General features: G+C 61.9%; 58 protein-coding genes (2 of these 58 cut by a window edge). 35 read left to right on the forward strand and 23 right to left on the reverse strand.

Annotation, left to right across the window (positions count from 1 at the left end; all coding sequences use genetic code 11):
• From ACR0EF_RS12385 to ACR0EF_RS12405, 5 genes are all read left to right on the forward strand, one after another.
• On the forward strand, positions 1-655 hold the 3' portion of the coding sequence (locus tag ACR0EF_RS12385) for a polyamine ABC transporter substrate-binding protein (RefSeq protein ID WP_170341249.1). The gene continues 431 nt to the left of window position 1, outside the view; only the last 655 of its 1086 coding nucleotides appear in the window; the start codon falls outside the window, past its left edge; its stop codon occupies positions 653-655.
• 74 nt (positions 656-729) lie between these two features.
• Positions 730-1857 (forward strand): ABC transporter ATP-binding protein, encoded by a 1128-nt coding sequence (locus tag ACR0EF_RS12390; RefSeq protein WP_170372953.1) that lies wholly within the window; start codon positions 730-732, stop codon positions 1855-1857.
• On the forward strand, positions 1857-2747 hold the full coding sequence (locus tag ACR0EF_RS12395) for an ABC transporter permease subunit (protein ID WP_170364861.1): 891 nt from the start codon (positions 1857-1859) through the stop codon (positions 2745-2747). Before ACR0EF_RS12390 ends, ACR0EF_RS12395 begins: the two co-directional genes overlap by 1 nt.
• Positions 2744-3562: an ABC transporter permease gene (locus ACR0EF_RS12400; protein ID WP_170360749.1), complete on the forward strand. Its 819-nt coding sequence runs from the start codon at positions 2744-2746 to the stop codon at positions 3560-3562. Before ACR0EF_RS12395 ends, ACR0EF_RS12400 begins: the two co-directional genes overlap by 4 nt.
• The gene (locus ACR0EF_RS12405) at positions 3559-4860 is read left to right on the forward strand and encodes an NAD(P)/FAD-dependent oxidoreductase (RefSeq protein ID WP_170372954.1); all 1302 of its coding nucleotides are present in this window, start codon (positions 3559-3561) and stop codon (positions 4858-4860) included. Before ACR0EF_RS12400 ends, ACR0EF_RS12405 begins: the two co-directional genes overlap by 4 nt.
• A gap of 12 nt (positions 4861-4872) precedes the next feature.
• Here the strand turns inward: ACR0EF_RS12405 and ACR0EF_RS12410 are convergent, their stop codons facing one another.
• The 3 genes from ACR0EF_RS12410 to ACR0EF_RS12420 form a co-directional block, all read right to left on the reverse strand.
• Positions 4873-5673, reverse strand: coding sequence for an aminoglycoside phosphotransferase family protein (locus tag ACR0EF_RS12410; RefSeq protein WP_254438873.1), 801 nt, complete (start codon positions 5671-5673; stop codon positions 4873-4875).
• A gap of 118 nt (positions 5674-5791) precedes the next feature.
• Positions 5792-6457 (reverse strand): flagellar hook capping FlgD N-terminal domain-containing protein, encoded by a 666-nt coding sequence (locus ACR0EF_RS12415; protein WP_170372955.1) that lies wholly within the window; start codon positions 6455-6457, stop codon positions 5792-5794.
• A gap of 3 nt (positions 6458-6460) precedes the next feature.
• Positions 6461-7702: a flagellar hook-length control protein FliK gene (locus tag ACR0EF_RS12420; protein ID WP_170372956.1), complete on the reverse strand. Its 1242-nt coding sequence runs from the start codon at positions 7700-7702 to the stop codon at positions 6461-6463.
• Positions 7703-7813: 111 nt separating this feature from the next.
• Here ACR0EF_RS12420 and ACR0EF_RS12425 point away from each other — a divergent pair, with 111 nt between their 5' ends.
• The 6 genes from ACR0EF_RS12425 (at position 7814) to ACR0EF_RS12450 (ending at position 11541) form a co-directional block, all read left to right on the forward strand.
• A complete protein-coding gene (locus ACR0EF_RS12425; protein ID WP_170364220.1) occupies positions 7814-8089 on the forward strand; it encodes a rod-binding protein in 276 nt (91 codons plus the stop codon).
• Positions 8079-8438 carry a flagellar biosynthesis protein FlgN gene (locus ACR0EF_RS12430; RefSeq protein WP_170372957.1) on the forward strand — a complete coding sequence of 120 codons (360 nt, stop codon included), beginning with the start codon at positions 8079-8081 and terminating at the stop codon, positions 8436-8438. The genes ACR0EF_RS12425 and ACR0EF_RS12430 overlap by 11 nt, the downstream gene beginning before the upstream one ends.
• Before the next feature lie 207 nt (positions 8439-8645).
• Positions 8646-9893 (forward strand): flagellin, encoded by a 1248-nt coding sequence (locus tag ACR0EF_RS12435; RefSeq protein ID WP_170360760.1) that lies wholly within the window; start codon positions 8646-8648, stop codon positions 9891-9893.
• Between the two features lie 78 nt (positions 9894-9971).
• A complete protein-coding gene (gene flaF / locus ACR0EF_RS12440) occupies positions 9972-10346 on the forward strand; it encodes a flagellar biosynthesis regulator FlaF (RefSeq protein WP_170370107.1) in 375 nt (124 codons plus the stop codon).
• The gene (flbT, locus tag ACR0EF_RS12445) at positions 10346-10747 is read left to right on the forward strand and encodes a flagellar biosynthesis repressor FlbT (RefSeq protein WP_170370105.1); all 402 of its coding nucleotides are present in this window, start codon (positions 10346-10348) and stop codon (positions 10745-10747) included. Before flaF ends, flbT begins: the two co-directional genes overlap by 1 nt.
• Positions 10748-10779: 32 nt before the next feature.
• The gene (locus ACR0EF_RS12450) at positions 10780-11541 is read left to right on the forward strand and encodes a DUF1217 domain-containing protein (protein WP_367646415.1); all 762 of its coding nucleotides are present in this window, start codon (positions 10780-10782) and stop codon (positions 11539-11541) included.
• A gap of 108 nt (positions 11542-11649) precedes the next feature.
• Here ACR0EF_RS12450 and ACR0EF_RS12455 read toward each other — a convergent pair whose 3' ends face one another.
• From ACR0EF_RS12455 to ACR0EF_RS12465, 3 genes are all read right to left on the reverse strand, one after another.
• Entirely contained in the window at positions 11650-13221 is a 1572-nt protein-coding gene (locus tag ACR0EF_RS12455; protein WP_170370101.1) for a DUF427 domain-containing protein, read from the reverse strand.
• A gap of 103 nt (positions 13222-13324) precedes the next feature.
• Positions 13325-14026, reverse strand: coding sequence for a winged helix-turn-helix domain-containing protein (locus ACR0EF_RS12460; RefSeq protein WP_093964234.1), 702 nt, complete (start codon positions 14024-14026; stop codon positions 13325-13327).
• The gene (locus tag ACR0EF_RS12465; protein WP_170372959.1) at positions 13998-14285 is read right to left on the reverse strand and encodes a hypothetical protein; all 288 of its coding nucleotides are present in this window, start codon (positions 14283-14285) and stop codon (positions 13998-14000) included. The genes ACR0EF_RS12460 and ACR0EF_RS12465 overlap by 29 nt, the downstream gene beginning before the upstream one ends.
• 176 nt (positions 14286-14461) lie before the next feature.
• On the opposite strand from ACR0EF_RS12465, the gene ACR0EF_RS12470 reads away from it, so the two are divergent.
• The 4 genes from ACR0EF_RS12470 (at position 14462) to ACR0EF_RS12485 (ending at position 18396) form a co-directional block, all read left to right on the forward strand.
• Positions 14462-14926 carry a hypothetical protein gene (locus tag ACR0EF_RS12470; protein WP_170372960.1) on the forward strand — a complete coding sequence of 155 codons (465 nt, stop codon included), beginning with the start codon at positions 14462-14464 and terminating at the stop codon, positions 14924-14926.
• A gap of 111 nt (positions 14927-15037) precedes the next feature.
• Entirely contained in the window at positions 15038-15655 is a 618-nt protein-coding gene (locus ACR0EF_RS12475) for a ribonuclease HII (RefSeq protein WP_170370098.1), read from the forward strand.
• Between the two features lie 106 nt (positions 15656-15761).
• Positions 15762-16865 (forward strand): site-specific DNA-methyltransferase, encoded by a 1104-nt coding sequence (locus ACR0EF_RS12480; RefSeq protein ID WP_170370096.1) that lies wholly within the window; start codon positions 15762-15764, stop codon positions 16863-16865.
• Positions 16866-17010: 145 nt separating this feature from the next.
• Positions 17011-18396: an adenylate/guanylate cyclase domain-containing protein gene (locus ACR0EF_RS12485; RefSeq protein ID WP_170372961.1), complete on the forward strand. Its 1386-nt coding sequence runs from the start codon at positions 17011-17013 to the stop codon at positions 18394-18396.
• Positions 18397-18402: 6 nt separating this feature from the next.
• On the opposite strand, the gene ACR0EF_RS12490 is transcribed toward ACR0EF_RS12485, so the two are convergent.
• Positions 18403-19539 carry an alkane 1-monooxygenase gene (locus ACR0EF_RS12490; protein ID WP_170372962.1) on the reverse strand — a complete coding sequence of 379 codons (1137 nt, stop codon included), beginning with the start codon at positions 19537-19539 and terminating at the stop codon, positions 18403-18405.
• Positions 19540-19563: 24 nt separating this feature from the next.
• A complete protein-coding gene (gene mutY / locus ACR0EF_RS12495; RefSeq protein ID WP_170372963.1) occupies positions 19564-20655 on the reverse strand; it encodes an A/G-specific adenine glycosylase in 1092 nt (363 codons plus the stop codon).
• Between the two features lie 81 nt (positions 20656-20736).
• Here mutY and ACR0EF_RS12500 point away from each other — a divergent pair, with 81 nt between their 5' ends.
• The 3 genes from ACR0EF_RS12500 to ACR0EF_RS12510 are packed head-to-tail and all read left to right on the forward strand — an operon-like array spanning position 20737 to position 23034.
• Positions 20737-21243: a DUF721 domain-containing protein gene (locus ACR0EF_RS12500; RefSeq protein ID WP_170372964.1), complete on the forward strand. Its 507-nt coding sequence runs from the start codon at positions 20737-20739 to the stop codon at positions 21241-21243.
• A 13-nt stretch (positions 21244-21256) separates the two neighbouring features.
• Positions 21257-21922 (forward strand): DsbA family protein, encoded by a 666-nt coding sequence (locus tag ACR0EF_RS12505; protein ID WP_170372965.1) that lies wholly within the window; start codon positions 21257-21259, stop codon positions 21920-21922.
• Entirely contained in the window at positions 21922-23034 is a 1113-nt protein-coding gene (locus ACR0EF_RS12510; protein WP_170372966.1) for a CaiB/BaiF CoA transferase family protein, read from the forward strand. The genes ACR0EF_RS12505 and ACR0EF_RS12510 overlap by 1 nt, the downstream gene beginning before the upstream one ends.
• Here ACR0EF_RS12510 and lpxK read toward each other — a convergent pair.
• From lpxK to ACR0EF_RS12530, 4 genes are read right to left on the reverse strand one after another with little or no spacing between them, the layout of a single operon-like run.
• A complete protein-coding gene (lpxK, locus tag ACR0EF_RS12515) occupies positions 23031-24029 on the reverse strand; it encodes a tetraacyldisaccharide 4'-kinase (RefSeq protein ID WP_170372967.1) in 999 nt (332 codons plus the stop codon). The two genes, ACR0EF_RS12510 and lpxK, sit on opposite strands and share 4 nt — an antisense overlap.
• Complete coding sequence (locus tag ACR0EF_RS12520; RefSeq protein WP_170364234.1) at positions 24016-25251, reverse strand: 3-deoxy-D-manno-octulosonic acid transferase; 1236 nt, start codon at positions 25249-25251, stop codon at positions 24016-24018. Before ACR0EF_RS12520 ends, lpxK begins: the two co-directional genes overlap by 14 nt.
• The gene (locus ACR0EF_RS12525; RefSeq protein ID WP_170372968.1) at positions 25248-26048 is read right to left on the reverse strand and encodes a 3'(2'),5'-bisphosphate nucleotidase CysQ; all 801 of its coding nucleotides are present in this window, start codon (positions 26046-26048) and stop codon (positions 25248-25250) included. Before ACR0EF_RS12525 ends, ACR0EF_RS12520 begins: the two co-directional genes overlap by 4 nt.
• Positions 26035-27381, reverse strand: coding sequence for a TldD/PmbA family protein (locus ACR0EF_RS12530; RefSeq protein ID WP_170370082.1), 1347 nt, complete (start codon positions 27379-27381; stop codon positions 26035-26037). Before ACR0EF_RS12530 ends, ACR0EF_RS12525 begins: the two co-directional genes overlap by 14 nt.
• Before the next feature lie 225 nt (positions 27382-27606).
• Between ACR0EF_RS12530 and ACR0EF_RS12535 the strand changes: the two genes are divergently transcribed.
• Positions 27607-28518: a hypothetical protein gene (locus tag ACR0EF_RS12535; RefSeq protein WP_170370080.1), complete on the forward strand. Its 912-nt coding sequence runs from the start codon at positions 27607-27609 to the stop codon at positions 28516-28518.
• A gap of 77 nt (positions 28519-28595) precedes the next feature.
• Here ACR0EF_RS12535 and ACR0EF_RS12540 read toward each other — a convergent pair whose 3' ends face one another.
• Positions 28596-30119, reverse strand: a complete 1524-nt coding sequence (locus ACR0EF_RS12540; protein WP_170372969.1) for a DUF2125 domain-containing protein — start codon at positions 30117-30119, stop codon at positions 28596-28598.
• Positions 30120-30252: 133 nt separating this feature from the next.
• Here ACR0EF_RS12540 and ACR0EF_RS12545 point away from each other — a divergent pair, with 133 nt between their 5' ends.
• From ACR0EF_RS12545 to ACR0EF_RS12555, 3 genes are read left to right on the forward strand one after another with little or no spacing between them, the layout of a single operon-like run.
• A complete protein-coding gene (locus ACR0EF_RS12545) occupies positions 30253-31002 on the forward strand; it encodes an SDR family oxidoreductase (protein ID WP_170370466.1) in 750 nt (249 codons plus the stop codon).
• Positions 30999-31607, forward strand: coding sequence for an enoyl-CoA hydratase/isomerase family protein (locus ACR0EF_RS12550; protein ID WP_170372970.1), 609 nt, complete (start codon positions 30999-31001; stop codon positions 31605-31607). The genes ACR0EF_RS12545 and ACR0EF_RS12550 overlap by 4 nt, the downstream gene beginning before the upstream one ends.
• Entirely contained in the window at positions 31604-32338 is a 735-nt protein-coding gene (locus tag ACR0EF_RS12555; RefSeq protein ID WP_170370074.1) for a VOC family protein, read from the forward strand. Before ACR0EF_RS12550 ends, ACR0EF_RS12555 begins: the two co-directional genes overlap by 4 nt.
• Here ACR0EF_RS12555 and ACR0EF_RS12560 read toward each other — a convergent pair whose 3' ends face one another.
• Positions 32339-32635, reverse strand: coding sequence for an HNH endonuclease (locus ACR0EF_RS12560; RefSeq protein WP_170342229.1), 297 nt, complete (start codon positions 32633-32635; stop codon positions 32339-32341). It lies immediately after the preceding gene.
• A 48-nt stretch (positions 32636-32683) separates the two neighbouring features.
• Between ACR0EF_RS12560 and ACR0EF_RS12565 the strand changes: the two genes are divergently transcribed.
• Entirely contained in the window at positions 32684-33874 is a 1191-nt protein-coding gene (locus tag ACR0EF_RS12565) for a TIGR03862 family flavoprotein (RefSeq protein WP_170372971.1), read from the forward strand.
• On the opposite strand, the gene ACR0EF_RS12570 is transcribed toward ACR0EF_RS12565, so the two are convergent.
• From ACR0EF_RS12570 to ACR0EF_RS12590, 5 genes are all read right to left on the reverse strand, one after another.
• Positions 33871-34467: a glutathione S-transferase family protein gene (locus tag ACR0EF_RS12570; protein ID WP_170372972.1), complete on the reverse strand. Its 597-nt coding sequence runs from the start codon at positions 34465-34467 to the stop codon at positions 33871-33873. The genes ACR0EF_RS12565 and ACR0EF_RS12570 overlap by 4 nt on opposite strands.
• An 81-nt stretch (positions 34468-34548) precedes the next feature.
• Positions 34549-35577: a DNA polymerase III subunit delta gene (gene holA, locus ACR0EF_RS12575; protein ID WP_170372973.1), complete on the reverse strand. Its 1029-nt coding sequence runs from the start codon at positions 35575-35577 to the stop codon at positions 34549-34551.
• Positions 35574-36074 carry an LPS assembly lipoprotein LptE gene (gene lptE / locus ACR0EF_RS12580; protein ID WP_170341298.1) on the reverse strand — a complete coding sequence of 167 codons (501 nt, stop codon included), beginning with the start codon at positions 36072-36074 and terminating at the stop codon, positions 35574-35576. The genes holA and lptE overlap by 4 nt, the downstream gene beginning before the upstream one ends.
• On the reverse strand, positions 36061-38598 hold the full coding sequence (gene leuS, locus ACR0EF_RS12585; protein WP_170372974.1) for a leucine--tRNA ligase: 2538 nt from the start codon (positions 38596-38598) through the stop codon (positions 36061-36063). Before leuS ends, lptE begins: the two co-directional genes overlap by 14 nt.
• Before the next feature lie 72 nt (positions 38599-38670).
• Positions 38671-39159, reverse strand: a complete 489-nt coding sequence (locus tag ACR0EF_RS12590) for a DUF3576 domain-containing protein (protein WP_170372975.1) — start codon at positions 39157-39159, stop codon at positions 38671-38673.
• A 280-nt stretch (positions 39160-39439) separates the two neighbouring features.
• Here ACR0EF_RS12590 and ACR0EF_RS12595 point away from each other — a divergent pair, with 280 nt between their 5' ends.
• Positions 39440-40516 (forward strand): porin, encoded by a 1077-nt coding sequence (locus ACR0EF_RS12595; RefSeq protein ID WP_170373012.1) that lies wholly within the window; start codon positions 39440-39442, stop codon positions 40514-40516.
• A gap of 103 nt (positions 40517-40619) precedes the next feature.
• Positions 40620-41279: a YggS family pyridoxal phosphate-dependent enzyme gene (locus ACR0EF_RS12600; RefSeq protein WP_170372976.1), complete on the forward strand. Its 660-nt coding sequence runs from the start codon at positions 40620-40622 to the stop codon at positions 41277-41279.
• On the opposite strand, the gene ACR0EF_RS12605 is transcribed toward ACR0EF_RS12600, so the two are convergent.
• A complete protein-coding gene (locus ACR0EF_RS12605; protein ID WP_170370061.1) occupies positions 41263-41763 on the reverse strand; it encodes a L,D-transpeptidase family protein in 501 nt (166 codons plus the stop codon). The genes ACR0EF_RS12600 and ACR0EF_RS12605 overlap by 17 nt on opposite strands.
• Positions 41760-42854, reverse strand: a complete 1095-nt coding sequence (gene ribA, locus ACR0EF_RS12610) for a GTP cyclohydrolase II (RefSeq protein WP_170370059.1) — start codon at positions 42852-42854, stop codon at positions 41760-41762. Before ribA ends, ACR0EF_RS12605 begins: the two co-directional genes overlap by 4 nt.
• Positions 42855-43016: 162 nt before the next feature.
• Between ribA and ACR0EF_RS12615 the strand changes: the two genes are divergently transcribed.
• The 5 genes from ACR0EF_RS12615 (at position 43017) to ACR0EF_RS12635 (ending at position 46541) form a co-directional block, all read left to right on the forward strand.
• Positions 43017-43703 (forward strand): response regulator transcription factor, encoded by a 687-nt coding sequence (locus ACR0EF_RS12615; protein ID WP_093964262.1) that lies wholly within the window; start codon positions 43017-43019, stop codon positions 43701-43703.
• A 192-nt stretch (positions 43704-43895) separates the two neighbouring features.
• Positions 43896-44684 carry an exodeoxyribonuclease III gene (locus ACR0EF_RS12620; protein ID WP_170372977.1) on the forward strand — a complete coding sequence of 263 codons (789 nt, stop codon included), beginning with the start codon at positions 43896-43898 and terminating at the stop codon, positions 44682-44684.
• 88 nt (positions 44685-44772) lie between these two features.
• Positions 44773-45690 (forward strand): thioredoxin family protein, encoded by a 918-nt coding sequence (locus ACR0EF_RS12625; RefSeq protein ID WP_170341311.1) that lies wholly within the window; start codon positions 44773-44775, stop codon positions 45688-45690.
• Between the two features lie 27 nt (positions 45691-45717).
• Positions 45718-46359 carry an LON peptidase substrate-binding domain-containing protein gene (locus ACR0EF_RS12630; RefSeq protein ID WP_093964265.1) on the forward strand — a complete coding sequence of 214 codons (642 nt, stop codon included), beginning with the start codon at positions 45718-45720 and terminating at the stop codon, positions 46357-46359.
• Positions 46356-46541, forward strand: coding sequence for a Trm112 family protein (locus ACR0EF_RS12635; RefSeq protein WP_093964266.1), 186 nt, complete (start codon positions 46356-46358; stop codon positions 46539-46541). Before ACR0EF_RS12630 ends, ACR0EF_RS12635 begins: the two co-directional genes overlap by 4 nt.
• Here the strand turns inward: ACR0EF_RS12635 and ACR0EF_RS12640 are convergent.
• Positions 46538-47764: an FAD-dependent monooxygenase gene (locus ACR0EF_RS12640; protein ID WP_170372978.1), complete on the reverse strand. Its 1227-nt coding sequence runs from the start codon at positions 47762-47764 to the stop codon at positions 46538-46540. The genes ACR0EF_RS12635 and ACR0EF_RS12640 overlap by 4 nt on opposite strands.
• Positions 47765-47857: 93 nt before the next feature.
• Between ACR0EF_RS12640 and ACR0EF_RS12645 the strand changes: the two genes are divergently transcribed.
• The 4 genes from ACR0EF_RS12645 (at position 47858) to ACR0EF_RS12660 (ending at position 54030) form a co-directional block, all read left to right on the forward strand.
• Positions 47858-49186: an amidase gene (locus ACR0EF_RS12645; RefSeq protein ID WP_170372979.1), complete on the forward strand. Its 1329-nt coding sequence runs from the start codon at positions 47858-47860 to the stop codon at positions 49184-49186.
• A 109-nt stretch (positions 49187-49295) separates the two neighbouring features.
• The gene (locus ACR0EF_RS12650; RefSeq protein ID WP_170372980.1) at positions 49296-50477 is read left to right on the forward strand and encodes an aminotransferase class I/II-fold pyridoxal phosphate-dependent enzyme; all 1182 of its coding nucleotides are present in this window, start codon (positions 49296-49298) and stop codon (positions 50475-50477) included.
• A gap of 13 nt (positions 50478-50490) precedes the next feature.
• A complete protein-coding gene (locus ACR0EF_RS12655; protein ID WP_170372981.1) occupies positions 50491-53394 on the forward strand; it encodes a DNA translocase FtsK in 2904 nt (967 codons plus the stop codon).
• A 39-nt stretch (positions 53395-53433) separates the two neighbouring features.
• Entirely contained in the window at positions 53434-54030 is a 597-nt protein-coding gene (locus ACR0EF_RS12660; RefSeq protein WP_170372982.1) for a LolA family protein, read from the forward strand.
• A 12-nt stretch (positions 54031-54042) separates the two neighbouring features.
• Here ACR0EF_RS12660 and ACR0EF_RS12665 read toward each other — a convergent pair whose 3' ends face one another.
• Positions 54043-54624: a transglycosylase SLT domain-containing protein gene (locus ACR0EF_RS12665; protein ID WP_093964271.1), complete on the reverse strand. Its 582-nt coding sequence runs from the start codon at positions 54622-54624 to the stop codon at positions 54043-54045.
• 188 nt (positions 54625-54812) lie between these two features.
• Here ACR0EF_RS12665 and hspQ point away from each other — a divergent pair, with 188 nt between their 5' ends.
• Positions 54813-54845 carry the 5' portion of a heat shock protein HspQ gene (gene hspQ, locus ACR0EF_RS12670; RefSeq protein ID WP_170341320.1) on the forward strand. The gene runs 294 nt beyond the window's last position, so 33 of the gene's 327 nt are visible here — the first part of the coding sequence; it begins with the start codon at positions 54813-54815; its stop codon lies beyond the right edge, outside the window.

Consider the following 54845-nt stretch of genomic DNA (forward strand, 5'->3'; position numbering starts at 1 on the left):
CGACGATGCGCCCTTGAACAGCATGGACCTGGTGCTGAAGCCCGAGAACATGGAAAAGCTGGCCTCATGCGGCGTCCATTTCCTGGACGCCCCGTCCGAGATCATTCCCATGGTACTCCAGTACATTGGCGAAGATCCGGACAGCCATGACACCGACGTGATCGCCAAGACCGAAGAAGTGCTGATGGGCGTGCGTCCCTACATCCAGAAGTTCCACAGCTCGGAATACATCAATGCGCTGGCCAATGGCGACATCTGCGTGGCCGTGGGCTGGTCGGGCGACATTCTGCAGGCCCGCGATCGGGCGGATGAGGCCGACAACGGTGTGACCATCGAATACCATCCGTTTGCCGAAGGCTCGCTGATGTGGTTCGACCAGATGGCCATTCCGGTGGATGCACCCAACCCGGACGGCGCGCATAAATTCCTGAACTTCATCCTGGATGCCAACAACATGGCGGCGGCGTCGAACTACGTTTACTACGCCAACGGCAACAAGGCGTCGCAGGAGTTTCTGGAAGAAGACGTGATCGGCGATCCGGCGATCTATCCGGATGATGCCACGATGCAGAACCTCTACATCACCACGCCTTACCCGGCCAAAACGCAGCGGGTCGTGACCCGCCTGTGGACCAAGATCAAATCGGGCACCTGATCCGAAATGATTGCGCAAGGCAGAATGGTTCTGCCTTGCGCACTACCTGTTCAGGCTGACTTACGGGGGCCGATTTGAACTCTACCGTCTTTGCGCCGTGGGAAGATCCGCAGGCGAAACCCTTGATCCAGTTCAAAAATGTGACCAAGCGATTCGGGGACTTTACTGCCATCGACAATCTGTCGCTGGACATCTTCGAGCGGGAATTCTTTGCTTTGCTGGGGCCGTCGGGTTGCGGCAAGACGACGATGATGCGGATGCTGGCGGGGTTCGAGAAACCCACCGAAGGCCACATCATGCTGAGTGGTCAAGACATCGACCCGGTTCCGCCGAACAAGCGGGCGGTCAACATGATGTTCCAGTCCTACGCGCTGTTTCCCCATCTGAACGTCTGGGACAACATCGCCTTTGGCCTGCGCCGGGACAACATGCCCAAGCATGATCTGGAAGACCGGGTCGAGGAGATGCTGCGCCTGACCCGTCTTGAGAAATTTGCCCGCCGCAAACCGCACCAGATTTCCGGTGGTCAGCGTCAGCGCGTGGCGCTGGCCCGGTCGCTGGCCAAGGCGCCCAAATTGCTGCTGCTGGACGAACCGCTGGGCGCGCTGGACAAGAAGCTGCGCCAGGACACCCAGTTCGAGCTGATGGACATTCAGGAAAAGACCGGCACCACCTTCGTGATCGTGACCCACGACCAAGAAGAGGCGATGACGGTGGCCAGCCGCGTTGCCGTGATGGATCAGGGCAAGCTGATGCAGGTCGCCACGCCCGACCGCATTTATGAAAACCCCAATTCCGTCTATGTCGCCGATTTCATCGGGGACGTGAACATCATCGAAGGCCGTGCAACCGCAGCCGGTGAGGGCACGTACAGTATCGAATGGGCCGAGGGCCAGCCGCCTCTGACCGCCACGTCCGCGGCAAGCTTCGGAAACGGGCAGGCCTGTCACCTGGCCATCCGGCCGGAAAAGGTAACGATCTCGGCCGAGCGTCCCGCCGATGCCGTCAACGCCGTGCAGGGCAAGGTGCATGACATTGCCTATCTGGGCAACCTGTCGACCTACCATGTCGAATTGCCAAACGGGACGATCATCAAGGCGCAAACGGCCAATACCCGCCGCATCTCGCGCCGGTCCTTCACATGGGAAGACCCTGTCTGGCTGTCCTGGACAGCCACGGCGGCGGTTCTGCTGGCAGACTGATGCGCCGCGCGGTCCTGATCGCCATCCCCTATGTCTGGCTGCTGGCCCTGTTTCTGGTGCCGTTCTTCATCGTGTTGAAGATCTCGCTGTCGGACATCGCGCTTGCGATCCCGCCCTACACCCCGACCCTTGATTTGTCGCAGGGCTGGGCCGGGATCAAGGAGTTCTTCAGCCAGCTGGATTTCGAGAATTTCGTCTGGCTGACCGAGGACGACCTGTACTGGAAAGCCTACCTGTCCAGCGTCAAGATCGCGCTGATCGCGACCGCGCTGACCCTGGTGGTGGGCTATCCGATCGCCTATGGCATGGCCCGCGCGCCCGAGGAATGGCGCCCGACGCTGATGATGCTGGTGATCCTGCCGTTCTGGACCTCGTTCCTGATCCGCGTCTATGCGTGGATGGGGATCCTGTCGAACGAAGGCTACCTGAACCAGTTCCTGCTGTGGACGGGCATCATCTCGACCCCGCTGACCATCCTGAACACGCAGACGGCTGTCTATATCGGCATCGTCTACACCTATCTGCCCTTCATGATCCTGCCGATCTACGCCGCGCTCGATCGGCTGGACGGCTCGCTGATCGAGGCGGCTGAGGATCTGGGCTGTTCGCGCACGCAGGCCTTCTGGCTGGTGACCATCCCACTGTCGCGCCCAGGCATCATCGCGGGATGCTTCCTGGTGATGATTCCGGTGATCGGTGAATTCGTGATCCCCTCGCTGCTGGGCGGGTCGGGCACGCTGATGATCGGCAAGGTCTTGTGGGAGGAGTTCTTCTCGAACCGCGACTGGCCGGTGGCCAGCGCCGTGGCGGTGATCCTGCTGCTGATCCTGGTGATCCCGATCGTGCTGTTCCAGCGCAACCAGCAGAAACAGGCGGAGGCAGAGCAATGAACAGGCTGAGCTGGTTCAACACGGTCTCGCTGACGCTGGGCTTTGCGTTTTTGTACATCCCGATGGTGATCCTGATCATCTTCAGCTTCAACGAAAGCAAGCTGGTCACGGTCTGGGCTGGGTTCTCGACCAAATGGTATGGCGAACTGATGCAGAACCAGGCGTTTCTGGATGCGGCCTGGGTCACCGTTCGCGTTGCCGTGTTCTCGTCGACGCTGGCGACCATTCTGGGCACCATGGCCGCCTATGTCATGGTGCGGGGCGGGCGGTTCTTTGGCCGCACGCTGTTTTCCGGGATGATCTACGCGCCGCTGGTGATGCCCGAGGTGATCACCGGCCTGTCGCTGTTGCTGTTGTTCATCGGGATCGGGCTGGACCGAGGCATCCTGACCATCGTGCTGGCGCATACGACCTTTTCGATGTGCTACGTGTCGGTCGTGGTGTCTTCGCGGCTGGTGACGTTCGATCAGTCGCTGGAAGAGGCGGCGTTGGATCTGGGCTGCTCGCCGGCGCAGGCCTTTCGGTTGGTGACGCTCCCGATCATCGCGCCGGCGGTGATCTCGGGGTGGTTGCTGGCCTTCACCCTCTCGCTGGATGACCTGGTGATCGCGTCCTTTACGTCCGGCCCCTCGGCCACGACCCTGCCGATCAAGATCTTCTCGGCGGTGCGTCTGGGGGTCAGCCCGGAAATCAACGCGCTGTCGACCATCATGATCGCCGTGGTCACCGTCGGTGTGATCACCGCGTCGCTGGTGTCGAAACGTGCGATGGTCCGGCAGCGGCAAGAGGAACAAGCCGCCGCGCGCACCGAATGAGGCGGATCTTTCCGGCTTATACCTATGGCCCCGGCCCCCGTGAGGGGTGTTGGTGGGATGAAACCACTACGGCGCCTGACTGGCCCGTTCATTCGGGTGATTTGTCGACCGACGTTGCGATTGTCGGCGGCGGGTTCACCGGATTGTCTGCGGCCCTGCACCTCGCCGAACGCGGTGTTTCTGTCGCCGTGTTCGAAGCCGAAACTCCGGCCTGGGGCGCTTCGGGGCGCAATGGTGGGTTTTGCTGCCAAGGAGGGTCCAAGCTTGGTTCGGCGACACTTGCGCGGCGCTATGGGATTTCGGCGGCACAGGATTACGCGCAGGCCGAAACCGACGCGGTCGCCTTGGTTGCGGATCTTTTGCAGCGGTTTCGGATCGACGCAGACGTTCACTCCGAAGGGGAGACGCAGTTGGCGCACAGCCCGCGCGCGATGGAGCGGCTGCGGCGTCGCGCGGAAAGCGGTGGGGTTCTGCATGAGCCGTCGGATTTGGAACGCCTCGGTATGGGGGGACGTTTCTTTGGCGGATATACCGATCCAGTCGGCTTTGGGCTGAACCCGCAGAAATACCTGTTCGGGTTGGCCCGGGCCGCGCAGGCGCAAGGTGCCGCAGTATTCTCGAAAAGCCCGGTTCAGGACATCAGAATAGCCGGGTCCGAGTACAAGATGACCACCCCCGCGGGCCGTATCCAGGCCAAGACGGTGTTGATCTGCACCAACGGTTATTCCAGCGACGATCTGCCCGACTGGTTGGCCGCCCGTTACATGCCCGCCCAGTCTACGGTCATGGTGACACGTCCGCTGACCGAAGCTGAATTGCAGGAACAGGGTTGGACTTCGCGCCAGATGGCGTACGACACGCGCAACCTGCTGCACTATTTCCGTCTGATGCCGGACAACCGGTTCCTTTTCGGAATGCGAGGAGGCCTAATGTCCTCGCCGCGCGCTGAGGCTGCGATCCGTCGCAAAGTACGCCGTGACTTTGATCACATGTTCCCGGGTTGGGCCGAGGTTGAGGCAACTAATATGTGGTCAGGTATGGTTTGCCTGACCCGTGACCTGCTGCCCTTTGTCGGGGAGGTTCCGGGCCACCCGGGCTTGTTTGCCGGTCTGGCCTATCACGGGAACGGCGTGGCGATGGGCAGCTATTGCGGGCGGGCATTGGCCCGCTTGGTTTTGGGTGAGCCCGCGAATATTCCGGACGTCATCGCCAAACCGCCGTCAAAGTTCCCATTCGGGCGCTGGCGGCGACTGCTGATGCCGCCGGCTTATGCGGCCATGGCTCTTGCCGATTTGTGATACGGCCCAGGGTCAGAGGGCCGCAACCTCAAGGTCAAACCCGGCCCTATAGGCTGGCGCACCATTCTCGGCCCGCCACAGGCAGTAGGCAGCCATACGCCAATTGTACCAGGGCTTCAGCGCGAGGTATCGGCGCACCGTCTGCGGGCTGTCATAGGCCGACAGAAACGTAGCCTCTTCCTCGGGGCTCAGCGGCTTGCCGCGATAGAGATGCTGCATGGCGGGTGACAGGAACAGGGCAAGATCCTCGCATGGGTCACCCATCGCCGGGCATTGCCAGTCGATCAGTGTCAGCCCCGCGGGGGAGACGAGGATGTTGCCGGCCACTGGGTCGCCATGGATCAGGCATACTCGGGGGGTCGGCGGCACCTGGGATCTGGGTTTGCGTTCGGCCATAACGGCGCTGAGTTCCGAGCGGCAACCGTTCAAAATACGGGTGCCGTGATGATCGAGATCAACGCTTCCATTGCATCCCTTAGGGACCTCTAGCCCGATTTCTCGGGCGTGAAGATCATGCAGCAGTTTCGCCACCTGCGCGGTCCCTTCTCGCCACGGAGTGCCAGCCGCATGGTCATAGAAAACCCAGCGATCCGGGCCAAAGCTGCCCGAGGCGCGAAGCCGCGGCACAAACCCCGTCGCAACAAGTGCGTGCAGACAGGCTGCTTCGAGTTGGGCGTCGTTGCGAAACAGCGGGTTTTGAAGGGAAGACCGGTAGATCTTCAAAACCCGGTCCGGCTCGGCGTCCAATACCTTCCACACCTGGTTCGTGCGTCCGCCATACAGCGTCTCGAACTGGGCGTCTTTTGCGATCAACCCGTTTTGGACAAGTTGGTCTGCAAGGCCGGGTGGAGGAGCGGTTGGAACGGACAGTTGAGACACCGAAGCGTTGCGAATCTGGACCGCCAATCCTTGGCCCGCAGCGCCCCCGAGTTCAAGCGCCGGTACGAACGGCAACGACGTCGGTTGCCGGAATCACGACGCCGCTGTCCAAGGTCAACATGACGACACCGGCCCCGACTTGTGCTTCGACGACGCGACTGTAGGTGGCCGCAGGCCGCGCCGAGAGCAGTTCATCCCCCAAATAGCTTTCCAGCGTTGCGGAATAGGTGCCGTTGGGCATCGGATTGCCCGATGCATCCATTCCAGCCCAAAGAAACTCGGTCTCGGATACCGGAACGGAGACCCGGTCGATTTCGGTTCCGTCAGAATCCTTGATGACCAGCACAGACGCATCCGCGCCCAGGTCGGGCTGAGTGAATATGGTCTGTGGCTGGCCAGCAAACCGGAAGGAGGCTGCCCCCTGAACATCGACCCCAATCCAGTTGGACAGCTCATCCAGATTGACGCTGCTCAGGGCGGCAGTGAGGTTTGCCAGAAGGTCGTTGGTCTGCACCTGCTGCTCCACCATCGAAAACTGGGCGAGTTGCGACGCATATTCCGACGAATCCAGTGGCTCCAGAGGATCCTGGTTGCGTGCCTGCGCCGTCAACATCATGAGAAACGTCTCAAAGTCCGAGGTCAGCCCTGTCGCTGCTGAGGTTCCCGTTGGCTGTGCTGTTGAGGGTGTTTGTGTCGCGGATGCCGCTGTGGTGATCATGATTCAAAGCCTCAGGTCCAACGTCCGGTCCACCTGGGTTGGGCGGGCCCGAGCGGGTGTTTCGGTTGCAGGGTCAAGCTCCCCCGCGGTGATGAATGTGCCGCGTTCAGGTGGCTCAGCATCCTGTTCTGGGTTCGCCGAGGTGCCCAGTTCAAAGGAAAGATCGCCCAGCCCCATCTCTTTGAACTCGGCTGAAAGGATCGAAATATGCCGGCGCATGAGATCCATGGTTTCGGGCCGGTCAGCGACGATCATCATGTGCAACCCGTCTTCGCGCCCGGTCACCTTGATCGAAACTTTGCCCAGCTCTTCCGGAGTCAGTGCGATTTCCACGCTTCCGCTTCCCGGCTTTGCGACGATGGTTGCCGCCATTTGCCCGGCGACTGCCCGAGCAATTTCCGCCCGGCCCGAGAACGGGGCGCCGTTGGTCGGGCCTGTATCCCTTTGCGCTGGGGTCGTACCCAAGTCCTGCGTTGGCATCCGGTCGTGCAGACTGTCCTCTGGCATCGGGTCCTTCAGTGCTGCGCGTTCCGATGTACCGACGATCTGCGCCCGGATGATGGATTCCGTTCTTTGGCCCGCAGGTTTGGCCGGCCGTTGATCCACCCCCCACGATCCGGTGGTCTGCTCGTCGCGCCTGGCATCTTTACCGGTTGCAGCGCGCAATTCGTCCTTTCGGTTCTGCAGCCCTCCACTCATTCCAGGTTCGGTGGTGTTCAACTGCTCTTTTGCCGCTGACCCATGTTGAGACGCTGTGCTCGCGACACGCTCGGGCGCTTCGGTTCCCTTGCCCGTGTCGCCCGCGAGCGATCGGCGATCGGGATCAGAGGTTGCTGCGCGCATGGCCGCGGCGGCAGTTGACTGGCGCCCCTCCGGCGGCGGAGTAACCCCGAGAGTGGCGTGCGCCGTCGCCTCGCGCTTTAGAAATTCAACGGGCGTTGCCATGGGCAGAGGCGTGTCTTTCTGTCGGGCGTCCTGTTGTGAACCCTGCAAATCCAGCGGTTCAGCCAAATCGGGTTCGGCTTGCGGGACGTCAGGGTCGGTGTTTTCATCGCCATCCACGATTTCCGGACCCGCGCGGCTGTCCGGATGAGGTTTCGCCTCGGCCTCAAGGTTCGGCATCTCTTCTTCGGCCATGAGTTCCGCGAAATCAGAGTTGCCTTTTGTTTGGGGCTCGGACTTTGCGGCCCAATCCGGCTTTCCGCCGGAAATCACATTGGTCATCATGGTCAGGGCGTTGGGCATTTTGCTCCGGCTCCGGTTGTTTGGCCCAAACCTGCCCTCAAGGTAGTTACGTTTATTTTAACCGCTCTTCGCTTTGATCGACAAAGATCGAAACAATTTTCGGAGAGGGCGATGGAAATCCCAAACCTCGCGCCGGTACCGCGCAGCAATATGACCGAACAAAGACTCAAGGCCGCAGCGGTCGAGCTTGAGGCAACTTTTCTAGCCGAAATGCTGAAGGCCGCAGGCCTGGGCAAGGCGCGGCAGGCTTTCGGAGGTGGCGCGGGCGAAGACCAGTTCTCGTCTTTCCTGTTGCAGGAGCAGGCCAGGCAATTGGCCCGATCCGGCGGGATCGGCCTGTCGGAAACCCTTTTCAATGCAATGATGGAGAAGACCGATGCCGACTGAGAACAAGCAAGGACTGATTAAGGCTCTCGAGGAGGTTCTCGATCTCGAGCGCAGGGCTTTGGTCGAAGGGGACCTGGATCGGCTGGGCCAGATGATGCCGCAGAAGGAAAAGCTGATCGGCGCACTCAACGAGATGCAGGTGCACGACAGTGACGACTTGATTCGGCTGCACCAGAAGGTCGAGCGCAATCAAAGCCTGCTGAACAGCGCGGCCGAAGGGATCCGGGCGGTCATGAACCGGATGGCTGAACTCAGAAAAATCCGGCAGGAATTCACGACCTATGACGCGGCCGGACAACGCAATGGTTTCGCCGTCCGTCAGGATCCCAAGCTGGAAAAACGTGCCTAGCGGCGGGTTTGATTCAAATCCGTCTTTTTCCGTCGGACCGCCTTAGCACTCCGTTAGGAGATCAGGCCCAAAAGTGGTCCCGCACCTCGAAAGAAGGTGGCGCGACCACCGATCGGTAGCTCGCACAGGTCAGAACGACAACACGTCCGCCAATGATGGTCGGGCGTCACTGGGCGAAGAAGGCCCGAATGGAAAAGGATGAAAAACATGTCCAGCATTCTGACAAACAACGGCGCGATGGTTGCGCTGCAGACTCTGAAATCGGTCAACAAGAACCTTGCAGCAACCCAGAACGCGATTTCGACGGGTAAGGATGTCGCTACGGCCAAGGACAACTCGGCCGTATGGGCGATTTCCAAGGTGATGGAATCCGATGTCAACGGTTTCAATGCGATCAAGGATAGCCTGGCACTGGGTGAATCGACTGTCGCCGTGGCCCGGAACGCTTCGGAAACCGTGACCGACCTGCTGACCCAGATGAAGAACAAGATCGTCGCCGCGCAGGAGGACAACGTCGACCGCGGCAAGATCAATGATGACGTAGCCGCCCTGCGGGACCAGATCGCATCGGTGGTCGGTGCCGCACAGTTCAACGGCCTCAATCTTGTGGACGGGTCAGCGGGCACCGCATCGATCCTTTCGTCGCTGGATCGCGACAGCGCTGGCAACGTGACCGCGTCGTCGATTTCGGTGGCCAGCCAGGACCTGTCGACCGGTGGATATGCCAGCAAGGGCGTTCTGGCCGGCTCGGACAACGCGACCACTGACAATGACGCCGCCGGGTTCACAATGGACAAGTCCGGCGGGTCCGGTGACATCGTGATCGACAGTTCGACAGACAACTTCGCCGTCGGTGACAAAGTGTCGATCACCATCGGGGACAAAGTTGCATCATACACCGTGCAGGCCAGCGATCTGGACCCTTCGGGAACCTATGACTCTGCCTACACAGATGCCATCGTGGCAGTGGGGCTGAAGAACCAGATCGACGCGCTTGGGATCACCGGTGTAGCGATCGACTATGACTCCAGCGCGCCGGGCACCCTGTCCTTCGTGACCGGGACAGCAACCGCTGGTGCTGACGCAGATCGCGACGTAACCGTTTCGGCCCAGTTCACCAATGCCGGTTCTGGCGGTCTTGGCGCGCTGTCGTCGATTGACGTTTCGACCAGCGCCGGCGCTGCCGCAGCACTGGGCACGATCGAAACCTTGATCGATACGGCGATTGACGCGTCGGCCGCGTTCGGTTCGGCGCAAGGGCGGATCGAGACGCAGAAGGAGTTCATCTCGAACCTGACTGACTCTTTCAAATCCGGCATCGGCTCGCTGGTGGACGCCGATATGGAAGAGACCTCGGCCCGTCTGCAGGCCCTGCAGGTACAGCAGCAATTGGCGACACAATCGCTGTCGATCGCCAACCAGGCCCCGCAGTCGATCCTGTCGCTGTTCCGCTAAGGCGGAAACTTGGTCGGGGTGTGACCAACGCGCCCCGACCGTGACTGCAAACACGACGGCCTTTTGAAAGGATTTCAAGTGACCCCGCAAACGCTTGCCCAACGGGCATATGCTCAGTCCGCCGCCCCGACGCGAACCCCGCGTGATACCGAATATGAGGCGATTTCAAAGATCACGCATCGGCTCAAGGCAGCGGCTGCGCGCAAAGCCTCGGATTTCTCGGGCTTTGTTCAGGCCCTGCATGAAAACCGCCGCTTGTGGTCCGTTCTGGCCAACGGCGTCGTGGATTCGGACAATGCATTGCCGAATGAGCTGCGCGCGCGGATCTTCTATCTGGCCGAGTTCACCGAGCAGCACACGGGCCAGGTTCTGGCCAGCAAGGCTGGGGTCGAGCCGCTGCTTGAAATCAATCTGGCGGTTTTGCGCGGGCTGCGTCAGCGGGGGACCGCGTAATGGGCGGGCTGGTTCTGAAGCTGGCGCCGAAAGAGCGGGTTTTGATCAATGGCGTAGTGATTGAGAACGGCGATCGGCGGACCCGCTTTTCAATCATGACGCCCGAGGCAAATGTCCTTCGGTTGCGCGACGCGATACATCCCGACGAAGTGACAACCCCGGTCCGGCGCGTGTGTTACGCGGCCCAGCTGGTCCTGTCCGGAGATCTGGAAGCCGGAGACGCAAAACAACAGCTGCTGCGACGGATCGAGGAACTGAGCCAGGTCTTCACGGATGTCGACAGTCGCCGGGTCCTGGCACAGGCGACCGAAGCCCTGGTGGCCGAGCAGTACTACAAATGCCTGAAGGCGCTTCGATCGTTGCTGCCGCGCGAAGAGCGTCTGATGGCCTATCGGCAATGACATTCCTGCCGGTCATTCCAACTGGGGGTATCGTGGGGTGGCGTTTTTTGCAGCGCACCTATGACGCCCAGTTGCAGGCCTTTTCCACCTCGGCGGTCAATGACCGGGACACGCAGTATTTTGTGGAAAACATCCGAAACGTCCGATCGGCAGAAGATCTGGTCTCTGACCGACGCCTGCTGCAGGTCGCGTTGGGCGCGTTCGGATTGGAAGGTGACCTGGACAATCGGTACTTCATTCAAAAGGTCTTGTCAGACGGTACGAGTTCGGATGACGCACTTGCGAACCGGCTTGCTGACAGCAGATATCGGGAGTTTTCCGAAGCATTCGGCTTGGGTCCGGGCGAAGTTCGGAAAACCGCACTGATCACTGACATGGACAAGATCGCTCAGAAGAGTGTCGTCGCCCGGTTCGAAAGCTCGGTCGGAGAAGCCAACGACTCGATGCGGATCGCACTTTTTGCCCAGCACGCTTTGAAAGACCTTGCCGGGCAGTCCGGAAGCGAGACCAAGAAGTGGTACGATCTGATGAGCCTGCCGCCGTTGCGCAGCATGATGGAAACAGCGCTGGGCCTGCCGTCAAGCTTTGGGCAGCTGGATATCGACAAGCAGCTGGACGTATTTCGGGACAAGCTGAGCAGAGTGACTGGTTCGCCGAACCTTTCGCAGTTCGTCGATGCCGATGCAATTGCCGAGCTGACGGAGACTTATCTCGCCCGAACTCAGATCGCACAGATGCAAAGTTCGATTTCTCCCGCGCAAACTGCGTTGATTTTGCTGGGCGCCGCAAGTTGAACCGTTCGGGCTAAGGTCAGTACCTCGCGCCAGGATCAGAAAGCGCACCAGTGCCGTGCGCAGCTATGAATGGCTATTTGGGATCGGGGGGGCAAGGGTGCCGGATGCTCAGGCATCCAGAACCGTGTCAGCGGATGTCTGCAAGGCAAAAGACATCACCGGATGCGAAACGTTGTGCAAGTCGACCGGCCCCAATGGAACGGCCCGGGAACAGGCCGGCTCGATATCTTCGGAAACGACGATCCGATGGCCATTGAGCTTGCCGAACTCGCCCAACCGCGCCGCGACATTGGCTGCATGTCCGATCACCGTGAAATCAAGCCGCTCGCGCGAACCGACATTTCCGTACGTGACACGCCCGAACGATACGCCGATCGAGCAATCGCATTGCCGGTTCTTGTCGGAGCGACGCAGCTCGGCCAATTTCTCGACGATTTCAACGGCACTGCGCTGAGCGTCTGACCGTGCCTTGCCGGGGTCCTCACCTGCCGGGAAAACCGCAAGAACGGCGTCGCCGATGAATTTTAGAACCTCACCGTCGTTGTCGTGGACGATGCCGGACACCGTTTCGAAGAATTCGTTCAACAGGTTGATGTATTCCGTGCGGCCGAGATCCTCTTCCAGGCTGGTTGAGTTGCGCAGGTCACAGAACATGATGGCCGCGTCGATGTCGTCTCCGTCGCCGCGACGAATGTCGCCGCCCAAAACGCGGGCCCCGGTTCGTTTTCCCACATAGGTCTCGAGAAGGGCCTGGGCATTCTCGCGCTGCATGAACACCTCATAGTAGCGGGCGATGACGGCCGAGCACTCAAAGACAAGCCCCAGGTTTTCGGTAGTAAAGCCGTTGGGGTGGTCGCAGGTCAACGTCAGGACGTTGATACGCCCGTCGGAAAACGGCAGAGGCATTGCCACGTAATCGGTGCCCCCCTTGGCGCGCAGGTCCTCCATGATGGGGAAACTGTTGTGGGGGTTGTCTACGTTCAGCCGTTGCCGAACGCCGCCCAACCCGTTCGAGACATGCCGCAAGGGGCTGTTGATGAACGCGGGGTGGTCGTGAATCTCGTAGGTTGGAATATTGGTCGAAATCTCCTCGGCACCCTTTTCCCAGATGTAGTGCTTGCCTGCGATCAGGGGATGCAGCGACCAGACAAGGATGCTGAGGCGCTGAATGGCGATGCCGTGTTCCAGCATTTTTTCGGCCAGGGTCTTGGTGAAATCTTCCGGTGTTGAGATCGACCCCGCGCCACGCATCAACCAATCGATCAACGGGCCGCTGATGTTGCCGTCTCGCGGTTGGCGCAATTGATTGTCGCCCAGATCGATATGAGTGTAGGCCGCCGGCATGAAGCCGATGTGACCTTGGATGGCTTTGCTTTCAGGCAGAGAATCCTCGTAGGCCCAAACCGAGTTTGCCAACCGTTCGTCGCCAATCAGGACATCGTGATAGGTTGCCGTGCCCTTGAACGGGCAGAAGGTCTGCAACTCGGTTTCCCCGCTCAGATCAACGCGCACGTCTTCGCGCGGAACATAAATCGCAGGCGGCAGCCGGGTTTCATACATGACCTTGGCATTCGTGCTTTCAGCCAGAAGGATGTCATCGCGGTAGATGGCAACCCTGCCGTCAAGCGTTTCGATCGAAATTCCGTAGCCGTTCGTATTCCGTGTGGCGTGGACATTCATCGGCCGCCTCCCTTGCCCGGGTCCTTAGAGGATGGGCTTTTGCAGCCCGATTTCCAAGGGGCGCAACACAGAATTTACCGATCGCGATCCACGGCCGAGGTGGTCAGACCATCTGGATCACGTCTTTTTCGATCGCCAGCATATAGCCCTTTTTGGCGATGTTTTTGACCAACAGCTCGCTGACCATCTGATTGCCCAGCGCGTCCCGCAGCCGTTTGATGCGCGTGGCCCCGGCAGCTTCGTCACAGTCAGATATGTCTCGGCCAGAGATCATGGCTTCGATCTGAACCCCCGACAGCACTTCGTCGTCAAGGCGGGACTCGGCCAGGACGGCCAGCGTTTCCATCGCTGCGGGCGTCAGCTTGAAATCCATGTTGTTCAGGTAGACGGTGTTCTCTTCGCGACTGATCAGCAGCGACGTGACCTGGATTCCCGTGCGTTCGATCTGGGCCATTCGACGGTTCAACGTCACCAGCATCACCAGAAAGACCAAGGCGGCCAACAGCATGGCCGTGGCAAAGATCAGCAGCACGAAGATCACCATCCGGTAGCTGGCCAGCGTGTCGGCAAATGCGGTTCCGGATTGCGCGAGGATCTCCAGCAATCGGATTTCAGCCTGGGTGGTCAGATCGCTTTCGACGAACAGCCGCTCGACCCGGGCGTTGAACGCATTGGCATCGGGCAGGGTCCAGAACAAGAAGGCGGCGGCCGTGATCAGGATCACGACGATTGCGGCGATGCCTGCTCCGACCAGCCGGGTGCCAGACCGCCGCGCCTCAGAAACGGAGATAGAATTTTCCGGCATTAGCCTTCCTTTGATCCAACCCTTCCGGTCCAAAAACGCTGATCACGTTGAGCAACGTCCACCCCGAGGATTTCAGCCTTTTGGCCACCTCTTGCTTGGCTTGCCCCTTTTTGCAGGCGGACACCTGCATCACGCCATAGTGCAGGCGCAGCGGGTTGTCCTGTTTGGCCTTGTAGTCGGCATAGCATTCGGCCGCCGAAACGGTGGTGCTCAGCGATATCAACGTCGCAATGACCAGGAAAGAGAGGATCTGTTTCATAGGCTGCATCCTGCGCATGGCTTGGCACGATATTCAATATCTCAAAGGGTTTGCGGCGATGATATCGGATAACACCGGGCCGTTATTGCTTGTCTGTCGGCGGGTGGCCGAAAGCTGTTGCATCAGTTTCGCGGTCAGCCAGTGGCGCCGCGTCCAGCTTTGAAAGGACACTTGTCATGCACCGGAAGTTCATCGCCCTCGTCGTCGCCACCGCAGTTGCCATCACCGGCGTTTCCGCATCCCAGGCCAAGGCGGCCGACGCCCATGATATTCTGGGCGGGTTGGCGGCCATTGCCATCATCGGTGCGGCGGTCAATCACTATAACAAGGAAAAGCGCAAAGAGCGTGTCACCCGGCAGAACAACTATGTCTACAAGCCGCAAAACGTTCGGCCCGATCATATCCGCCCGCTGCCCCGGCGTGTCGCCCGCTATGACCTGCCGCAGCGTTGCCTGAAGACCTACAACGGCTATTCGAAGAAACGTCCTTTGCTGGGGCCGAATTGCCTCGAGAAACACTACAAACATGCCAATAGCCTGCCACAACAGTGCAAAGTGGGGTTCTGGGACGGCAAGAAGGTGAAACGGGCATACGAACCTGCCTGCCTGCGCCAGAAAGGATACCGCGTGGTTTACCAGTAATCGGTTTCGAGCAGGAGCAGCGCCGCAGAAGCGCTGTGCGGGAAGGGGGCGGCCTGGGTCGCCTCCTTCTTTTTTGTTGCGGTTCGGACCAAAAAACGGTTTGCCGAGGGGATGACGACTCCGACGTTTGAATTGGAACAGGCGCTGATTGTGCAGGGCTACCCCCGAATAGCCGGTGTAGATGAGGTAGGCCGCGGCCCGTTGGCCGGTCCGGTCGTGGCGGCCGCGGTCATTCTGAATCCGCAGGACATTCCCGACGGTTTGAATGACTCCAAGAAGCTGACGGCGCGAAGGCGGCGCACCCTTGACGAAGATCTGCGCGCCCGGGCCGAGTTTGCCATTGCCGAGGCGTCGGTTGAGGAAATTGATGACCTCAATATCTTGTATGCCTCTCATCTGGCGATGGAGCGCGCCGTCGCCGCCCTGCATCCTGCGCCGGACTATCTGTTGATCGACGGCAATCTGATCCCCAAAGGGTTGACCTTGCCCGCGCAGGCTGTGGTCAAAGGGGATGCGAAGTCAGTCTCGATAGCGGCGGCGTCGATCCTTGCAAAGAATTGGCGCGATCAACTGATGGTGGATTTGGCGCAACAGCATCCGGGCTACGGCTGGGAAACCAATGCGGGCTATCCGTCCAAACAACACCGCGAGGCGCTGCAAAATCTTGGGGTAACCCCACACCATAGACGTTCATTCAAGCCCGTCCACAATATCTTGTATCAAGAGTAAATCGTAACCCTCTGATTCAAAAAAGAATTTGACGCCGAATCCGGTTTGACTCATCCTAGTCTCAACCAAATGAGCGCAAAAGCGCCGTGGAACTTGAGGCAGAGACATGACAACTACCAAGACAAAGGGCGCATCCGCGCTCCCTTTAAACACGATTCTATCTGGCGACTGCATCGAGGTGATGAACAGTCTGCCCGAGGCGTCGGTCGACCTGATTTTTGCGGATCCGCCCTATAATTTGCAGCTGAAAGGACAGTTGCACCGCCCGGACAACAGCCAGGTGGATGCGGTCGATGATCATTGGGACCAGTTCTCGAGCTTTGCCGCCTATGACCAGTTTACCCGCGAGTGGCTGAAGGCCGCGCATCGTCTGCTCAAGCCCAACGGGGCGATCTGGGTGATCGGCTCGTATCACAACATCTTCCGCGTGGGCTCGGCGCTGCAGGATGCGGGCTATTGGATTCTCAACGACGTGATCTGGCGCAAATCGAACCCGATGCCGAATTTCCGGGGCAAGCGATTCACCAACGCGCATGAAACGATGATCTGGGCCAGCAAGCGGGAAGGGGCGAAATACACCTTCAACTATGAGGCGCTGAAGGCCTTGAATGAAGGCGTACAGATGCGCAGCGACTGGGTGCTGCCGATCTGCACGGGCCACGAGCGCCTGAAAGATGAAAATGGTGACAAGGCGCACCCGACGCAGAAGCCCGAGTCTTTGTTGCATAGGGTTCTGGTTGGTTCGACCAATCCGGGCGACGTGGTGCTTGACCCGTTCTTCGGCACCGGAACCACCGGCGCGGTGGCCAAGATGCTGGGCCGCGAGTTCATCGGGATCGAGCGCGAGGAAAGCTATCGCAAGGTGGCCGAAAAGCGCATCGCCAAGGTGCGCAAGTTCGACCGTGACGCGCTCGAGGTCAGCGCCAGCAAACGCGCCGAGCCGCGCGTGCCCTTCGGCCAGCTGGTCGAACGCGGCATGCTGCGCCCGGGAGAAGAGCTGTATTCGATGAACCAGCGGCACAAGGCCAAGGTGCGGGCCGACGGCACGCTGGTGGGCGACAACATCAAGGGCTCGATCCATCAGGTGGGCGCGCATCTGGAAAACGCGCCGTCCTGCAATGGCTGGACATACTGGTGCTTCAAGCGCGACGGAAAAACCGTTCCGATCGACGTGCTGCGCCAGCAGATCCGGGCCGAACTGCACAACTGATCACACCAATACCGCCGGTGCCTGTGGCCTGACACATGGTACCAAGCCTTGCCCCGCCGAACCCGGCGGGGTCTTTTGTTTTTGGCCCCGTGATGTTTGGATGGTTCGACCCCATATCCCGCTACATAGCGAGGGAGCATCAGAAATGTCTGATACCACGGCCAGCCAATCCCGGATTCAGCGGTTTTTCGTGACCACGCCGGACAAATTCAATTTGGACAACAAATACACCGAAGCCGCGCTGGAACGGCACAAGCGCGAAGGGCTGGAACTGGCCGTCCGCGCCCGCTGGATCGCCATGGCGTTGACCGGTGTCCTGCTGGTGTTTCTGAATCCGAACTGGGATGTGATGTGGTATCATTTCATCCTGCTGCTACTCTGCGGCAACGGCTGGTTGATCCGGCGCGCTGGCCGTGTGGGCCAATCCCGGATCGAGCTTCTGCTGATTTTCGCCGATCTGCTGATCATGACGCTGGGCATGGTCGTTCCCAACCCGTTCAGCGACGATGTGCGCCCGCTGGCGATGCAGTACCGGTTCGACAATTTCCAGTATTTCTTCATCATCCTGGCCGCAGGTACGCTGGCCTATTCCTGGCGCACGGTGATCGCCATGGGCAGCTGGACGGCCCTGATGTGGACGGCGGGCTGGATCGTCGCCTGGTGGGTGGCCACGCCCATCTCTGGCCTCAGCGAAAAGGTTGCCACCGCGTTGCAGGGCTATCCGGCCGTGGCCGAACTGTTGGACCCCAACAGCTTCATGGTTCCGATGCGCGTGCAAGAGGTGATCGTGTTCATGATGGTCGCGGTTACGCTGGGCGTGTCGATGCGGCGGCTCAATCGCCTGTTGATCTCAAATGCTGGACTGGAGCGGGAACGCGCCAACCTGTCGCGATACTTCTCGCCCAACGTGGTCGAGGAGCTGAGCCAGAACGACGAACCGCTCAAGCAGGTGCGCAAGGAAAACATCGCGGTTCTGTTCATCGACATCGTGGGCTTCACGAAATTCGCTGCCGGCCGCGACCCGTATGAGGTGATCGAGGTGCTGCGGGGCTTCCATGCGCGAATGGAGGCCGAGGTGTTCCATCACCACGGAACCTTGGACAAGTATCTGGGCGACGGGCTGATGGCCACGTTCGGCACGCCGGTTCCAACTCCGCTGGACGCGGTCAACGCCCTGTCCTGCGCGCGGTCAATGGCTGACATCATCGACCGTTGGAATCTGGAACGCCGACGGGCAGGCGAGCAGGAGATTCAGGTTGGCATCGGTGTTCACTACGGTCCGGTCGTTCTGGGCGACATCGGGGCCAACCGGCTGGAATTCGCGGTGATCGGAGACGCGGTCAATCTGGCTGCCAAGCTTGAAGCAATGACGCGAAAGATGGGTGCGCGGATTGTCATCAGCGACGCGCTGCGCGAAAAGGCCCTAAGCGAAGCGTCGACGGCTGCCGATCTGATGAACGGGTTCCAGCGCCACGATGCACAGGCGGTTGGCGGCGTCGAGCGGCCGGTCGATATCTGGGCGCTGCGTTGACCGCTCTCAGGACCGTGGCATCGGAAGCATTGCCTTGTTGTACGGCTTCCAGTCCGTGATCTCGGGGTAGTACTGTCGCCGCCAAGCCCGCACCCGCGGGTTCATCACACGCCGCCACAGCGGCGGGACCATCGCCGCGATCGTCATCACCGGATAGCCATAGGGCAGTTGCGGGGCCGCTTCGGCAGGGTGGTTCTGCAGCAGCGGAAACCGCCGGTTGGGCTTGTAATGGTGGTCCGAGTGGCGTTGCAGATTGATTAGCAGCCAGTTCGAGGCCTTGTGCGCGGCGTTCCACGAATGGCGCGGCCGGACATGTTCGTACTTGCCGTCGCCCAGGTATTTGCGCGTCAGCCCGTAATGTTCGACATAGTTGACCAGCTCCAGCTGCCAAATCGCGGTGCCGGCCTGAACCAGGAACAGCCCCAGCCCCGCCCATCCGCCGAGCAGCAGCGCCAGCGCCAGCATCAATCCCTGCAGCGCCCAATACCGCCAGAACGGGTTCGCCCGGTTCGTCCAGTTCAGCCCCTTGCGCGCCAGCTTGGTCTTCTCGGCCTGAAACGCGGATACCAGGCACTGGCGCAGGACGCGCGGATAAAAGCGGTGGAACCCTTCGTTGTAGCGCGCGGTCACGGGGTCGCGGGGCGTGCCCACATAGCGGTGATGCACCAGCAGGTGTTCGGACCGGAAATGCGAATACAGAACCATCGCCAGCAGGATGTCGCCCAGCCACCGTTCCAGCCGGCCCTTCTGGTGCATCAGTTCGTGGCTGTAGTTGATGCCGATCGTGCCCGAGATCACGCCCATCCCGAAGAACAGCCCGATCTTTTCCAGCGATGACAGGTGTTCGGCGCGGGTGGCGTACCAGATCAGGCCATAGAGCGTGAAAAACTGCAACGGCACCCAGGCCTTGGTCAGCAGAACGTACCAGCGCAGCGCGTCCTCAGGCGTTTCGGGGTCGGCGTTTTCAAGGTTCAGCCCGGTCAGCCCGTCCAGCGCTGCAAACAACCACCAGGTGGACAGCGGCACCAGCAATACCCACCAGCCGCCGGCGAAAGCGGTGAACCACAGGATCGGGATCAATAGGAACGAAACCCAGAAAGGAAGGGCTGTTTGCCAGCGCGACAGGGTATCAGTCGAGATCATGGTTCAGGCTCCGAAAATCTGCCGTCAGGATAATCCTGCCCGATCCATTTTCCCAGATGCAGAACTGCCGCGCCACAGATCATGCGCCTTGCGCATCACGGTCGGAAGATCGCCGGGGCGAAAGGCATGTTTGGGCATCACGACCAACCCCAAGGGGTCCACATCTGCGGGTACGGCGGCGGTCCAAACGCGCAGGATCAGGTGGAAATGGGTAAAGGTATGGCGCACCTCGGCGGGCAGCAGGGTCCAATCGGCCGGAAAGGGCGGCGCCTCGGCCGCGTCCTCGGCCCATTCCGAACCTGGAAAGCCCAGCATCCCGCCCAACAGCCCCATTTCCGGGCGGCGTTCCAGCAGGATTGCGCCATCGGCGCGCTGTGCGATGTAGACGTGGCCAAGCCGGGTTGGCTTCGGCGCTTTGGGTGTTTTGCGCGGCAGGTCCGTCTGTGTTCCGGCAGCGCGGGCCTGGCATGGGTCTCGCAGCGGGCAGATGCCACAGGCCGGAGACTTCGGCGTACAGATCGTGGCCCCCAGATCCATCACCGCCTGGGCATAGTCGCCGGGGCGTTCGTCCGGGGTCAGCGCGGCGGCCTTCGCCTTCAGAAGAGGTTTCGATTTCGGCAGCGGGTCGTGGATGTCATGCAGCCGGGCCATGACCCGCTCGACATTCCCGTCCAGCACGGTTTCGGGCCGGTCAAAGGCGATGGCCGCGATGGCGGCGGCGGTGTAGGGGCCGATGCCGGGCAGCTTCAGCAGCGCATCATGGCTGTCGGGAAAGCGCCCGTCGTACTGGTCCACCACTGCGCGGGCGCATTTCAGCAGGTTGCGCGCGCGGGCGTAGTAGCCCAGCCCGGCCCATTCCGCCATCACCTGGTCATCGGGTGCGCCGGCCAGCGCGCGGACATTCGGCCAGCGCGAGGTGAAGCGCAGGAAATACTCCCGCACGGCGGTCACAGTGGTCTGCTGCAACATCACCTCGGACAGCCACACGCGATAGGGGTCGGGCTGCACGCCCGCGGCCCTGTCGGCGGGGCTGACCCGCCACGGCAGATCGCGGGCATGACGGTCGTACCAGGCAAGCAGGCTGCGGCTGAGGTCGAAAGTGGCGGTGTCACGCAAGTTTTATCCATTTCTCTGTCGGGTTTCGCTGGCGCCCGGATGCACGCCCATTACAATAGCGGCGCAGGAGTTGGAAACCAGATGCAACCAAGACGGTCCACCACCCGCGGGTTCAAACGCACCGCGTCCTTGCTGAGCGATCGGATCCGCAAAGCCGGTGAAAGCCGCGGCTTTGCCGTCTCGCGTCTGTTGACCCATTGGGCCGATATCGTGGGTCCCGACATCGCCGCCATCGCCCGACCGGTCAAGGTGGGCTATGGCAAGGGTGGGTTCGGCGCCACATTGACAGTGCTGACCACCGGACCTCAGGCCCCGATGCTCGAGATGCAGAAGGACCGTCTGCGCGACAAGGTAAATGCCGTCTATGGCTACAGTGCCATCAGCCGCATCCGCATCACCCAGACCGCTCCGACCGGATTTGCCGAGGGGCAGGCCAGTTTCGAACACCGTCCGAAACAGGCGAAACCCACCATCACACCGGAAGTCGTTGCCGAGGCAGACAAAGTGACGCGCGAGGTTCACGACCAAGACTTGCGTGCTGCCCTTGAACGACTGGGCCGGAACGTTCTATCCAAACAAAAACGCTGAGAAAGGGCTGAGTATGAGCCGTATTGCAACCGTAATCTGCGCGGCCGTGGCGCTGGCCGCAGGCGGCTATTGGCTGACCCAATCGCCAAGCACCGTGCCTGTGCCACAACTGGTCGGCAGCGCCGAAGCGCAAAACGCCGATCTGGACACCTCGACCATCGTCGAGATGGTGCAGGGGGCCGAGGATGCACCGGTCGAAATCATCGAATATGCGTCCTATACCTGCCCGCACTGCGCGAATTTCCATCAGGGGCCGTACAAGCAGCTCAAGAAGGATTACATCGACACCGGAAAGGTCAAGTTCATCTACCGCGAGGTCTATTTCGACCGCTACGGCATCTGGGCGTCGATGGTGGCGCGCTGCGGTGGCCCCGAGAAGTTCTTTGGCATCACCGACCTGATCTATCAGGGCCAGTCCGAATGGACTCGCGCCGGCGGCCCGGCCGAGATCGTGGAAGAACTGCGCAAAATCGGCCGTCTGGCCGGGCTGAGCAACGATCAGCTGGAAGCCTGCCTGCAGGACGGCACCAAGGCGCAGACCCTCGTCGCCTGGTACCAGAAAAACGCCGAGCAAGACGGTATCCAAGCCACCCCGTCCTTTGTCGTCAACGGCAAGAAGGTCGAAAACCAGTCCTATGACGAGTTCAAGGCGCTGATCGAAAAGGAACTGGGCAACTGATGAGCGGGCCTCTGGCCGGTCTCAAGGTTGTCGAACTGGCGCGCATTCTGGCTGGCCCCTGGGCCGGCCAGACCTTTGCCGATCTGGGCGCCGAGGTCATCAAGGTGGAATCCCCGGCCGGTGATGACACCCGCGCCTGGGGTCCGCCCTTCGTGACCCGCGATCAGGATGTCTCTGCGGCCTATTACCACTCGACGAACCGCGGCAAGGCGTCGGTGATCGCCGATTTCTCGACCCCCGAAGGGCAGGAGAAGGTGCGCGCGCTGGTCGCTGACGCCGATGTGGTGATCGAGAATTTCAAGGTCGGCGGGCTGAAGAAATACGGGCTGGACTATGACAGCCTCAGCCAGTTGAACCCGCGCCTCGTCTATTGCTCGATCACCGGGTTCGGGCAGACCGGGCCATATGCGCACCGGGCCGGGTATGATTTCATCATCCAGGGCATGTCGGGGCTGATGTCCGTGACCGGAGAGCCCGACGGCCAGCCGCAGAAGGCAGGCGTGGCGATCACCGACGTGTTCACCGGCATCTATGCGGTGGCCGGGGTTCTGGCCGCCTTGCATCAGCGCCAGCGCACCGGGCGTGGGCAGCATGTGGACATGGCCCTTCTGGATGTGGCCGTGGCGGTCACGGCAAACCAGGCGCTGAACTATCTGACCACGGGTCAAGTGCCGCAGCGCATGGGCAACGCGCATGTGAACCTGGCGCCCTACCAGGTGTTCGACTGTGCCGACGGTTACATCATCATCGCCACCGGTAATGACCGGCAATATCAGCGCCTGTGCCGGGTGTTGAACCTGCCCGACATGGCCGAGGCGCCCGAATACCTGCACAACAAGGACCGGCTGGCCAATCGCCGCACCCTGATTGCACGGCTGAACGGGGCCACGGCGACCTGGGCCAAAGCCGACCTGCTGGCCGCCTGCGAGGCGCAGGGCATCCCCGCCGGGCCGATCAATACGCTGGACGAGGTCATGGCCGATCCGCAGGTAATCGCACGCGGCATGCAGATCGACCTGGACGGGGTGCCGGGGATTCGCGCGCCATTCGTCTTTTCGGATGCCGATCTGAACCTTTCGCGCCCCGCCCCGAAACTGGGCGAAGACGACTAGGGCGGCGGCGCGGCCGTCAGCAACCGCTGACGCACGTCGTCGGCTTGATACACCTGCAGGCGCACCGGCAGGGTGATGACCTTGCTGCGGAAGGCGGGCGGCAGGCGAACGGCGTCTTTTTCGGTGGTGACCATCTGCGCGCCCAGCAGCCGCGCCTCGTTTTCCAGCCGGGTCATCAGGGCCGGCGTCAACGGCTGGTGATCGTCCAGCGCCTCGGCCCGCAGCAGCCGCGCGCCCTGTTGGCGCAAGGTTTGAAAGAACTTCTCGGGGTGGCCGATACCGGCAAAGGCCAGAACCGGAGTCTCGCTCCAGTCCATCCCGGTTTGCAGTGCCGTGACCTGACCGGTGGCGTGCGGAACGCCCAGCTTGTTGCCCCATAGCTGCGCGAACTGTTCCTGCGCGGCCAAGTCGCCCAGCGACAGTACTAGATCGGCCCGTTGCAGCCCCACGTCGACCGGCTCGCGCAGCGGTCCGGCCGGCAGGCACAAGCCGTTGCCAAAGCCACGGACCGCGTCCACCACGACGACCGAGAATGTCTTGGCCACCGAAGGGTTCTGGAATCCGTCGTCCAGCACGATCGCGGTGGCGCCGGTCTCGGCGGCGGCGCGGGCGCCGGCGGCACGATCCTTGGCGACCCAGACCTCGGCGAAGGCCGCCAGCAACAATGGCTCGTCTCCGACCTGCGCCGCCGTGTGTCGGACCGGGTCGACCCGAACCGGCCCCTCAAGCGATCCGCCATGGCCGCGGGTGACCACATGCGGCGTGTGATACGCGTCACGCAACTGTTCCAGAACCCATATTGCCGTCGGCGTTTTTCCAGTGCCGCCAGCATTCAGGTTGCCGACGCAGATCACGGGTACACCCGGATCAACCCCGGGCCCCGACGCCACCCGCCGCGCCGTTGCCCGCGCATAGACGCGGCCAAGCGGCGCCAGCAGCCTCGCGCGAAGGCCGGGGTGATCCGGCGCGTTGTTCCAGAATTCAGGCGCCCTCATGTTCCGCTCCGTGCTGGTCCAGATGTTCCTGTACCATGTCGATCAGAGTATCCACCTGGGGCGCGCTCTCGGTCACCAGTTGCCAACCGGCAAGGGCCATGTTCGCGGCCAAGTCCGGGGCCAGCAATTCAACGACAGCGTCGCCCAATTCGGTGGCGGTGCGAATCTCTCGAGCGGCTCCCACACGATCAAGCGCGTCATACAGGGCCTTGTGGCCGCTCACGTCCGGTCCATGGATCAGGGCCGAGCCCAAGGCTGCGGCCGCGATTGGGTCATGCCCGCCTATTCCCGACTCGAGCGTGCTGCCCATGAACGTCACCGGAGAGACGCGATACCAAAGGCCAAGGGCCTCGGGGTCTGACGCAAGGATGACCTGGGTCATGTCTTCGATCATGTCCCCATCTTCCCAGTTGGCACAGCGCAGGTCCATCGTTTCCAGCCTTTTGCGCAGGGGCGCCGCCTCGGACATGTCCGCGACATGCAGGATCAGGGCCAGCCTCGGCAGCATCCGCATGGCCTGCCGATGTGCGCTGAGAACCGAGATGAATTCCTTGGCGTCGACCCACGCCGCCAGCCAGACCGGCCGCCCTGCCAACGCATGGTTCGTCTCGATCAGTTCGTCCTCGGGCCAGGGGCGAAGGGTGGGGCTGATACTGAGCGGCGGAAACAGCGCCACCTTCGAAGCGGGGACGCCCAGACGTCGGATTTGCCGGGCTGCATCCTCGGACGTGACGTGGATCGCACGGAAGCAGTCAAAGGTATAGCGGTTGATGTCCGGCAGCCATTTCCCGACAAAGGCAATACGAACGTCGTTCTCGCCTTCAAGCAGGACCATGGGTATACCGCGTTCGGCCGCGCGGGTGATCACGTTGGGCATCAGGCCGCCGCCGACCCACAGCCCCATGTCGGGCTGCCAGTGCTCCAGAAATCCACGCGCCGCGCCGGTTTTTTCGTCAGGCAGCGGAACCAATTCCATGTCGCAACCTGCCCAGTGTGTCAGGTCAGCGTCAGGCGGGACGGTCAACAGAATCGACAGCCCTGGCCGGGACTGCTGCAGCCGCTTGCAAAAGTCGTTCACCGCCCGCAGGCGCTGTTCGTTGGCAACATGAATCCAAAGCAACTCACCCGCGGGGCGAGGCGGCGTGTTGTGTCCAGTGGGCTTGGGAACACCCCAGGACAACGCGCGATAGGCCGCCAGGCTGAGGGATCGCGGTTTGCTCATGCCCGGTGCCCCTGAATTGGCTGATCCAGTCGGCCCATCAGCACCTTATGCAATTCGGACCCGGCGCCAACAACACCGTTCAGCCGTGGGTTGGGGTTGTTGAACCGCAACGGACGCCCAGTACGGTCAGTACAGGTGCCGCCTGCTTCGCGCAGGATCAGATCCCCGGCCGCGATGTCCCATTCCCAGCTTGGGCGCAAGGTCAGCATCCCGTCGAACCTGCCCTGTGCGACCAGCGCCATACGGTAGGCCAGCGACGGGCGATAGGCCCGACGGAAGATCGGCGCGACCCCGCCCTGCCAATGATCCGGTTTCAGGTTCGGTTTTGCGGCCAGAACCTCGGCTTCGGCCTCTGTGGCCGCCGCGGTCACCCGGATCGGCTGACCGTTCAGGGTTGCCCCCTGTCCCCGCGCGGCAGCAAACAGCATGTCGCGCATCGGCAGGTAGATCACGCCGGCAATGACCTGTCCGCGATCGGCGACCGCCAATGAATGCGCCCATGTGCGCGACCCTTCGGCAAAGCTGCGGGTGCCGTCGATCGGGTCGATGATGAAAACTCGGTCACGGGTCAATCGGTCCTGATTGTCCTCGGTCTCCTCGCTCAGCCAGCCATATCCGGGCCGCGCGCTGGGCAGGCGTTGTTCCAGCATCGCGTTGACGGCCAGATCAGCCTCGGTCACCGGCCCGGCGCCCTTGGGTTTGTCCCAGCTCTGCATCTCGCGGCCTGCATAGGCGACGGCAATCCGGCCGGCCTCACGTGCGGCGTCGATCAGCAGGGACAGGTCAGTTACCGGCAAGTGTCATCCCTTCGATCAGAAGCGAGGGCACGACCCGGGACAGATAAGTGCGTGCGTCATTGGCCGGGATGATCCGCATCAGCATGTCCCGCAGGTTTCCGGCAATGGTGCATTCGTTGACCGGGTGCGAGATCTCGCCGTTTTCGACCCAGAAACCCGACGCACCGCGTGAGTAATCGCCGGTATTGGGGTTGATGGTGGAACCGATCATCGAGGTCACCAGCAATCCCGTTCCCATGTCGCGAAGCAGGTCGTCGCGGCTGACCTCGCCCTGGGTCAGGCTCAGGTTCCAGTTGCTGGGAGATGGAGGACCGGACACGCCACGGGCGGCGTTCCCGGTGGAGTTCATGCCCAGTTTGCGCGCGCTTGAAAGATCCAGTGTCCATCCGGTCAGCACGCCGTTTTCGACGATCATCCGGCGCGCGGTCGGCAATCCTTCGGCATCAAACGGGCGCGATCCCGCAATCCTCGGGCGATGGGGGTCTTCGATCAGCGACAGATGTGCAGGCAGCACCTGCTGGCCCAGGCTGTCCTTGAGCCAGGAGGCACCGCGGGCCACCGCCGCGCCGTTGCTGGCCGCCAGAAGATGCCCGATCAATGAGGACGAAATCCGCTCGTCGAACAATACCGGGAAACGTCCTGTTTCCGGCTTTCGGGCACCCACTCGCTGCACGGCACGCTCTCCCGCGATCCGGCCGATCTCGTCGGGGCTGCGCAGGTCGGACTGAAAGCTGCGGCTGTCTCCGTCATAGTCGCGTTCCATCCCGGTGCCTTCGCCCGAGATCGCCACGCATGAAACCGAGCGGCTGCTGCGCCCATAGCCACCGGAAAACCCATTTGTCGCGGACAGATGAACCCGGTGGGTGCCATAGGATGCCGCCGCATCAGACACCTGGGTAACGCCTTCCACCGCCAGGGCTGCAGCCTCGGCGGTCAGCGCGTCCTGCATCAGAGCGTCTGCTGAAGGTTCGGGCGTGGGGTCAAAAAGCTCCAAGGAGTCCACGGAAAAACCGCTGGCCAATTGTTCCGGATCTGCCAGACCAGCGAACGGATCCTCGGGCGCTTCGCGTGCCATGGCCACGGCCCGTTCGGCCATGGCGGCAAGCGTTTCGGGGCGACTGTCCGAGCCGGACACGATGGCCTGCTGCTTGCCGATGAAAACACGCAACCCCACGTCGGTGCTTTCGGCGCGTTCGGCGTGCTCCAAAGCGCCACCACGCACCTCGACCGAGACCGAGGATCCGTCGATCACGATCGTGTCGGCCGCTTCGGCTCCGGCCTTGCGGGCCAGGTCCAGCATTTCGTGGCTGATTGCTTCGGGTGATCGGGTCATGGTGCCTCCAATTGATTGTATTGGACCTAGCCTTGGTCAACCCGCCTCGCAAGCCCTTGGGTGTATCCAATGCGTCACGGATGGTGACGGCACGTTCGGAAATTGGGGTCTACGGAAATAGATCCCGCTGGGAAGGGCCGCAGCTGCAGAGTAAGCTGACTTCAGAGAATGACCGGTCGCCCGGCGGTACTGAAATTTGAGGTATGAGGTTTGGCGCGTTTCTTTGTGGTTGAGTTTGACGAGCCCGGCGTCCTGGCCAAGGGCAAAGGGTCCCGCAACATCATCGTGCGCCTGACTCGGGTGATGGGTAAGCTGGGCGTTCCCTCCGAGGTTTTGCCCTTCGCCGACTTGATGGCACGCGGTGCGATCGACGACCCGCAGAGTTACGTTCTGCTTCACTACAACGAGCTGTTTGTCGTTCAGAACGAAAAAGTTGACTGGCTGCGTGCGCGGGAATCTGAAATCGAGGCACTGGGCCACAGGATTTTGCACTCGGTCGAACACGGCCGCGTCGTCGGGCACAAGATCCGTCAGAACAAGGTTCTGACAGCGGCTGGGGTTCCAATGCCCCGGCTTATCGAGACTGGGTCTTCGTTTGAAACTGCGTTCTCGAACGAAGTTTCGAACGCTCATGTTCCGGTTCAGCTTGTCGGGAATGCCGCAGAGTTGGACCCGGATCGTTACAACACCGAGTATGTCGATTGTCGTCACGAGTATGAAGGTGAGATGTGGCACGTCTGCATTCGTGCGCAAGCGGTGGGCGAACAGGTTCTGTTTTCTTGGGTTAGAGCGGGACGCGAAGCCAGCGTCCATACCCGTGACACACCCGTAAACCCTCAGATGATAAGGTATTTTCACAGGTTGGTGATCACGCCCAACATTGGCCGGATCAACGCGATTGCGAGGGGGGTAAAGGCGGCTTTGGGTGTCGGGCTTTATGCCCACGATATCCTTCCCTGTGCCAAGACCGGTCAACTGTTCTTGTGCGAAACAAACTTCAAGTTCTACGATGGAAACCACCGATTTCATATGGCGAGCATCGCGGCTGAGCATCCCGTACCAGCACTGTTCGACGGGCGCAAAGTCACGCGTCGGATGGCCCGGGCTCTGGTGCAGGAACTCGATTTGAAGACCTGAAAGCCCGAGATTGCATCGAACCAAAGAAAAAGGGCGCGGAACACCGCGCCCTTGGTCGAAGGCCAGGCCAAGCGAGCTTACTTGATCCGTTGACCATTGGCCAAAATCTGGCCGTCCTTGGTGAACTCGATCTTGGAGTTCAGCGTGTCGGGCTGGTCGCCGGGAACAGCCATCATCCCCATCATCATGCGCGCGCCCATGGCGTCGTTCTCGGACATGAACCCCATTCCGATCAGTTTGTCGATCAGGGCGTTGGCACCCACCAACTGGAGGTTTGCCTCACCCGCCGGCGCCGGAACGCCACCGAACTCTTCGGTGTTCGAGTTGTCGAAGGTGAAATCACCGGTGCCTGTCAGCTTGGCACCGACCATCGAGACCAGCAGTTCATTGATTTTGAGCGAATGCAGTTCGGCCGGAACCTCGTCCGAGCCTTCCAATGCTTCGGCAACTTCCGGGTCCAGGAAGTTCAGGAGAACCTTTGCGGTGCCCGTCGCATCCAGCGCGATCGTGGCTGGATCGCGCGGCAAGGCGCCTGCGGGGTCGAACATGCTCCACAGAATGTCGGACATGGTGAAGTCTGTCAGGTTCATCGCAAAGCCGAACGGCTCGACCTCTTCGGATGCCTGGATGGGTGCCTCGAGTTTCAGACCGGCCTTCGCCATTGCAATCTCGATGGGAAACGGCAGGTCTGCCGTGGTTACTTCCAGCTTTGCATTGTTCTGTTCGACGTCATACGCCAGACGCTCGGCGTCGATGCTGGCACCGAAGCGGCCACCGTCCGAACTGCTGGCCATCGAGAAAGCCTCGCCCTCGCTGGTGCCCGCGATGCTGGTTTGGCCTGCGCCGTAGGTGAAGATCCCGTCAAAGGCAAAACCAGCCTCATATGCGCCTTCTACGTCCGCCAGGCTGAAGCCTTCGGGGATTACGTTCCTGCCTTCAAACTCCAGTTGGTCGAGCTTGCCGTTGATGCGTGCATCTTCGCCCGTTTCCGGGTCTTGGAAATTCAGGTCATAGGTCAGGTTTGCCGCGGTGAAATTCTGGTCGACCTTGCGGCCCACTCCGATCTGCATCCGGGATGCACCGGCCAGGTTGATCATCTCAAAACCCAGGTCCAGCGCGTCGTCGGGCATCGCTTCGCCATCGACCATGATGTTGTCGAGCGCCAGGGCCAGCTTGCTGGCAGAGTAGTCATAGGTCATGTCGTCGGGGGACCCCGAAACCAGCATTTTCAACCCGGTCTGCGAGTACAGGATATCCACCGAGAATTCTTCCTCCTCGGCCTGGCCGGATACCGTCATGGGGAAGCTTTCGGGGAATTCAATGCTGACCGTTCCGTCGCCGTTTTCCGTCAGGGTCATTTCCGGAACGACCATGCCGAACGAGCCTTCTCCCTCGGGAAGGTCCATCTTCATGGTCATGTTCGTGATGGTGGTGACGTCGCCAGAGGTGTTCTGCTCGCCGGTGATGGTGTACCCCATGCTGCCCATGTAGGCCTGCCAATCCGACCAGACATCGTTGGCGGACAGATCGGCAAAAGCGCCTTGGGTTGCAACGGCATAAGCCAGCGCGGCACCGCAGCTGCGGCGGAAAAAAACGGACATAAGGGAACCCTTCTCGGTAAAAATTGCGCGCATGGTCGTGGTTGTCGCGGCTGCCGTCAAGGGGCAAGGGCTGGACGATTTCCCCGTTTGCGCGGTACCACTTTACCCGATTTCAATCCAAAAGGATTACAGGATGCACATGAAGGGCAAAACAGTACTGATCACCGGAGCCAGCCGCGGCATCGGCGCCGAAGCAGGGCGCGTATTTGCCGCAGCCGGCGCCAATGTCGCGCTGGTAGCGCGCAGCCATGATCAGATCGATGCATTGGCCGCGGCACTGGGTGAGAACGCCATCGCGCTGTCCTGCGACGTCAGCGATTTTGCGCAGGTGGAACAAGCGGTTGCGGATTGCGCCGACCGCTTTGGCCGCATGGACGTGCTGATCGGCAATGCGGGTGTGATCGATCCAATCTTTCACCTGTCAAATGCCGATCCAGCAGCCTGGAGCAAGGCCATCGATATCAACCTCAAAGGTGTGTTCCACGGGATGCGCGCGGTTCTGCCGCTGATGCGGGCGGCGGGCGGCGGGACGGTCCTGACCGTTTCCTCCGGAGCCGCCTCCAACCCGGTCGAGGCCTGGAGCCACTACTGCGCGTCCAAGGCCGGGGCGAAAATGCTGACCGAATGTCTTCACCTGGAAGAGGCGCATCACGGCATACGTGCCATGGGTCTGTCCCCGGGCACGGTGGCGACCGACATGCAGCGGGTCATCAAGGCCAGCGGCATCAACCCGGTCAGCCAGTTGGACTGGGACGATCACATCCCGGCCGACTGGCCGGCGCGGGCGCTGCTGTGGATGTGCTCGGAAGATGCGGACGAGTTTCTGGGAACCGAGATTTCGCTGCGCCGTGATGACATTCGCCAGAGGATCGGCCTGACGTGATCGACCTGACCCAGCAGGACGGTCTGTGGGCGGTCACGATCAACAACCCCGGCAAGGCCAATGCCCTGACCGGGGCCATGTTGTCGGACCTGCTGCAGATCGCGGAAGCGGCCCAAGAGGCGCGCGCCCTGATCCTGACCGGAGCGGGCAAGGTGTTCAGTGCCGGCGCCGATCTGGACGAGGCGCGGGCAGGCCTTGCGACCTCGGACCTGTGGGAGCGTTTGTCCGGAGCCATCGCGGCGCTGCCCTGCCTGACCGTCGCTGCGTTGAACGGCACCATGGCGGGCGGGGCCAACGGTATGGCCTTGGCCTGTGACCTGCGCATCGCGGTGCCCACGGCCAAGGTCTTCTACCCGGTCATGCGGTTGGGGTTCCTGCCGCAGCCATCGGACGTGAAACGCATGCGGGCGCTGATCGGCCCCGCCCGGACCAAGTTGATCCTGATGGCAGGCCAGAAGGTCACGGCGGACGAAGCGTTTGCCTTTGGCCTTGTGGACCGGGTGGTCGCTCCGGAAGATCTGATGCAGACCGCGCGGGACCTGGTTGCTGACAGCCTGGCCGCTGATCCGCAGACGGCGGCCGGCATCGCCGGGATGTGCGGATGAGGATCGCTGCCCTTCGCCTGCGTGTGGCTGATCCCGCACGGCTGGCCGATTCCTACAGGGTAAACTTCGGCATGGTCGTCCGTGCCGAGGGAGATGCGCGGCGAGTGGGCTATCCGGGGCCCAGCGCCGACCTTCTGCTGTTGCCCGGAGGCGGCGGATACGCCCACGACCGGGGTCAGAGATACTGGAAGATCGGCATCACCTTGCCAGATCTCGACCAGGCGGCGGAATGGCTTCGGCGCGCTGGCATCAACGTCAGCCGTCCGGCCCAGTTTCGAGATATCGGTTACATGTGCCACCTCTCGGACCCCGAAGGCTTCTCGATCGAGCTTCTTCAGCATGATTTTGAGGGGAAGCGGCCCAAAAAGCAGCGGGATGAGAACCCGTTCGGACAGGCCGCTGTGGGCCAGATCACTCTGCGGACCGGCGACATTTCGGCAGAGGATGCGTTTTGCAGGGATTTGGGCCTGCGCCTGCTTTCCATGCAGGACGTGGCCTCGCACGGGTTTGATCTGCATTTCTATGCCTTCACGACCGAGGTGCCGCCGGACCCTGATCTCTGGGCGGTCGCAAATCGCGAATGGCTGTGGAAACGTCCCTATACCACACTGGAATATCAGCATATTCCCGATGCACGGATCGTTCCCGCGCCAGACTTTCTGGGCATCGAGGTCGAGGGCCTGGCTGCAACGGAAACAGACCCGATGGGTGACCCGTTCCTGCCAGCCTGATCAACGGCCGCGGCGTCGGCCCGGGACTTTGGATTGAAATCCAGGCGGACGTTTGCGTACCCAGTCCAGAAATCGGTTCAGCCGGGGATGCGTGCGCAGGCTTTCGACAGTGTTGAAGTCTCGCGCAAGCTCGGCTTCGGTCAGGGTGGCGTGCACCTCCTTGTGGCAGATCTTGTGCAGCAGAACCGTGGGACCGCCCTTGCCACCTTTGAGTTTTGGGATCAGATGGTGCAGGCTGCCGGTCCCGTTCGGGATCGGGCGGTTGCAGAGCGGGCAGATCGGATCGCTGTTCGTCATCACCGGAACACAGTCGCGGCTGAACGCAAGTGAGGCAAGAGGGCAGATATGGCACAGGCAGTGGTGATCGGGGCAGGCCCCGCCGGGCTGATGGCCGCCGAAGAACTTGCCGGGGCCGGGCACAATGTGCTGGTTGCCGAGGCCAAACCCTCGGTGGCCCGCAAATTCCTGATGGCGGGGAAGTCCGGTCTGAACCTGACAAAGGACGAGCCGTTTGACCGCCTGATTTCGGCGTACGGCGATGCGGCGGACTGGTTGCACCCAATGATTGCCGCCTTCGATGCGCAGAGCGTGCAAAGCTGGGCGCGGGACTTGGGCCAAGATCTGTTCACGGGGTCCACAGGGCGGGTATTTCCCAAATCAAAAAAAGCTTCGCCATTGCTGCGCGCCTGGCTGGCGCGGCTGGAAGAGATGCGGGTCGAGATCCGCACCCGTTGGCGCTGGTTGGGTTGGGACGGCCCCGCGCTGGTCTTTGATACGCCGGCAGGTCGGCAGAAAGTGGTTGCTGACGTCACGGTTCTGGCGCTTGGCGGTTCCAGCTGGGCGCGTCTGGGGTCGGATGGCGCTTGGGCGCCGGCTCTGGCCGATGCCGGGGTTCCGCTGGTCCCTTTTGCACCATCGAACGCCGCACTGTCCGTCGAATGGAGCCCCCATATGGCCGCGTATTTCGGTCAGGCGCTGAAATCTGTTCGGTGGCGCGCGGGCGACCTTGCCAGCCGTGGCGAGGCGGTCATTTCAGCCAAAGGCCTGGAAGGGGGCGGTCTTTACCCGCTGACACCCGCGCTTCGGCAGGGTGCGGATCTGTATGTGGACCTCGCGCCGGACCGCACGATTCAGGATCTGTCCGGGCGTCTGTCAAAAGCTGGCCCGAAAACCACTTTGACCCGTTGGTTGAAGAACGGCATGCGACTGCCGCCGCCAAAGATCGCCTTGTTCCACGAAATGACACATGGGCAGAATCAGCGGCGCGATGATTGGGTCAAGACTTTGAAGGCTTTGCCTGTTCGCAACGCAGGCTTGCGCCCGCTGGACGAAGCCATTTCAACCGCAGGCGGGGTTGCGAAAAGCGGGCTGGACTCGGGGCTGATGCTGAAAGCCAAGCCCGGCGTGTTCTGCACAGGCGAGATGCTGGATTGGGAAGCCCCGACCGGCGGCTATCTGTTGACCGCATGCCTGGCGACAGGTCGTTGGGCGGGGCGCTCGGCCGCAGAATGGGCCGGGCTGTCCCAAGCGGATTAGGCGGATTTGGCCATTTCACCCAGTTTCTTGTAGGCCGGACGCTCGCGAACGCGCTTGCCGTAGGCTTTCAGGCTGTCTGAATTCATCGGGAATCCAGCCGACTTTGCCCAGCTCATGCAGTGAATGCACAGGATGTCCGCGATCGTCATCTGCTCGCCCTGGAGGAATGGCCCTTTGAATCGCTGCCCCATGCGTTGAAAGCTGCGGTCAAACTCCCACTGGGCGGTTTCGACGACCTGTGGAACGCGTTTGTCCTTGGGCAGGATGAACATATGGCGGGCGGCCAGCCAAAGAGGAGCGTCGAATTCTTCCAACAGCGCGTGCAACAACGAATCCTGCTCGGCCCGTTCCGGGGTGCCGGCGGGGTAGGTGAAGGCCCCTTGCTTGTCTGCCAGATAGGTCATGATCGCCGCGCTGTCCGAAATGACTGCATCGCCATCTTGCAGGACAGGGATCTTGCCCGTGCCGTTCAGGTCCAGAACGCGCGGATCGTGCGGGCCCGCATCGATCCACTCATAGTCCTGCCCCAGTTCCTCCAATAGCCAGATCACCCGAGAGGCACGACTCTGGATGCGCCCGTAGATCTTGTACATGTCATGCTCCTGCGTGGTTGCTCTGGCGACAGGGTGGGGGACTGCGCCGCCGCGTCAAGTCGGACGCGCCGTCAGTTCAATTCAGCGTGACCGCGCCAGCATGGCCAGCCGGATCAGAGCGCGCTCGACCAGGGCCATGGCCGGGGCAGTCTGCCCTGCCGACCGGAGAGAAAGATCCGTATCCGTCAGCACGGTCAGAGCCGTCTGCAGCTTGTGCGCACCCCAATTCTGCGCCTGCCGAAGGATCCGGTCACGCCGTTTGCCATAGACCGGCGGCCGGAGTTTGCCGATCCCTTGCGCTGCGCCACCGGGGTCCGAGGCGCAGGCATAGAGCGTGCGAAAATGGCGGGTCGCGCCGATGCACAGGGACACCGCATTGGTTCCCTGCGCCTGCAACCGCCGGATCAGGGGCCCGATTTCACCGGATCGGCCTTCGGCAACGACGTTGAGAACGTCATCCAGGGCCGCCTCATTGGATTGCGGCGCGCAGGCCTCGATGTCTTCGACGGCAACGTCTGAGGCATCACCGCGTTTGTACAGAGACAGCTTTTCAACGGTTTGCGCAAAGTCGCCCGGGCTGAGTTCGGTGGCCAGATCGCTGAGCACGGACATCGCGTCACGGGGAACGCTCGCAAGTCCGGCTTGGGCCAGAACACGCTCGATCTCCGCGCGCGACGGTGGATCGTCATAGATCCCGACCGCATAGGCGGCCCGATGGCCTTCGAACGCTTTGCGCAGCTTCGAGCTGGCCTTGAGCTGCCCGGCGGTCACAATGATCTGAGCGTCGCCTTGCGCCCAATCCTCGAGCGCGGCGGCGATCGCCGGGGTTGCGGCGTCGGTTGCATCCTCGACGAATACGGCGCGCGCGCCGGGAAAGAACCCGACAGCCTTCACGGCATCCAGCAGAAGGGCAGGATCCGCCCGCAGATCCGTGGCCGGAAGACGGCTCAGGCGCATTTCCTCTTCGGCACCCGGGCCCAACAGCGCGGCCAATACCTGCTGGCGCTTGAGCGCGACGCGCATCGCGTCGGCACCGTAGATCAACAATCCCGTCTTGTCGGGGTCAGGTTTGGCGAAATACCCCTCGGCGTCGCGCGGGGACAGCTTCATGAAGCCAGGCCCGGTGCGGAATACAGGCGCGTGACGATCTGATCGGACAGGATGACCATCAGCCTCTCTTTGGCATCCCGTTCATCAGCGAGCGTGGAAACGGTGGACCCCGCGGCGGAGTAGCCAACGAAATCGGCCACAGTGCCGGAGACAAGAATCTGGCCCGTTTCATTGGATTTCAGCGTATAGCTGGCGCGCCCGTCGATCGAATACCGGTTGGTCTCGTTCGAGGTCGTGATGGCGGCCCCGCGGGTCACCGTAGAGACCTGCACATTCAGGCTGTAATCCTTCGCCGAACTGACGCTGCGCCCGAGGGACTGTTCCAGATTCTGCACCAGAAGGTAGCTTTCGACCGAATCTGGCGCTGACACGGCGACCTTGCCGTATAATTCGCTGCCGGCGCCGCCCGGGGCATAAACCGGCTGGAACCCGCAAGCGGGCGCCACGGTCAACGCCGCCAGCGAAAGCAGCAGGTTTCTGCGGTCAAACAACGACATTCACGATCCGGCCCGGAACAACGATCACCTTTTTCGGAGCAGCGCCATCCAGCGCCTTCTGCACAGCTTCGGTGCTGAGCGCGATTCTTTCAACCTGCGTCTTGTCCAGATCCTTGGGCACGCTGATTTCGGCGCGGCGTTTGCCGTTGATCTGGATGGGCAGGGTGACGGTGTCGTCGACCAGCATCGACTCGTCTGCCACCGGCCAGGGCGCCAGCGCCACCAGCCCTTCGCCGCCCAGCATCTGCCACAGTTCTTCGGACAGGTGCGGCGTCATCGGCGACATCAGCTGCGCCAGCGTCTTGGCCGCCTGCCGCTTGGCCTGTGCGCCCGCCTTGGATTTGGCCAGCGTGTTGGTAAAGGCATAGAGCTTGGCGATCGAGGCGTTGAAGCCGAAGGATTCGACCCCGCCGGTCACGTCATGGATGGTCTTGTGCATCTCTCGCAGCAGCGCTTCGTCCTCGGCATTGGCCGGGGCGTCGGACGCGGCGATCTCGGACACGATGCGATGCACGCGGCTGAGGTGCTTGTGCGCGGCCTCGGCGCCGGCGGCGGTCCATTCCACGTCACGCTCGGGCGGCGAATCGGACAGAACGAACCAACGCGCGGTATCCGCCCCGAAGGCCGAGATGATGCTGACCGGGTCGACCACGTTTTTCTTCGATTTCGACATCTTGGCCGAGGGGATGATCTCGACCGGCTCGCCCGTCGCCTTCAGCTTGCCGTCCTCGACCTCTTCGGGAAGGTGATAGACCGGGCGGCCCTTGTCGTCGCGGGTCTGATAGATTTCATGGGTGACCATGCCCTGGGTGAACAGCGCGTCGAACGGCTCGATCGCCTTTTTCGGCAGATGCCCCGTCAGATGCATGGCCCGGGCGAAGAACCGCGAATACAGCAGGTGCAGGATGGCGTGTTCGATGCCGCCGATATACTGGTCCACGTTCATCCAGTATTCGGCTTCGGCCAGATCGGTCGGCGTTTCCGCCCGCGGGGCGGTGAAACGGGCGAAATACCACGACGAATCGACAAACGTGTCCATCGTGTCGGTTTCGCGCTTGGCCGGTTTGCCGCAGGACGGGCAGGCACAGTCGCGCCAGGTCGGGTGACGATCCAGCGGGTTGCCCGGTTTGTCGAAGGTGACATCGTCGGGCAGGCGAATCGGCAGGTTTTCCTTTTTCTCCGGCACCACGCCGCAATCGTCGCAATGTACCACCGGGATCGGACAGCCCCAGTAGCGCTGGCGCGACAGGCCCCAATCGCGCAGGCGGTACTTGGTCACGCCTTTGCCCCAGCCGGCCTTCTCGGCAAAGTCGATAGTCGCGTCGATGGCTTCCTGTCCGGTGGCCTCGGTCAGACCGGCGAAATGGTTGACCCAGCGCACCTTCTGCTCTTTCGGCGGGACGAAGGCGATCTTGTCCACCGGCGTGTCGTCATCCAGGGCAAAGAAGGTGTCGATTACCGGCAGGTCGTATTTGCGGCAGAAATCCAGGTCGCGCTGGTCATGCGCGGGGCAGGCAAAGATCGCGCCGGTGCCGTAATCCATCAGGATGAAATTCGCGATCCAGACCGGCAGTTCCCAATTCGGGTCCAGCGGGTGTTTGACGCGGATGCCGGTGTCGAAACCCAGCTTCTCGCCGGTCTCGATGGCCTCTTCCGTGGTGCCACCCTTGCGACATTCGGCAACAAATTCAGCGACTTCGGGGTTCTCGGCCTCAAGCTGCTTGGCTATCGGGTGATCGGGCGAGATACCCACGAAAGACGCCCCCAACAGCGTGTCCGGCCGCGTGGTATAGACGGTGATGGGTGCACTGCCGTCGGTGCGCTCGAAGGAAAACTCCAGACCGCGTGACTTGCCGATCCAGTTTTCCTGCATCAGCCGCACCTTGGCGGGCCAGTTGTCGAGCGTATCCAGCGCATCAAGAAGCTCTTCCGAGAACTCGGAGATCTTGAAGAACCACTGGGTCAGCTCGCGCCGCTCGACCAATGCGCCCGAGCGCCAGCCGCGGCCGCTTTCCACCTGTTCGTTGGCCAGCACGGTCATGTCCACCGGGTCCCAGTTGACCACGGCGTTCTTGCGATAGACCAGGCCCGCATCCAGCATGTCGAGGAACAGCGCCTGCTGCTGGCCGTAATATTCCGGGTCACAGGTCGCGAATTCGCGCGACCAGTCGATCGACAGGCCCAGCGGCTTCATCTGCGCGCGCATGTCGGCGATGTTGCCATAGGTCCAGTCCTTGGGGTGGCCGCCGATGGCCATGGCCGCGTTTTCCGCCGGCATCCCGAAAGCGTCCCAGCCCATCGGGTGCAGAACGTTGTGCCCGGTGCTCAGCTTGTGGCGCGCGATCACGTCACCCATGGTGTAGTTGCGCACATGCCCCATGTGGATGCGCCCCGACGGATAGGGGAACATTTCCAGCACATAGTATTTCGGCTTGTCCGCCGTCCGTTTGGCGGTGAAGATCCCGGCCTTGTCCCAGGCCTCTTGCCATTTTGCTTCGATTTCGTTGGCCGAGTAACGCGACATCATGCGGTCCTTCGTGAATGAAAACGCCGGGCAGGGGCCCGGCGTGGTAATATTGTGATTTTCTGCGGGTTGCTAGAGCTTGTTGTCCGCGATCCGCAGCTGGCGCGCCCGCGAAAGAATCGCATCTTCGACCGCACGCGTGGTCGCCGCGCTGACCGGAGCGCCTCCGTTGGTCTGCAGAGCCACCGAAAGGGACCGCGCCGCCAGGGCCGGATCACTGATGTGCACCGTTGCCCGATAGGACCGCCCACCGCCCGGCGGTTTGCCGTAACCCGTTATGATCACGCCGGTAAACGGATCCACCTCCTGCACCGGCAGGAAGCTGAGCACATCCAGCGACGCCGCCCACAGGTACCGGTTGACCTGGGTGACCTGTTCCGAGTTGTTGGGGCCGAACACATCCCAGATGGTCGAACGATTCGGATCGTTGAGCTCGCGGGCCTCGGACGAGCTGCCGTCGGCGGATAGAACATTGGGGTTGGGCGACGTGCTCCGATTCTGTCCGCACGCAGAAACGGAGGCAGTCAAAACGGTCAAACCCAAAATCGTCAGCAGGCGCATCGTCGGCAGGTCCTGTTTTCACATGTTTTGCTTTGCTAGGGGATACTCCTAGACAACGTACTGTGCTGCAACAACCCCATTCTTGGCTTACGTACCGGTGCCGCTGAAATATCGGGGTGAATTCGACTGTGGCATCCTTGCACCAATTTGGGGCCAAAGAACCGAAGCTGTCCAAGGCATGCTTGCGCAACAGGGGCAAAAAGAGCGAAACGGTCTGCGTGCTGAGACATATGCAGCAGGTATGTGTCGAGTAGAAATTATTGAAACCGAGGGAAACAAGATGAAAAAAGTTCTCTTCGCATCGACCGCACTGATCGCAACCGCATCGGTTGCCGCGGCCGAAGTTAAGTTCAGCGGTTATGGCCGCTTTGGTATCGGTTACCTGGAAGACCGTACCGGCGTTGTGACCAACTTCAACACCGGCGTGACCATCACCGGCGTTACCACGACGACCGCGTCGGGTGGTACCACCACCACCACGCTGACCGACCAGACCACCACCAACACCACGACCGTTTCGACCGACGAAACCATCCTGGTCTCGCGCTTCCGCCTGAACATCGACGGCATCGCGGAAACCGACGGTGGCGTCCGCTTTGAAGCACGTGTTCGTCTGCAGGCTGACGAAAACGCCAACACCGGCGAAGCAAACGCAGCCGGCCTGAACGGCGCTCGCTTCTCGGTCATCTACGGTGGTCTGCGTGTTGACGCCGGCAACGTTGCTGGTTCGTTCGACAACTTGGCAAACTACTACGGTAACGAGCCGGGCCTGGAAAACTTCATCGGCCAGTACTCGGGCGTTGACTACAGCTTCCTGGGCTACTCGTCGACCGGTGCAGGTTCGAACGCTGTGTTCTTCCAGTACGCAGTTGGTGACTTCGCCTTCGGTGCATCGTACGACCAGGCAACCTTCGGCCTGAACGGTGTTGCAGACAGCGCAGACCGCTGGGACATCAGCTTCACCTACAGCTTCAACAACTTCACCGCAGCTGTTGCTTATGGTGAAACCAGCGCCATCGGCGACGTTGTTGAGAAGCAGAGCCTGGCAGTTCTGACCCTGGGTGCTGAATTCGGCGACTTCTCGGGCACCATCTTCGTCGCAGACGATGACGTTGCAGACGACTCGCTGAACGGCACTGCATACGGTCTGTCGGCAGCCTACAACGTTGGCGCTGCAACCACCCTGACCTTCGCTTACGGTGACGGTTCGGCTGACAACGACACCCAGCAGTACGGCATTGGCGCCATCTACGACCTGGGCGGCGGTGCATCGCTGCGCGGTGGTATCGGCCAGTCGAAAGCCGGTGACGGCGACAGCCGCCTGCGCGCTGACTTCGGTGCTCAGTTCAACTTCTAAGTTGATCTGAACCGCAAGGTTTGAGGGCGGGTCTTCGGACCCGCCCTTTTCTTTTGCGCCGACATGGTGTTTTTCTGCGGACAAATGGAAACAGAGGGAACCCATGTCGCTGCAAGAAATCACCGCCCGCATCGCCAAGGCCGAAGCCGCAGCCGGCCGCCCCAAGGGCTCGGTCCGGCTGATTGCGGTATCCAAGGTGCAGCCCAACGACCGGGTCGAGGCCGTGTTGAAGCAGGATCACCGGTGTTTTGGTGAAAACCGGGTGCAGGAGGCTGCCGGCAAGTGGCCCGCCTTCCGTGAAAGCTATCCCGATATTGATCTGCATCTGATTGGTCCGCTGCAAACCAACAAGGCGCGGCAGGCGATGGAGCTGTGCAACGCGATCCACTCGGTCGACCGTCCCAAACTGGCCAAAACCCTTGCGCGGCTGGCGCAAGAGCTGGGGCAGTGTCCTGATCTGTTCATTCAGGTGAATACTGGCGAAGAGGCCCAGAAAGCCGGGGTCATGCCCGCCGAGGCCGATGATTTTGTCGCCGAATGCCGCTCACTTGACCTGCCGGTGCGTGGGTTGATGTGCATTCCGCCCGTCGACGAGGAGCCCGCGCTGCATTTTGCTTTGCTGGCCAAGATCGCGGGCAGGAACGGGCTGGATGGCCTGTCCATGGGGATGAGCAGCGATTTTGAAACCGCGATCGCACTGGGTGCAACTCATGTCCGGGTGGGGTCGGCCATCTTTGGTGACCGGGTCAAACCCGCGGAATGATGATACGGGTTCCGGGTGTGACGCGCCGCGCGATCCAGTGCAGGTGGTCGCGCCGGAACGCCACGCAGCCTTCGGTCGGATAGCCCGGTCTGCGCCACTGATGCAGAAAGATCGCTGATCCGCTGCCCGGTGTGGCGACGGGCCAATTCCAATCGGTAACCAGCACCAGATCGTACAGCGGGTCAGCCCGACGCAGGCGTTCGTGACTGCATGGGTAGGGCGCCCGAACGTGTTGGTTGTAGGCCTGATCCCTATCGTCATCCGACCACAGATCGCCCGGCCCGATGGGCAAAGCCCACGGGGCGGGCGGCGCAATCCGATCCGGGCGGTACAGCATCCCGACAATGTGGTGGTGCCCTGTGGGGGTGGCCCCGTCGCCCTCGCGTTTGTGGTTGCTCAGGCCACCTTTGCCGACGGTGCAGGGAAACCTGCGGCCGAAGAACCGCACTCCGGTCGGCGTCACCACCAGATCAAGAGGGCTCACAGCAGGTGGCCCGATTTCGAGGCCTTGGTCGCCAGATAGGCCCGGTTGTGGGGAGTTTCCCCGACCTTCAACGGCACACGCTCGGTAACGGCAATCCCGGTCCGTTCCATCATTGCGATCTTCGCCGGGTTGTTGGTCAGCAACCGGACCGAACTGAACCCGAGCGATTTCAGGATGTCCGATCCCAGGCGGAAGTCGCGTTCGTCATCTTCAAACCCAAGCCGGTGGTTGGCCTCGACCGTGTCGAAGCCCTGATCCTGCAGGAAATAGGCGCGCATCTTGTTGGCCAGGCCGATCCCGCGACCTTCCTGGTTGAGATACAGCAGAACCCCATGCCCCTCGGCCCCCATCTGGGCTAGGGCACCGCGCAGTTGCGGGCCGCAGTCGCATTTCAGGCTGCCCATCAGATCACCGGTAAAACAGGCCGAATGCAACCGAGCCAAAACAGGTTTCGAGCGATCCGGGCGGCCGATTTCGATGGCATAGTGCTCCTCGCCACCGTCCTCTGGGCGGAAGACGTGCAGACGACCGGCCTCGGACACCTCCATCGGCAGGCGCGCGGCCACCACCTCGTGCAAGGGGCTGCGATCGGCCAGATGCGGCGCGGCGCGTGTGTGGTCGATGCAGGTCAGTCCGTGTGTCGCTGCAAAGGCCCGGCCGTTTTCGACCGCAACCACCACCGCGGCGGGCAGCAGGCGGGCGGATTTGCTCAGTGCGATTGCGATGCGATGCAGGTGTGCATTGCCCTGGCGCTGAGTCATTAAGGGCCCCTTCATCGGGGCATTCAGGTCATCGGACGGGTCTGCAACCGCCTGCACCCACCCCAGATCAGCCTCGGCCGGAATCACGACCCGAGCAAGATCACCGTCATAGGCGCGGGCTTTGAGCGTTTCGGCCCGTCGTCCTGTGATGGCAACCACAGGCGTGTCGCCCAGCCCCCTCAGGTCCGCCAGACGCTGCGGGTTGAGTGTCTCTGCGGCGACGGCGACAACGCTGAGATCCCCGTCATCCGTCAGCACGACCGGAACGCCCATCCGAAGGTCGGCACGCGCCCGGGCCAGCAACTCGGTGATGTCTGGAATGAGACTCATTGATGTTATCCTGTAACGTTCGACCCTCGTCCTAGCCCGTTCGAAAGGAAATGTGAAACATTTCCGGCCCAACAGACACGAGGGCGTGAGAGCATTGCAGCAAAACTTGTTGATTGCATCTTCCACGCTCAAGTGTTGCAAAAGGTTTAGGAGGACCGGGACATGGCGCAACTCAAGAAAATCCTGCTGGTCGATGACGATGAAGACCTGCGCGAGGCGCTGAGCGAGCAGTTGGTGATGACCGAGGACTTTGATGTATTCGAAGCCTCCGACGGCCAATCCGCGATGGAGCGTGCGCGCGAAGCCATCTATGACCTTGTGATCCTGGATGTGGGTTTGCCCGACACAGATGGGCGCGAGCTGTGCCGCCTGATGCGCAAGCAGGGGGTCAAAAGCCCGATCCTGATGCTGACCGGCCATGACAGCGACGCAGATACGATCCTGGGTTTGGACGCGGGCGCCAACGACTATGTCTCAAAGCCGTTCAAGTTCCCGGTGCTTCTGGCCCGGATCCGCGCGCAGCTGCGCCAGCATGAACAATCCGAGGACGCGGTTTTTGTCCTTGGGCCCTATACCTTCAAACCCGCGATGAAGATGTTGATCACCGAGGACGACCGCAAGATTCGGCTGACCGAGAAGGAAACCAACATTCTCAAATTCCTGTATCGATCGACCGACGGCGTGGTGGCGCGCGATGTGCTGCTGCACGAGGTCTGGGGCTACAACGCCGGTGTGACCACACATACGCTGGAAACGCACATCTACCGCCTGCGTCAGAAAATCGAGCCCGATCCCTCCAATGCGCGCCTTTTGGTCACAGAATCTGGTGGATATCGACTGGTGTCGTAACCATAGGTGGATTGATGTGGATCAAAGTGATACTCTGTAAGCATCTTTAGGATAATCCCATCCCGCGCATGTCCGGGTCATGACATGTACCTCCCTGTTGGACTGCCGGGCCTTTGGCCCGGCTTTTTTTCGGATGGCACCCCAGCACCTGCCGCGCTAGTTTGCCCGAGTCGCGACAAGGGAACCCCGATCATGCCTTTCACTCTGGCCACCTGGAACATCAATTCCGTTCGCCTGCGCGAGCCCATCGTGCTGAAGCTGCTGCAGGAAGAAGCGCCGGACGTGCTCTGCCTGCAAGAGTGCAAATCGCCGGTCGACAAGATCCCGACCGAGGGATTCGCGGAACTGGGCTACACCCACATGATCGCCCGCGGTCAGAAGGGCTATAACGGCGTGGCCATCCTGTCGCGCCTGCCGATCACGGATCTGGGCGATCAGGACTTTGCCGGGCTGGGCCATGCCCGGCATGTGGCGGGGCGATTGGAAAACGGGGTGATCATCCACAATTTCTACGTCCCGGCAGGCGGCGACGTTCCCGATCGCGAGGTGAACGAGAAATTTGGCCAGAAGCTGGATTACCTGACCGACATGCGCGACTGGTTCCACGCCGAAAAGCCGCAGAAATCCATTCTGGTCGGCGACCTGAACATCGCCCCTCGCGAGGACGACGTGTGGTCGCACAAGCAACTGCTCAAGGTCGTGTCGCACACGCCGATCGAGGTCGAGCAACTTGCCGAGACGCAGGATGCGGGCGGCTGGGTCGATATCACCCGGCAGGACATCCCCGAGGGACAGCTCTACAGCTGGTGGTCCTATCGCGCCCGCGACTGGGATGCGGCTGACAAGGGGCGGCGCCTGGATCACGTCTGGGCGACGCCTGATATCTCGAACGCCGGCCATTCCAGCCGCATCCTGCGCGACGCGCGCGGCTGGGAGAAGCCCAGCGACCACGCGCCCGTCTTTGCCAGTTTCGATCTTTGATCGGTGCGGGATTCCGCAACTCGGCCCTTGGTTTCCCGGTCGGCTGGTTGCATATAAGGCGCAAGACTGAATCCGGAGAGTGAATGCCATGGAACTTCTGAACGGCGCAGGCAGCCCCGCAGCCACCGATCTGATCAAAGACGGAACCGAGGCCACTTTCATGGCCGATGTCGTCGAGGCATCGCAGGAATTGCCCATTATCGTCGACTTCTGGGCGCCCTGGTGCGGTCCGTGCAAGACCTTGGGTCCGGCCTTGGAAGAGGCCGTGACCGCGGCCAAGGGCGCGGTCAAGATGGTTAAAATCAACGTGGACGAGGCGCAGATGATCGCCTCGCAATTGCGTATCCAGTCGATTCCGACCGTCTATGCCTTCTTCAAGGGGCAGCCGGTTGACGGGTTCCAAGGCGCTTTGCCAGGATCGGAGATCAAGGCCTTTATCGACCGTGTGATCGAGGCCGCCGGGGGCCAGAGCCCGGGCGGCCAGCTGGACGAGGCCGTGGAGGCCGCCGAAGAGATGCTGAATGATGGCGCGGCAGTGGATGCGGCCCAGACCTTTGCCGCCATTCTTGGCGAAGACCCCAAACATGCCGCGGCCTATGGCGGCCTGGTGCGGGCGCATATCGCGATGGGTGACCTTGATCAGGCCGAGGCGATCCTGAACGGCGCTCCGGCCGAGATTTCAACGACGGCCGAGTTGGAAGCTGCCCATGCGCAGCTGGAACTGGCCAAGCAGGCCGCAAATGCCGGGCCGGTGGCCGAGTTGACGGCAGCGGTCGAAGCAGATCCCGACAACCATCAGGCCCGGTTTGACCTGGCGCAAGCGCTCTATGCCAACGGCAAGGCCGCCGAGGCGGTTGACCAGCTTCTGGAGCTGTTCCGCCGCGATCGGGAATGGAATGATGGCGCAGCCAAGGCGCAGTTGTTCACCATCTTCGATGCGCTCAAGGCCAATGACCCGATCGTTTTGAACGGTCGCCGCAAACTCAGCTCGATGATATTTGCCTAACCGCGCATCAGAGCTAGAATCGGAAACATGATGCATCCCGCCGATCTGCCGGACACGGTGTCCGTGTTTCCTCTGCCCGGGGCGCTGTTGCTGCCCCGGTCACGCCTGCCGCTGCATATTTTCGAGCCCCGCTACCTGCAAATGCTGGATGACGCCTTGAAAACCAAAGAGCGGCTGATCGGCATGGTCCAGCCGAACCCTTGTCAGAACGACGACACCAAGTTGCATCGGATCGGATGCGCCGGACGTGTCACGCAGTTTTCCGAGACCGAGGACGGGCGCTATCTGATCACGTTGTCCGGCGTTTCCCGGTTTCGTATCCAATCCGAATTGGATGGTTTCACGCCGTATCGTCGCTGCGCCGTTACCTGGGACGGGTTCGACCGCGATCTGGGCAAAGGGGAAATCGACGATACGTTCGACCGGTCCGGTTTCCTGCGTCTGCTGGGGCGTTACTTTTCCGCCCGCCAACTGTCGACCGATTGGGAGTCACTGAACGAGGCGGATGACGAATTGCTGGTCAACTCCCTGTCGATGCTTCTGGATTTCGACCCTGAGGACAAGCAGGCCCTGCTTGAGGCGCCCTGCCTGCGCACCAGGCGCGAAACATTGGTCACACTGATCGAATTCTCGCTGCGCGGGGGTTCAAACGAGGAACAACTGCAATGACTGAGACGGAACCGGGGTTCGACCGCCACATGCTCGAGGCGCTGATCTGCCCCCAGACCCACACCACCCTGGAATATGACGCCGAGCGGCAGGAGCTGGTCTCGAAAGCCGCTGGTCTGGCCTTTCCGATCCGCAACGGGATTCCGGTGATGCTGGTGGATGAGGCGCGCAAGCTCGACTAGATCGGGCGGCCCTGCAGCAGCTTGGGCAGGTCGCCTGTCAAACCGGCGGCCTCGCGCACGAAGCCGCGGCGCAGGTTGGGCAGGGAGCCCACGATGCCCATTCCGATGTCGCGCCCCAGCCGCAGGATCGGATTGTCGTTCGAAAACAGCTTGTTGAACACATCTGTCGCCATTGCCAGGGCCGCCGTGTCAAAGCGGCGCCATTCCTGATAACGCTCCAGAACCAGCACCGAGCCGATGTCCTCGCCGCGTCGCCCGGCCAGCGTCAGCACCTCGGCCAGAGCGCCGACGTCGCGCAGCCCGGCGTTCAGCCCCTGACCGGCGATCGGGTGCATGCCATGTGCCGCATCACCCACCAGCGCCAGCCGCTCGGCGATGAAGAAATTGGCGATGGTCAGGTTCAGCGGATAGGTGAACCGATCGCCCTGCAGGCGGATGTCACCCAGAAAATCGCCGAATCTGGGCCGCAGGACCTGAAGGTACTCGGCCTCGTCCAGCGCGTTGATGCGCTGCGCGGTGTCAGAGCGTTCGCTCCAGACGATCGAGCTGCGGTTGCCGGTCAGCGGCAGGATCGCCAGCGGTCCGGGGGGCATGAAGAACTGATGTGCGATGCCGTGATGCGGCAGGTCGTGTTCGATGGCGCAGACCAGCGCGGTCTGGCCGTAGTCCCATCCGGTCCGCTTGATCCCGGCGCGGGCGGCGGTGCCGCTGCGGCGGCCGTCGCACCCCACCAGAAGCCGACCGGACAGCGCCGATCCGTCATCCAGCGTCACGGTCACGCCACCAGGCCCGGTTTCCTGCGCAACCACGGTTTTGCCATCGACCCGAGTGATCGCCGGTTCTGCCTCCATCGCCGCAAGAAACGCGCGCCGCAGGTGACGGTCCTCGACCATATAGCCCATCGGGCCTTCCTCGATCTCGGCATGGTCGAAATGCATGAAAAACGGCGACGGGCCTGCGCCCGCATGGCCATCGGTGACCTTGATCTCCAACATCGGCTGGGCGTGCTCCGCGACCCGCTCCCAAATGCCGATCGCGGCCAGCAACCGTTGCGAGGCCAGCGCCAGCGCATAGGCACGCCCGTCGAACGCCGCGGTCTTGCGCACCTTCTCGGCCAGCGCGTCGATCACGGTGACGCTGTGCCCGGTCTGCGCCAGCGCCAGCGCCAGGGCGGGGCCGTTCAGCCCGCCGCCCACGATCAAGATATCGGAAACCTGTGTCATGCGGTGCAATATGCGCGCCCTTTCGGGATTGTCCATGTGCAGTCCTGTCGCTACCGTCGCCGAAACATGAATTTTTCCGACAAGGGGGCAATGATGCAGGACTGGCTGACCATAACGGCATGTGACCTGGGCCGCGGGATCGGCATGGGTCAGATCGATCCCGAGGAGCTGGCGGAGGTCTATCTGGCGGCCATCGACGCCCATCCGCACCGCGACCGCATCTATGCCCGCGTCACGCATGACCGCGCCCGCGCCGAAGCCCGCGCGGCCAAGGAACGGGCGGCCCAAGGTCTGCGCCGGTCCCTGCTGGATGGGGTGCCGATCAGCTGGAAGGATCTGTTCGACACCGCCGGGATCGGAACCGAGGCCGGATCGGCCCTGCTGCGGGGCAGGGTGCCTGACCATGACGCAACCGTTCTGCGCAACGCGACGGCCATGGGCGCGGTCTGTCTGGGCAAGACGCATATGAGCGAGTTGGCCTTCTCGGGCCTCGGTCTGAACCCCGTGACGGCGACGCCGCCCTGCGTGAATGACGAAAAGGCGGTTCCGGGCGGGTCGTCCTCGGGCGCGGCGGCGTCGGTGGCCTTTGGTCTGGCGGCTTGCGGTATAGGCTCGGATACGGGCGGATCGGTGCGCATTCCGGCCGCGTGGAACGACCTGGTGGGGCTGAAAACCACCTCGGGGCGGCTGAGCCTTGAGGGCGTGGTGCCCCTGTGCCTGCGGTTCGACACGGTCGGCCCGCTGGCGCGGTCCGTCGAGGATGCGGCGCAGATGCTGGCGCTGCTGGAGGGCGGAACGCCGGCCGATCTGCGGGGCGCCAGCCTGAAGGGGCGGCGGTTTGCCGATTTGCAGACCATCGCGCAGGACGATTTGCGCGACGCACCACGCCAGGCCTATGCCGATGCGCTGGATCGCCTGCGCGATGCCGGGGCCGACATCGTACCGCTGGAGGTGCCGGAACTGGCCGAGGCGATGGGCCTGTCCGGTGTTCTTTACACCACCGAAGCCTATGGCCTGTGGCGTGACGTGATCGAGGCCAACCCTGAGGCGATGTATCCCGAAATCCTTGAACGGTTCCGCTCGGGCAAGGGGCATTCTGGCCCGGATTACGTGGCCGCGTGGTCGCGCCTGAAAGCCTGCCGGTCGGTCTGGGACGCGGCCAGCGCCGGATTCGACGCGGTTCTGGCCCCCACCGCGCCGATCCTGCCGCCGGATCTGGACCGGCTGATGAATGACCATGACTATTACGTCACCGAGAACCTTCTGGCCCTGCGCAACACCCGGATCGGCAACCTGATGGGGCTGGCGGCGCTGTCGCTGCCCACCTCGACACCGTCCTGCGGGCTGATGATGTTGGGCTATCCGGGCTCGGAAGAGGCGCTTTTGCGGTTGGGTGCAGCGGCCGAGGCGGTTCTGACCTGAATGCCACAATCCCCTGATTCGGAACCTGTTTGTCTGGACGCGCGGGGGTTCGGCCTGTAATCTGCTGGAAAACCGGGGCGCCAATGATCCCGGTATCGAGGCAGCAGTCATGAATTTCCCCGAGCGGTTTTCGAACCTACCGGCCTATGCTTTTCCGCGTCTACGCGCCCTGCTCGACCATCACGCGCCGGGCGGCGAAGTCGTGCATATGACGATTGGCGAGCCCAAGCATGACTTTCCGCCCTGGGTGACCGATGTCATCGTGGAAAACGCCGCCGGATTTCAAAAATACCCGCCGAACGAGGGGTCGGACGCGCTGCGCGGGGCCATCGCCGACTGGATCGACCGCCGCTATGGCGTGCGGATGGACCCCGAGGCCAACATCATGGCGCTGAACGGCACGCGCGAGGGGTTGTACAACGCCGCCATGGCGCTCTGCCCCGAGCAGAAGAACGGCCAGCAGCCGATCGTTTTGTGCCCCAACCCGTTCTACCAAGTCTACATGGTGGCCTCGATCTCGGTCGGGGCGCAGCCGTATTTCGTGCCCGCCACCGCGGCCACCGGGCATCTTCCGGACTATGCCGGCCTTCCAGAGGATGTGCTGAACCGCACCGCCGTGGCCTATATCTGTTCGCCCGCCAACCCGCAGGGTGCCGTCGCCTCGCGCGACTACTGGGCCGAGCTGATCCGGCTGGCCGAGCGGTACGATTTCCGCATCTTCGCCGACGAGTGCTATTCCGAGATCTACCGCGATACGCCGCCCACCGGCATCCTGACCGTCGCGCAGGAGCTGGGCGCCGATCCCGAGCGGATCACGCTGTTCAACTCGCTGTCGAAACGGTCGAACCTGGCGGGGCTGCGGTCGGGGCTGATCGCGGGCGGGCCGGAGAGCATCAAGCGGGTCAAGCAGTTGCGCGCCTATGCCGGGGCGCCCTTGCCGCTGCCGTTGCAGGCCGCCGCGGCCAGGGTCTGGGCCGACGAGGCGCATGTTCAGGAAAACCGCGCGCTGTATCAGGAAAAATATGCCATCGCCGATCAGGTGTTCGCGGGCGTTCAGGGCTATATGCCGCCCGAGGCGGGGTTCTTTCTTTGGCTGCCCGTCGAGGATGGCGAGCAGGCCGCATTGAAGCTGTGGCGGGAAACCGGGGTTCGGGTCCTGCCGGGGGCATATCTTTCACAAGGGGATCCGGGGCAGAACCCGGGCAAAGGCTTTATCAGGGTCGCGATGGTGGCCCCAAAAACAGAGATGCAGCGCGGGCTGATCACGCTCCGCGACTGCATCTATTCGTGAGGTACGAGGGCACATGGCATCTTACAACGCGCGCAACCGCGACCCATTGTTGGACAGCACCACCCAGGCCGCGATCGAGCGGCGCAGCAAGGAACTGATCGGGATCGCCTTGATCTTGGCCGGCCTGGCCGCCGCGGCGATGATCTGGTCCTACACGCCGGATGATCCGAACTGGATGGTCTCGACCGACGCGCCGGTGCAGAACTGGCTGGGCCGGTTCGGCGCCTCGATCGCTGCGCCGTTGTTCATGATCGTGGGCTGGGGCAGCCTTGGCATCGCGCTGGTGCTGGTCGGCTGGGGCGTGCGCTTTGCCGGCCATTTCGGCGAGGATCGCGCCGTGGCCCGCCTGATTTTCGCGCCGATCTGGATCGCCGTCCTCTCGGTCTATGCCGCAACCCTGGTGCCCGGCGCCGAATGGCGCGCGACGCACAGCTTTGGTCTGGGCGGTCTGTTCGGCGACACGGTGATGGGGGCGCTGCTGACGCTGTTGCCGATCTCGTCGCATTTCATGGTCAAGCTGATGTCACTGGCCATGGGGGCCGGCATGCTGGCATTGGGCGTCTTTGTGCTGGGTTTCACCAAATCGGACGTCCGGCGCGGGTTCCGGGCTTTCCTGCTGGGTCTGGTGATGGCCTATGACATGCTGATGACCGCGCTGGGTCAGGGGGCTTCGGCCACGGCCCGTGCGGCGCAGGCGCGCCGGGAAAAGTGGCAGGAACGCAAGGCAACCCAGGCCGCCGGTGCCGAATTCGAAGATGAACTGGCCTATGCCGATCCGGTCTTTGAAGAGCCCGAGATCGCAGCCCCCGAGCCCTTAAAAACGGGCCTGCTTGCGCGCATGCCTGGCCTGATCCGCCGCCCCGAGCCGATGCCCGAACCCGAACTGGTCGATCCGGAACCCGTTACCGGATATGACGAGATGCCGGGCGAGGACCGGATCCGCTCGAAGATCTCCGCGGTGATCCAGAACCGCAAGGTCGCCACCGGTGAAATCGCGCCCGAGCCCGATCCAAACCGCCCGCTGACCAAGGGGCGCGGCCGTGGTCCCGACCCGCTGATCCTGAATGCGCCGCGAGCGGGCAACCTTCCGCCCGAACCTCCGTTGACTGCTGCCGAGCTGCCGCCCGAGCCGCCGTTGACCGGTCAGCCGCCGCAGCCGTCTGCGGAAATGGAGATGTTCGCGGAAGACCCGGTCTCGGCCTATGCGCCTGAGGATATCGACGACGATCAGGTGTTCGAGGATGCAGAGGACCCAATCGCCGAGGCGCGCCCGGCCATGAAGATCCCGGTTGCCGAACCGCGCAAGCCGGTTGTCGCGCAGCCAGTCCGGCGCAACGTCCTGCCGTCGCGACGCGCTCAGGCCGAAGCGCAGCCCAGCCTGTCCTTCGAAGAGCGGCACACGGATTTCGAACTGCCACCGCTCAACCTGCTGACGAACCCGTCGGGTATTCAGCGTCATCACCTCAGCGACGAAGCGCTGGAGGAAAACGCGCGGATGCTGGAGAACGTGCTGGATGATTATGGTGTCAAAGGCGAGATCGTCAGTGTCCGCCCCGGCCCTGTCGTCACGATGTACGAGTTGGAACCCGCACCGGGCCTGAAAGCCAGCCGCGTGATCGGGCTGGCCGATGATATCGCCCGGTCGATGTCGGCCCTGTCGGCGCGTGTCTCGACCCTGCCCGGACGTTCGGTCATCGGCATCGAACTGCCCAACGAGAACCGCGAGATGGTGGTCCTGCGCGAAATCCTGGCAAGCCGCGATTTCGGCGACGGCACCCATGCGCTGCCGCTGGCGCTGGGCAAGGATATCGGCGGAGACTCGGTCGTGGCCAACCTGGCCAAGATGCCTCACCTGCTGATCGCCGGGACGACCGGTTCGGGCAAGTCGGTGGCGATCAACACGATGATCCTGTCGCTGCTCTACAAACTGACACCGGACGAATGCCGCCTGATCATGATCGACCCCAAAATGCTGGAGCTTTCCGTCTATGACGGCATCCCGCATCTGCTGTCGCCGGTCGTGACTGACCCGAAAAAGGCGGTGGTTGCCCTGAAATGGGTCGTCGGCGAAATGGAGGACCGCTATCGCAAGATGTCCAAGATGGGCGTGCGCAACATCGCCGGCTACAACGGCCGGGTGAAGGACGCGCTGTCCAAGGGCGAGATGTTCAGCCGCACGGTCCAGACCGGGTTCGACGACGAAACCGGAGAACCCGTTTTCGAGACGGAAGAGTTCGAACCCAAGGCCATGCCCTATATCGTCGTCATCGTCGACGAGATGGCCGACCTGATGATGGTGGCCGGCAAGGAGATCGAAGCCTGCATCCAGCGTTTGGCGCAGATGGCACGGGCCTCGGGCATCCACCTGATCATGGCTACGCAGCGGCCCTCGGTGGACGTCATCACCGGCACGATCAAGGCCAACTTCCCGACCCGGATCTCGTTCCAGGTGACGTCGAAAGTCGACAGCCGGACCATCCTGGGCGAGATGGGGGCCGAACAGCTGCTGGGGCAGGGCGACATGCTGTACATGGCCGGCGGCGCCAAGATCACCCGCTGCCACGGGCCGTTCGTGTCCGATGAAGAGGTCGAGGAGGTCGTGAACCACCTCAAGCAGTATGGCCCGCCCGACTATGTCGGCAGCGTGCTGGACGGCCCGTCCGAGGACAAGGCCGACAATATCGACGCGGTTCTGGGCCTGAACACCGGCGGCAACACCAATGGTGAGGACGCCCTGTACGATCAGGCGGTTGCCATCGTGATCAAGGATCGCAAGTGTTCAACCTCGTACATCCAGCGGAAACTTGCCATCGGCTACAACAAGGCTGCACGGCTGGTCGAGCAGATGGAGGACGAAGGCGTTGTTTCGGCAGCAAATCACGTAGGCAAACGCGAAATCCTCGTCCCGGAACAGTAGGATATTTAATAACAAGGGCAGAGCGCATATCTGTGTGTTATGAAACAGATTGCCCTTGCCCTTGCCCTTGCTTTGACTGCCCCTGCAGCCTGGGCCGCCGACAAGCTGGCCTTGTCGCAGATCTCGAACTATCTGAACGGATTGAAGGCCGTTCAGACGACGTTTACCCAAGTCAACGATGACGGATCGCTGAGTACCGGCAAGCTGTGGCTGCAGCGGCCCGGAAAGATGCGGTTCGAATACGATCCGCCCAACAGCGCGGTCGTGCTGGCCAATGCCGGCACCGTGATGGTGTTCGACCCCAAATCAAACCAGCCGCCCGAGCAGTACCCGTTGAAGCGCACGCCGCTGTCGCTGGTTCTGGCGCGAAACGTGAACCTGTCGCAGGCCAACATGGTAGTCGGCCACACATTTGATGGCACAGCCACGGTCGTCACCGCGCAGGACCCGAAAAACCCCGAGTCCGGGCGGATCGAGCTGATGTTCACGGCTAATCCGATCGAGCTGAGGAAATGGGTCATCTACGACAACGCCGGGGGTCAAACCACGGTGCTGCTGGGTCCCCTCAACGAAGATGTCAGAATCGACAGCGGCCTGTTTTCGAACAAGGCGCGGCGCGGGTCAGAAAACCGCTGACCCGCGGCTCTTTCAGTAGCGGCAGCTGGACAGCTGCGCCTGGTACATCTGCGCACGTGCGTCCACGTCATTGGCCACGTTCAATAGCCAGGTCTTGCCGTAGTGGCTGCCGCGTGCGTAACCCGCGCGACCTTCGTGATACGCCAGATACTGGTTCCGCGTGTCGCTGGTCGAGATGCCGATCTTCTGACTGCTTTTGTTCATGTACCAACCGACGAAATCTGACGCGTCACGAATGCGGTCACGCTTGGCGCGCCGCTTCCCCGTTTCGCGCTGATATTCTTCCCAGGTTCCGTCCAGGGCCTGGCTGAAGCCATAGGCGCTGCTCTGACGGCCCATCGGAATAACCCCCAGAACATATTTGTGGGGCGTCCGCGCGTCGTGACGATAGCGGCTTTCTTGGTAGATGGTTGCCATCTGGACATGAACCGGGACACCCCATTTGCGTTCGGTGCTTTTGAACGCCTTGATCATGTCCGGCCGCTCGCGCGCGATGGCGCAAGCGTCATTGAGGTTGCTGGGCGGACGCTGTGCGCCGCCCCCACAGGATGCCAAAAACAGCACCCCGAAGAGTACGAGAAGTTTTCTGCTCATGTGCCTCGTGCCTTTTTTTCTTTATTCTAGCGCAGATTGCAGGCTGAGGAAATCACAATCGTATAAGAAACTGTGCCGCAGGCCGCCGACTGTCAGGCATAGGTTCACAGACTGTTTCCGGGAATTTCAGATCAATGATTGGCAATTGCCGGCGGAAAGGTTTAGTAAGTGCCTTGGGGGCTGAAACAATGCTGAAGACACATGCAAAGTACCGCCTGGGC

The sequence above is a fragment of the Ruegeria sp. CG8 genome (assembly GCF_056537165.1).

Excerpts from the sequence above, each read along its gene's own strand:
- ACR0EF_RS12630 (WP_093964265.1), top strand. The coding sequence starts at position 45,718 with ATGATGCATCCCGCCGATCTGCCGGACACGGTGTCCGTGTTTCCTCTG.
- ACR0EF_RS12530 (WP_170370082.1), bottom strand. The coding sequence starts at position 27,381 with ATGACCCGATCACCCGAAGCAATCAGCCACGAAATGCTGGACCTGGCC.
- ACR0EF_RS12505 (WP_170372965.1), top strand. The coding sequence starts at position 21,257 with ATGAGCCGTATTGCAACCGTAATCTGCGCGGCCGTGGCGCTGGCCGCA.
- ACR0EF_RS12500 (WP_170372964.1), top strand. The coding sequence starts at position 20,737 with ATGCAACCAAGACGGTCCACCACCCGCGGGTTCAAACGCACCGCGTCC.
- lptE (WP_170341298.1), bottom strand. The coding sequence starts at position 36,074 with ATGTCGTTGTTTGACCGCAGAAACCTGCTGCTTTCGCTGGCGGCGTTG.
- lpxK (WP_170372967.1), bottom strand. The coding sequence starts at position 24,029 with ATGAGGGCGCCTGAATTCTGGAACAACGCGCCGGATCACCCCGGCCTT.
- ACR0EF_RS12540 (WP_170372969.1), bottom strand. The coding sequence starts at position 30,119 with ATGTCCGTTTTTTTCCGCCGCAGCTGCGGTGCCGCGCTGGCTTATGCC.
- ACR0EF_RS12480 (WP_170370096.1), top strand. The coding sequence starts at position 15,762 with ATGACAACTACCAAGACAAAGGGCGCATCCGCGCTCCCTTTAAACACG.
- ACR0EF_RS12465 (WP_170372959.1), bottom strand. The coding sequence starts at position 14,285 with ATGAAACAGATCCTCTCTTTCCTGGTCATTGCGACGTTGATATCGCTG.
- ACR0EF_RS12475 (WP_170370098.1), top strand. The coding sequence starts at position 15,038 with ATGACGACTCCGACGTTTGAATTGGAACAGGCGCTGATTGTGCAGGGC.
- ACR0EF_RS12555 (WP_170370074.1), top strand. The coding sequence starts at position 31,604 with ATGAGGATCGCTGCCCTTCGCCTGCGTGTGGCTGATCCCGCACGGCTG.
- ACR0EF_RS12655 (WP_170372981.1), top strand. The coding sequence starts at position 50,491 with ATGGCATCTTACAACGCGCGCAACCGCGACCCATTGTTGGACAGCACC.
- ACR0EF_RS12620 (WP_170372977.1), top strand. The coding sequence starts at position 43,896 with ATGCCTTTCACTCTGGCCACCTGGAACATCAATTCCGTTCGCCTGCGC.
- ACR0EF_RS12470 (WP_170372960.1), top strand. The coding sequence starts at position 14,462 with ATGCACCGGAAGTTCATCGCCCTCGTCGTCGCCACCGCAGTTGCCATC.
- holA (WP_170372973.1), bottom strand. The coding sequence starts at position 35,577 with ATGAAGCTGTCCCCGCGCGACGCCGAGGGGTATTTCGCCAAACCTGAC.
- ACR0EF_RS12520 (WP_170364234.1), bottom strand. The coding sequence starts at position 25,251 with ATGAGCAAACCGCGATCCCTCAGCCTGGCGGCCTATCGCGCGTTGTCC.
- ACR0EF_RS12625 (WP_170341311.1), top strand. The coding sequence starts at position 44,773 with ATGGAACTTCTGAACGGCGCAGGCAGCCCCGCAGCCACCGATCTGATC.
- ACR0EF_RS12395 (WP_170364861.1), top strand. The coding sequence starts at position 1,857 with ATGCGCCGCGCGGTCCTGATCGCCATCCCCTATGTCTGGCTGCTGGCC.
- flbT (WP_170370105.1), top strand. The coding sequence starts at position 10,346 with ATGGGCGGGCTGGTTCTGAAGCTGGCGCCGAAAGAGCGGGTTTTGATC.
- ACR0EF_RS12415 (WP_170372955.1), bottom strand. The coding sequence starts at position 6,457 with ATGATCACCACAGCGGCATCCGCGACACAAACACCCTCAACAGCACAG.
- ACR0EF_RS12635 (WP_093964266.1), top strand. The coding sequence starts at position 46,356 with ATGACTGAGACGGAACCGGGGTTCGACCGCCACATGCTCGAGGCGCTG.
- ACR0EF_RS12665 (WP_093964271.1), bottom strand. The coding sequence starts at position 54,624 with ATGAGCAGAAAACTTCTCGTACTCTTCGGGGTGCTGTTTTTGGCATCC.
- ACR0EF_RS12660 (WP_170372982.1), top strand. The coding sequence starts at position 53,434 with ATGAAACAGATTGCCCTTGCCCTTGCCCTTGCTTTGACTGCCCCTGCA.
- ACR0EF_RS12400 (WP_170360749.1), top strand. The coding sequence starts at position 2,744 with ATGAACAGGCTGAGCTGGTTCAACACGGTCTCGCTGACGCTGGGCTTT.
- ACR0EF_RS12570 (WP_170372972.1), bottom strand. The coding sequence starts at position 34,467 with ATGTACAAGATCTACGGGCGCATCCAGAGTCGTGCCTCTCGGGTGATC.
- ACR0EF_RS12490 (WP_170372962.1), bottom strand. The coding sequence starts at position 19,539 with ATGATCTCGACTGATACCCTGTCGCGCTGGCAAACAGCCCTTCCTTTC.
- ACR0EF_RS12650 (WP_170372980.1), top strand. The coding sequence starts at position 49,296 with ATGAATTTCCCCGAGCGGTTTTCGAACCTACCGGCCTATGCTTTTCCG.
- ACR0EF_RS12455 (WP_170370101.1), bottom strand. The coding sequence starts at position 13,221 with ATGAATGTCCACGCCACACGGAATACGAACGGCTACGGAATTTCGATC.
- ACR0EF_RS12600 (WP_170372976.1), top strand. The coding sequence starts at position 40,620 with ATGTCGCTGCAAGAAATCACCGCCCGCATCGCCAAGGCCGAAGCCGCA.
- ACR0EF_RS12425 (WP_170364220.1), top strand. The coding sequence starts at position 7,814 with ATGGAAATCCCAAACCTCGCGCCGGTACCGCGCAGCAATATGACCGAA.
- ACR0EF_RS12460 (WP_093964234.1), bottom strand. The coding sequence starts at position 14,026 with ATGCCGGAAAATTCTATCTCCGTTTCTGAGGCGCGGCGGTCTGGCACC.
- ACR0EF_RS12420 (WP_170372956.1), bottom strand. The coding sequence starts at position 7,702 with ATGCCCAACGCCCTGACCATGATGACCAATGTGATTTCCGGCGGAAAG.
- ACR0EF_RS12645 (WP_170372979.1), top strand. The coding sequence starts at position 47,858 with ATGCAGGACTGGCTGACCATAACGGCATGTGACCTGGGCCGCGGGATC.
- ACR0EF_RS12405 (WP_170372954.1), top strand. The coding sequence starts at position 3,559 with ATGAGGCGGATCTTTCCGGCTTATACCTATGGCCCCGGCCCCCGTGAG.
- ACR0EF_RS12595 (WP_170373012.1), top strand. The coding sequence starts at position 39,440 with ATGAAAAAAGTTCTCTTCGCATCGACCGCACTGATCGCAACCGCATCG.
- ribA (WP_170370059.1), bottom strand. The coding sequence starts at position 42,854 with ATGAGTCTCATTCCAGACATCACCGAGTTGCTGGCCCGGGCGCGTGCC.
- ACR0EF_RS12640 (WP_170372978.1), bottom strand. The coding sequence starts at position 47,764 with ATGACACAGGTTTCCGATATCTTGATCGTGGGCGGCGGGCTGAACGGC.
- ACR0EF_RS12545 (WP_170370466.1), top strand. The coding sequence starts at position 30,253 with ATGCACATGAAGGGCAAAACAGTACTGATCACCGGAGCCAGCCGCGGC.
- ACR0EF_RS12615 (WP_093964262.1), top strand. The coding sequence starts at position 43,017 with ATGGCGCAACTCAAGAAAATCCTGCTGGTCGATGACGATGAAGACCTG.
- ACR0EF_RS12430 (WP_170372957.1), top strand. The coding sequence starts at position 8,079 with ATGCCGACTGAGAACAAGCAAGGACTGATTAAGGCTCTCGAGGAGGTT.
- leuS (WP_170372974.1), bottom strand. The coding sequence starts at position 38,598 with ATGTCGCGTTACTCGGCCAACGAAATCGAAGCAAAATGGCAAGAGGCC.
- ACR0EF_RS12485 (WP_170372961.1), top strand. The coding sequence starts at position 17,011 with ATGTCTGATACCACGGCCAGCCAATCCCGGATTCAGCGGTTTTTCGTG.
- ACR0EF_RS12435 (WP_170360760.1), top strand. The coding sequence starts at position 8,646 with ATGTCCAGCATTCTGACAAACAACGGCGCGATGGTTGCGCTGCAGACT.
- ACR0EF_RS12510 (WP_170372966.1), top strand. The coding sequence starts at position 21,922 with ATGAGCGGGCCTCTGGCCGGTCTCAAGGTTGTCGAACTGGCGCGCATT.
- ACR0EF_RS12565 (WP_170372971.1), top strand. The coding sequence starts at position 32,684 with ATGGCACAGGCAGTGGTGATCGGGGCAGGCCCCGCCGGGCTGATGGCC.
- ACR0EF_RS12590 (WP_170372975.1), bottom strand. The coding sequence starts at position 39,159 with ATGCGCCTGCTGACGATTTTGGGTTTGACCGTTTTGACTGCCTCCGTT.
- ACR0EF_RS12560 (WP_170342229.1), bottom strand. The coding sequence starts at position 32,635 with ATGACGAACAGCGATCCGATCTGCCCGCTCTGCAACCGCCCGATCCCG.